Consider the following 57,671-nt stretch of genomic DNA (forward strand, 5'->3'; position numbering starts at 1 on the left):
GGAAAATTGTACTCTTACTTATCTTTATTGGAATTGCTATTTTTTTATTCCTGGTTTCCCGCCATTCCAACCTAAAATACAAACGAGATAAAGTTTTAGAATTGGTAAAGCTGAATGAACTGGAACTTAAAATTTTAGATCGTGATTTTAAGAGCCAGCCTTCAGGATTGGAATATATGGATCCGTTACATGCTTATAGTCAGGATATCGATCTTTTTGGAAAAGGATCTTTCTTTCAATATATGAATCGCTCCTCTTTAAAAGAAGGGGAGGCCAGATTAGCTGCAATGCTTACCGAAAACTCTATAGATAAAATCTCTAAAAAACAGGATGCGGTAAAGGAATTATCTGAAAAAGTGAAGTGGCGACAAGAATTTTCAGCAGTAGCTAAATTAGTTAAAACCGATACGTCTTCCACATCTGTTATTCGGTGGTTCAAGAATTACGAAAGTTTTACACCGAAATTCATCCCGGTACTGGGTTGGCTGGTTATAAGCATCTCATTTTTACTCATCGCTGCCTATTATGCCAACTATTTAAACGGATGGATCGTTTTTGGCTGGTTCTTGGCGGGCTGGGGCTTTACCGGATTATACGTTAAAAAGATAAATCCTCTTGCCACCAACGTAGGTAAGGTTCAGGAAACATTTCATCAGTACCATCAGTTATTGGGAATGATCGAAAAAACTACTTTTAAATCAGAAAAATTAAAGGCGCTTCAGAAGAAAATTATTATTCAGGATAAAAAGGCATCGCTTATTCTTAAGGATTTTTCAAAAGCTATTTCGGCAATGGATCAGCGAAACAATGCTATTTTTATTGCCCTTGGAAACGGTTTTTTACTTTGGGATCTTAGGCAAGCTTACCGACTGGAAAAATGGATTAAAGCTCATTCACAAAGTGTAGAAGGTTGGTTTAAAGTTATAGAAGTTATCGATGCTTTTAACAGTCTAGGGAATTTTTCATTTAATCACGCTGATTATGTTTTTCCGCAGATAAATAAAGGGGAGCATGTTATAAAAGCGAAGAATACCGCGCACCCCTTATTAGACCCTAAAAAAAGGGTGACCAACGATTTTGAGATCGATAATGAGCAGTTCTTTATAATAACCGGGGCCAATATGGCAGGAAAAAGTACTTTCTTAAGAACGGTTTCTCTTCAAATTGTGATGGCGAATATCGGCTTGCCGGTTTGCGCGAGTTATTGTGCATACAGTCCTATAAAATTGATCACCAGTATGCGTACTACCGATTCGCTCACCGATGATGAATCCTACTTCTTTTCAGAATTAAAACGCTTGCAGTTTATTGTAAATGCAATTAAGACCGATACCTATTTTATCATTTTAGATGAAATTTTAAAAGGTACCAACAGTACCGATAAAGCAATTGGATCTAAAAAATTCATCCAAAAACTCGTTAAATCCAGATCTACAGGTATAATTGCAACGCATGATCTTAGTCTATGTGAAGTATCCCAAGAACTGAGTCAGGTTAAAAACCATTATTTTGATGCCGAAATAATCAACGATCAACTCTATTTCGATTATAAGTTTAAAAATGGGATCTGCCAAAACATGAATGCCTCCTTTTTGCTGAAAAAAATGGAGATCGTAGATTGATCGAATTTTAATAATCACCTCATTTTAAATTTTAATTCTGATTTTTTCTATGAAAGCCTTACTTCAGAAAAACAAAATTCTGTTATTGCTAATAGCAGTTGTAGTGGTTTTTTATGCTGACTTTGCTTATAGTTTAGAGAGGGCTAATTTTATTAAACTGTTTGGTCTCTATTCGGTTTTATTCTTTTTAAGCTATAAGATCTTTCAAATCTATAAATGGAACTTTTGGGGTTTAGCAGGAATAGCTTTTCTCTTTCGGATTGTTTTTATTGCTGCCATCCCAAATCTGTCTCAAGATTTTTACCGATTTATCTGGGATGGAAGAATGTTTGTGGCAGGTTGGAATCCTTATTTATATCTCCCGGAAGATATTATTGTGCAGGGTAATGCTCCTATTTTCCAAGCAAGAGAACTGTTTAATGGGATGGGGGGTTTAAACGCCAGCCATTATACTAATTATCCGCCGCTAAATCAATTAATCTTTGCCATGGCAGGCTTAGTGTCAGGAAAAAGTATGCTTGGAGCAGTGATTACCATGCGTGTGTTTATTATTGCGGCAGATATTGGAACGCTTTATTTCGGTAAGAAATTACTGGAAGCTTTCTATCTGCCAATCTCCAGGATCTATTTATATATTCTAAATCCCTTTGTTATCATTGAACTTACCGGCAACCTCCATTTTGAAGGAGTGATGGTATTTCTATTGGTTTTCTCCCTTTATTTATTGCATTTCAAAAAATGGATGCTGAGTGCTGTAATGATTGCCTTATCGATCTCTTTGAAATTATTGCCTCTAATTTTTCTTCCTTTACTCTTTGGGTATTTTACCAAACAAAAAGAAAGAAACAGCTTAAGTTTTGGAAAACTTCTGCTTTACTATGCAATCACAGGTTTGGTTGTAATGCTTAGCTTTTTACCTTTTCTTTCTGCTGAACTTATTTCAAATTTTGCTTCAAGTATAGGACTATGGTTCCAGAAATTTGAATTCAATGCCAGTATTTATTATATCATTAGGTGGATAGGGTTTCAAATAAAGGGATATAACATTATAGGAATAGTAGGTAAGCTGCTTCCTGTGGCTGTAATATGTGTTATTCTAGCGCTTACCTTCCTTAGGAAAAATAGTTCCACACAGAGGCTTATTGTGAGTTCATTGTTAGCGGTGACGACCTATTTCTTTCTATCTACTACGGTTCATCCTTGGTATATAGCTACTCCTTTAATACTATCTGTATTCACCAGATATCGCTTTGCCGTGATCTGGTCTTTCTTTAGCATTTTAAGTTACTATGCTTATAGCTCAGATTTATTTAAAGAAAATCTATGGTTGGTGGCTTTGGAATATGTTGTGGTAATGGGTGTGTTTTGCAGGGAGGTTTTTACCACAAAAGAAAATCAAAAGCCGTTATTTGGCCTTTGATTTTTTCATGATATATAAATTCCTGATATATACAATCCCACCAAAGAAATGAGCAGCAAGTAATACAGGATCATCTCTAAAGATAGCATAGGTAAAAATGATGATAGACCCCATTAAACTCAGGATCCAAAAGCCCTTTGGAAGTGAAGATTCCTTATTTTTTTCAGAATAGAGCCACTGATAAATGAAGCGAAGGGTGTAAACTATCTGACCTATCACTCCTAATATAATTAACCAAAGTGCTATGTTTTCGCCATGCACCAGTTGTTTCCATTCCATTTCTGTCAAGAATAACAAATAACCGGCCAAAGCAATTGGAAAGCCAATTACCAAGATCTTAAGAAATACATTAGAACTACTCCATTCTTTTTGAAGTTGTAGATTTCTTATATAAACAGTGTATGTAATAAGTTGTCCCAACATAATTGCGAGATCTTCTCTTAGAAATCCGTAAACGAAAAGTAAGATGGAAGCAATTAAACTAAGCTTCCAAAAGATGGAGGGAGTTTGTACTTCTTTGGCTTTTTCAGATAAAAACCATTGGGTAATTAACCTTGCAGAAAATAATAGTTGGGCTGTAAATCCAACGCTATAGATAATCCAATCACTCATAATTGATGTTCACCAAAACTGGTGCTTTAACGGCTAAATTAGCCAGAATATAAAAAGACTGTTCAATAAATGTGGCGCATGGCCTAAGCAAATATCAAACAGTCTTATTTTCTTTAAATTTAACGGAATTACATATCCAATAAGTAAGCAAATATCAAAGGAGCAACAATGGTGGCGTCACTTTCGATGATAAACTTTGGCGTATCGATATCTAATTTACCCCAGGTGATCTTCTCGTTAGGAACAGCTCCTGAATAAGACCCGTAACTAGTTGTTGAATCTGAAATCTGGCAGAAATAGTTCCAGAAAGGAGTGTCGGTGCGCTCCATATCTTGATATAACATTGGCACTACGCATATTGGGAAATCTCCGGCAATCCCTCCTCCAATTTGGAAGAATCCAATTCCTTCTTTAGAATTTTCGGTATACCAATCGGCAAGAAAAGTCATATACTCAATTCCAGATTTCATGGTGCTGGCTTTTAATTCGCCCTTCAGCACGTATGATGCAAAGATGTTACCCATGGTGCTGTCTTCCCATCCGGGAACAACAATAGGAAGGTTCTTCTTAGCGGCAGCATACATCCATGAATCTTTGATGTCTATTTCATAATATTCTTCAAGAACTCCTGATAGTAAAAGTTTGTACATAAATTCATGTGGAAAATAACGTTCTCCAGCAGCCTCAGCATCTTTCCAGATCTTTACTATATGTTCCTGAATTCTTCTGAAAGCTTCTTCTTCAGGAATGCAGGTGTCTGTAACACGATTCAATCCTTTTTCCAAAAGATCCCATTCATCCTGAGGTGTAAGGTCTCTATAATTTGGCACTCTTTTGTAATGTGAATGCGCAACTAGATTCATTACATCTTCTTCAAGATTTGCCCCGGTACAAGAGATAATTTGCACCTTATCTTTTCTGATAATTTCAGCAAAGATTTTTCCCAGTTCTGCAGTACTCATTGCTCCGGCAAGAGATACCAACATCTTTGATCCTTTTGCCAGTTGTTTCTCGTAAGCTTCAGCAGCGTCTACAAGTGCAGCGGCATTAAAGTGTAAATAATATTTTGAAATAAATTGAGAAATCGCTCCTTTACTCATCGTCTTCGTCAGGGTTATGGTTTAAATATTTGAACTTATAGCTCAACATTTTATAATATAGTTTTGCTGCAAGGAAATCTGATGATCTCTCATTTTCATTCGGACAAAGTTCTACGATGTCGAAACCTACAACATTCTTCTTTTTGAACATCAGCTTCAAGAATTCCAAAGTCTCATACCAAAACATTCCGCCCGGTTCTGGGGTTCCTGTAGAGGGCATGATAGAAGGGTCAAAAGCATCAAGATCTATAGTGATAAAAACATTTGGAGTCATTTGCCCTATAGCATCATCCATCCAATCTTCATAAAGATTATCGGCAAAATACACTTGGTTTTCATCCATATTATCTACTTCGCTTATATCCATAGAACGAATTCCTACTTGTATAAGGTTGGTAGTTTTACTTGCCTCATAAACAGCACAGGCGTGATTACAGGAAGAACCTTCATATTCTTCACGAAGATCGGCGTGCGCATCAATTTGCACCACTGTTAAATCTGCAAAAGATTCATTAAAAGCGCGAATAGAACCAATACTAACCGAATGTTCACCACCAAAAAGGGTAACGAATTTATCTTGTTTTATATAGTTCTTTGTGGTTTTATAAACAGCCTCTACCATTTTTTCAGGAGAAGAATCTTCGGTTACCGGAGGAGCAAGGTAAATACCTTTTTTGTACACCTCGGTACGAGTTTCAATATCATAAAGTTCCATGTTTTCTGATGCTTCCAAGAAAGCTTCAGGACCTTTATCTGCGCCTTTTTGCCAAGAACTGGTTCCATCATAAGGAACCGGAATCAATACCACCTGTGCATCGTCTAAACGTGCATTTTTATCTGGTATCCCGGCGTAATTCTTTTTGCTCATTGCTTGATTTTAATGGTTTTAAGTTTAAAGTGGAATGAATAGTTAAATGTATAAATTATTTTTTAATCTTATTTTTCGTTGCTATAGCCTAATATATTCAAAAGATCGGCAGACGTTTGTTGTTCACTGAACAACTCTGTTACTAAATTTCCATTTTCGTCTTTGTCTATTAAGATATGCTTTGGTTGTGGAATAAGGCAGTGTTGTAGTCCGCCAAAACCTCCAATAGTTTCCTGATAAGCTCCGGTGTTAAAAAAACCGATATATAATGGCTTGTCTTTTTTGTATTTAGGAAGGTAGATAGCGTTGGTATTTTGCTCAGAGTTATAATAATCGTCACTATCGCAGGTTAATCCGCCTAACAAAACTCTTTCATATTCATCATTCCAACGGTTAACGGCCAGCATCACAAATTTCTTACTAATTGCCCAGGTATCTGGTAAAGTAGTAATGAATGAGGAGTTGATCATATTCCACTTCTCTCTGTCGTTCTGTTGTTTTTGATAAAGGATCTCATAAATAGCTCCGCCACTTTCCCCTACCGTAAATGAACCAAATTCCGTAAAGATATGAGGAACTTCCACATCCGATTCCTCACAGGTAAGTTTTATTTGATTGATGATTTCTGAAACCATATACTGGTAATCGTAATCGAAAGCCAGGGAATTTTTAATGGGGAAACCACCTCCAATATTCAAGCTGTCTAATGATGGACATACCTTTTTAAGGTTGATATATACTTTTAAACATTTATTCAGCTCGTTCCAGTAATAAGCTGTGTCGCGTATTCCTGTATTTATGAAGAAGTGAAGCATTTTAAGCTCAACCTTTGGATTGTCTTTTATCTTTCGATTATAGAAGGGAACAATGTTTTTGTACCCAATTCCAAGACGGGAGGTATAAAACTCAAATTTAGGCTCTTCTTCAGAGGCAATTCTAATTCCTATTTTATAAGGGTCGTTGATCTTTTCTGAAAGCAGATCGATCTCTTCGTAATTATCAATTATCGGGATGCAGTTCTTATGCCCGCTATTTAGTAATTCAGCAATATTAGTAATGTATTGATCTCGTTTAAAGCCGTTGCAAATTACGTAAGCATCCTTAGAAAGTTTTCCGCTGCTTTTTAAATTTTGTACAATATTAATATCAAAAGCTGAAGAGGTTTCAATATGGATATCATTCTTTAAAGCTTCATTTAAAATATGTTTAAAATGAGAGCTTTTGGTGCAATAACAATAGTTGTAATTTCCCTTATAATCATGCTTTTCTATGGCCTCTTTGAACCAGCTTTTAGCACGATTGATGTTTTGAGAAATTTTAGGCAAATAGGTGAATTTTAAAGGGGCACCATACTTTTCCACCAATTCCATAAGGTCGATATCATGAAATTGTAACTCGTTATCTTCCAGTTTAAATTCTTCTTGTGGAAAATAATATGTCTGGTCTATTAGATCGCTGTATTTAGTATTCAATGCTTAGGTTTAGATTATTAAAGTGAGAAATTAGGCATTAATTTATACTGCCAAAAAAATTGACTGGTAAATGTTTGTTAAGATAAGTGTAAACCAAGAAGGTAGGTGTGTCCAGTTGATAAATAAAACTGGTATTCTTGTTTTGTTGATCCGGAATGGCACCAACCGCATAAAAAATAAGCTTACTCAACCGGATGCAATTTTTTATAAAAATGAATCTAAGTGTTTGTTATTCAGATTTTAAAAAAAGTATGACTTAGGAAATAAACAATCAAAATAGTGAGGTTATTTATTTCCTAGTTATAACATAATCAAGGCAAAAGTATTAAAAAAATCCATGCAAGAGGATTTAAATTTAATAGCAATTACAGCATCTTGATGTTTATGATTTCCTGTTTGGTAAGTGGGCGCCAGTTTCCTCGTGGAAGATCTTTTTTGGTGAGCCCGCCAAAAACAACCCTGTCTAGTTTTTCTACTTCAAAGCCCATGCTTTTAAATAGCCTTTGTACAACGTGAGGCTTCACACTGTTAATTTCTAAGCCTATTTCGTTCTTTGGTCTGTTGTCTATAAAACTTACATCCTGCACCTTCACTTTACCATCTTCAAGGGTGATTCCGTCATTTATTTTTTTAAGATCATCAAAACTTAGAGGCTTGTTAAGCTCCACATGAAATATCTGGCGAATTCCATTTTTAGGTTTCCCCAGTTGTTTTTCTAAAGCTCCATCGTTAGTAAATAATAGGAGGCCAGTGGCTTGTCTGTCCAGTTTTCCAACCGGAACTATTTTTGACTTTGTGGCATTTGCCACAAGATCCATTACCGTTTTGTTTCCTTTATCTAAACTCCCTGTTGTGAAAAAACCTCGAGGTTTGTTAAGTAAGATATATTCGGGTTTCTCAGGAGTAATTCTTCGGCCGTCAAACTTAACTTCATCAGAAAGCTTTACACGATACCCCATCTCGGTAATAGGGGTGCCATTTACAGTAACATTCCCTGCCTGAATAAAAATATCGGCGTCTCTTCTGGAACATGCTCCGGAATTGGCAATATATTTATTTAAACGAATCCCTTCAGCTTTAACCGCTGGCTTGCTTTCCTCTTTTGGAGCAGCCGGTTTGCTTTTAATGGGTGCATTTCCCCTTGCGTAGGATTTCTTAATTTTTCCGCCACCTTGTCTTCCACTAAATTTTCCGCCTGAAGATTTTTGGTTCTTGCTCATATCGCTTATTTTTTGCAAAGATAGTGGATAAATGTAACTCTGTGGTTGAAAGCTTAAAAGATTTAAAAGTGTAGTAAAATGGGGATATGCAATTAAAAAACACGGTTAAGCACTTCTGCCGGATCGATAAGTAAAATGCTGAAAACGCCGGCAACAATAATAAATTTCAGAATATTATGGAGTAGTAAATATTGCCATTTTGCTGTGCTGAAATATAGAAATAATAAGAAAAATATCAATAAGACTAAAGAAGCGTAAAAATAATAGTCCATTAATCCCGTGTTGAATTTTGTGGTTAGAAGAAGAATAGGAATTACAGCCAATATTGTTAATACCGATAGAAAGAATTTACTCCATTTCTCTCCGTATACCACAGGTATGGTATGGTAGTTTTGTATAAGATCTCCTTTTAGGTTTTCCAAATCCTTTACTAATTCACGCATTACTATCATTAAATACAGGAAGGTGGCATGTAAAAAAATAACTGTTTCTAAATTCTTATAATATACAAAGACCACAAAAAAGGGTGTAATTGCTAAGATGCTGGCAACAAGATTTCCTAGGAATAAGATCTTTTTTAGTCGATGGGAATACAGCCAGATCATGAAAATGTAGATGGAGAAAAATACTACTGCTCGAAATGATACATAACTCGCAAAGAAGATAGCTGCGAAATTCAGAATAAAATATACTGAGAGTTTGGTGCGCTGACTCACAAACCTGTCAAGCATTGTTTTTTTTGGTCTGTTAATAAGATCTTTTTCGCTGTCGTAAAAGTTGTTAATAATATACCCAGAAGCAATTACTGTAGCAGAGGAGAGAATCAAAAAAAACAGGTTCGCATCGAAAATCACCTTCCTTAATGGTAATTGCGGAGCTAATATAAATGCCGAAGTTAAATACTGGGCAATCACAAGAATGAGAATGTTATAGCCTCGCACTACCGAAAACAAACTCAACATCTTTAATAATAATCGTTTGTTTTTAGCAGCCGCCATGAAATATTAAGTAATTCTAGAAGTTGTAAACGATCTCTAAATTGTAGTCTTTTAAAGATTTTCTGGCCTTGTCAATATCTTCAGTAAATCCTAAGATGTAACCACCTCCACCAGAGCCACAAAGTTTTAAATAATAGTCGTTAGTATCAATTCCGTGTTTCCAAAGTTTATGGAACTGCGCGGGAATCATTGGTTTAAAATTGTCCAGTACTACGTGAGATAATTTTTTGATGTTACCGAAGAGCGATTTCACATCTCCCTGCAAAAAGTCGTCTACACAGGCATCGGTATGTTTTACGAACTGTGTTTTCAGCATTTTTCTGAAAGGCTCTTGTTTCATGTTCTCCATAAAGATCTGCACCATAGGAGCGGTTTCTCCAATAGAGCCACTGTCTAATAGGAATACTGCGCCTTTTCCATTCTCTGTTTGAGACGGAATACCGGCAGGTTCAATATTATCTTTTGAATTGATAAGAATAGGAATGCTTAAGTAACTGTTCAAAGGGTCCAGGCCTGAGGATTTTCCGTGAAAGAAAGATTCCATTTCACCGAAGATCTTTTTCAATTTCAATAGCTTTTCTCTGGTTAGATTCTCCAGAACTGTAATTTTTCCGGTTGCATATTCGTCATAAATAGCAGCTACTAATGCACCACTGCTTCCAACACCATAACCCTGAGGAATGGTAGAATCAAAATACATCCCTTTTTCAACGTCTTCTTTTAAAGCTTCAATATCGAATTGCACTAATTCTGGTTGAGAAGCTTGGAGTTCTTCCAGATAAAGGGCAAATTTCTTTAAACTCAGATTGGATTTTATTGCTTCTTCCGATGGATTTTCATCCACTTTTAAAGCGCCATTATAAAAGTTATAAGGAATAGATAAACCTTTAGAGTCCTTTATAATACCGTATTCCCCGAATAATAAGATCTTAGAATAAAATAATGGTCCTTTCATAAGCTTTATATTAATCTGAATTCAAATTGAATTTTAACACTAGATTAAGTGGCAAATATAATCAATTAAATCTACAACTTTTTAGCTCCTTTCCCAATCTCATCACAAAGATATTGTTCGTGCTCGCAAAATCTAATCAATTCATTTTTAATGAATTCTAAAACTTCTTCTTTATATTGATTAGGATATAGCACATGTACATTTGCTCCCGCATCTAGGGTAAAACATACCGGTACTTTTGAAGCTTCTCTATATTCCCAGATCTTATTAATAATCTCCAGGGTGTTGGGCTTCATTAAAATAAAATAAGGATTGCTGCTCATCATCATACTATGCAAGGTGAGCGCTTCGCTTTCAACAATGCTTATAAAATTCTCCAAATCACCGTTCTCAAAAACCTGTTGAAGTTTGTCTAGGTTGGTATGTGCCTGTTCAAATCTGGCATCAGCAAAGGGATGGCCATACATCAGGTTATGCCCCACACTACTACTTACCTGTTTCTGACCTTTGTCAACCAATAAAATGGTGTCCTGATAGTTGTTGAAAACCTCATGCATAACAAAAGGATATTTTATTCCGAAGAGATCACTGCTGCCCTCAATATTTTTATGAGTCCCCCACGCAATTAACGGACCCTCTATACTTCTACAGGCGCTTCCTGAACCTAAGCGGGCTAAGAATGAGGCTTTTTTATTAAAGTACTTCTCAGAAATATCCGGGTTGAGTTCTTTTTCTAAGCTCATCACGCAAAGTGCCAAAGCGCTCATGCCACTGGCAGAAGAAGCGATGCCGCTACTGTGCGGAAAAGAGTTTTCAGATTTAATAACCAACTTGTAGTTCTTTAAATACGGACAGAACTCTTCAATTCTTTTAAAAAAAGTCTCAATTTTGGGCTTAAAATCTTCTTTCTTCTTACCTTCAAAATAAAATTCAAAATCGAATGTATTAGAAAGTTTTCTATCTGTTTTTTTCTGAAACTCTAAGCTGGTAGTGGTTTTACAAGAATTTAAGGTGAAACTCAACGAGGGGTTGGCAGGAATTTGATGGTCCTTTTTACCCCAATACTTTACCAGTGCAATATTGCTTGGAGATTGCCAAGTGGCGCTCCCGGTTTCAGGCATTTGCTGAGCTGCTTTGAACTGAAAATCTTTTTCGGTCATGCTTAAAAAAATTTAAGCAAATATACTTTTTTAGTTCACAGAGGCTCTGCCAAGTTTTCAAATAAATTCTTTATTTTAGACATGTAATTCTGATACTATGGCGCAAAAACGATATATCCGAATTTTTCTGGCGATGGCATTTTGTTTGTTTATCGGCTTTTTGGGGGCGCTCGCAACTCAAACCAGTATTGCCGACTGGTACCCGCAATTGAACAAACCGTGGTTCAATCCCCCGAATTCGTTGTTTGGACCCGTATGGACCATTCTTTATATCATGATGGGAATAGCGGCCGGGATAGTTTGGAGCAAAGGCTTTTATCATAAATGGGTAAAAACCGCTTTATATCATTTTGCATTTCAACTACTGCTGAATGCTTTTTGGTCCCTTTTATTCTTCGGCTTAAAAGAACCTTTTTGGGCTTTGCTGGATATTATTGCCTTATTCGTTGTGTTGCTGCTAACTATAAAGTGGTTCAAAGTAGTGAGTAATATCGCAGCCTACCTTCTTATTCCTTACGCAGTTTGGGTGCTATATGCTGCAGTATTGAACTTTGAGATATGGAGGCTTAATTAGTGTTTTGGGAGCTCATTGCTTTTGCCGCAAGATAACCACCTGTCCACGCGTTTTGAAAATTAAACCCTCCCGTAATGGCATCGATATTTAAAACTTCTCCGGCAAAAAACAGGTTTTTTTGAAGTTTGCTTTCAAAGGTTTTAAAATTTACTTCGGTAAGATCAATTCCTCCCGCCGTTACAAATTCCTCTTTAAATGTGCTCTTTCCGTCCACATTGAAAATGCAATTGGTAAGTTGTGCGCTAAGTTGCTTCAGATGCTGTTTATTTAAATCAGCCCAAATACTGGTTTCTGAAATAGTAGCGGCTTTAAGTAAGCTTTGCCACAATCTTTTAGGAAGGTCGAATTGGGTATATTTTGAAGCCTGTTGCTTAGCATATTTAATTTTAAGCTTTTTCAAATCTTCAAGAATTTCTTCTGAAGTTTTTTCCGGAAGCCAATTCACAGAAATTTGGAACTTATAGCCAAGCTCAAATAACTCTCTTGCTCCCCACGCCGATAATTTTAAGATGGCAGGTCCGCTCAATCCCCAATGTGTAATTAATAAAGGTCCGTCGCTTTCCAAATTCCCGTTTTTGGAGATCACCTTTACGGAAGCGTAGGTAGCTATTCCCGGTAATCCCTTTATTCTTTCATCTTTAATGTTGAATGTGAAAAGGGAGGGTACTGCAGAGATTATGGAATGCCCCAGTTTTTCCAGTAGTTTCCATATTTTAGGATTACTTCCAGTAGCTATAAGAATTTTTTCAGCGTAGAAATCACCGTGATTAGTCTTTAATTTCCAAATCTCATCTTCATTGGTAATATCCTGTACTGAGTGGTTTTTGAGAATTTGTATTTTCAAACGTTGCGCTTCCGAAAGAAAACAATTAATAATACTTTCCGAAGAATCTGAATCTGGGAACATACGGCCGTCGTCTTCTGTTTTTAGTGTAACACCTCTGTCTTCAAACCAGGCCACAGTATCTCCTGTCATAAAAGAATGGAAAGGTCCTCTTAGTTCCTTCTCACCGCGGGGATAATTTTTTATAAGCTCATTTGGAATAAACTCGGCATGAGTTACATTGCATCGCCCTCCACCCGAGATTCGAACTTTAGTGAGTACTTCCTTTCCTCTTTCCAAAATTAGGATCTTCGCCTGCGGATTCATTTCAGCGGCATTTATTGCTGTGAAAAAACCTGCGGCACCTCCACCAACTATAATTATATCGTACTTCATTAAAAGAAAAATTGTAGCTTCAAAGTTATGGGTTTTGCATACAAAAACTCGGAAGATGTCAGGTTACATTTTAAATTAGTCTGTCAGGAAAATCAGAAATAATCCCATCTACTCCAAAAGATTTCATTCTTTCAATAGCTTCTGGTTCATTTACAGTCCACACGTTTACGATAAAGCCCGCCTCATGAGAGGCAATCACATTTTTTCTGGTGATAATCCCTATAGATGGATGGATGGCTGTTGCCTTTAATTGTTTTCCTAATTCAATAGCCTGAGTTACACTTGCCTTGCTAAGTACTCCAATAGGAATATGTTCATCTAATTTCCGAATCTGAAAGAGTTCGTTTATCTGAAAACTTGAAACTATAAAATCTGAATACTGCCATCCTTTGGTTTCAATATAAGCTTGAATAATTTGGCAAGTTGGTTCTGCAGTATTAGATCCCTTTAATTCGATATTTATCTTGCATTTTCCCGTAATAAGATTGAGGACATCTGTTAAAAGAGGTATTTTATACTTATCTTTTACTTGAAGGCTTTGAAGTTTTTTCCACGATTTTCGGGCGACCTCGCCACTACCATTGGTAGTTCTGTCTAATGTGAAATCATGAATAACCACCACCTCTCCTGTTTTGCATTTATGAACGTCCAATTCTATAGCATCTACCCCAAGTTCAATAGCTTTAGAAATGCTTTCTAAAGTATTTTCAGCCAAATGACCTTTGGCGCCGCGATGTCCAATTTTTTGATATGTGCTCATATTGCAAATGTATTTAAAAAATGCATGGAGATTATTGTGTTGCAAATGGCCTGTTAAAAGTTTCTATAATTTGTTTTAAAGTATATTATATGAAGTTGGAGCTTGGATACATTTATAAAATATTATGAATTGTTTCAGATCATTATCAACTATAAAAGAGTAATTATGAAGAAGCCAGATAAATTTCCTGAACAGCATCAATCTAAGCAGCCTGGAGATGAGTATAAAATGGAGCCGGCCCCCGAAATTATAAGAGATACATATAAGGGAAGTGGTAAATTGAGTGATAAAATAGCGCTCATTACCGGCGGTGATAGCGGTATAGGGCGGAGTGTGGCTGTGCACTTTGCAAAAGAAGGTGCAAATGTGGCCATCGTTTATCTTAATGAGGATGAAGATGCCATAGAGACTAAGAAAATGGTGGAACGTGAAGGCAGAAAATGTCTTATTTTAGAAGGAGACCTTAAAGAAGAAGATTTTTGTAGATCGATTATTGACTCATGTATTGCAGAATTTGGCAAATTGAACATTCTGGTTAATAATGCTGCGGTGCAATTTCCGAAGGATAAATTGGAAGATATAGAGATGGGCCAAGTAAAAGAAACATTTGAGACAAATATTTACCCTTACTTTATGATCTCAAAAGAGGCTTTGAAACATCTGGGGGAAGGTGATGCTATAATTAATACCACTTCTGTTACTGCCTATCGCGGGAGTGAGCATTTACTAGACTACTCTAGCACCAAAGGTGCTATTACTACTTTTACTCGTTCTTTATCAAAAATGTTGGCTAAGAGAAAAATTAGGGTGAATGGGGTGGCTCCCGGGCCTATCTGGACTCCGCTGATTCCTGCAACTTTTGATGAGGTAAAAAACTTCGGGAATGATACCCCAATGGGACGAGCGGGCCAGCCAAGCGAAGTGGCACCTGCCTACGTTTTCCTGGCATGTGAGGATAGTAGCTATATCACCGGACAGGTAATTCATGTTAACGGAGGCGAGATTATTGGTGGATAATATTTAAATTGAACCTAACTTATATAAGAGCTTTATAATGGATATACGTTCTAATGAACCATTCTGGTTAATTAAAAATTCACTTGCCAGTAGCTACCCTTCATTAAATGAAGATGTGCAAACCGAAATTCTAATAGTTGGAGGAGGAATAACCGGAGCGTTGATGGCTTTCAAATTTTTGAAAGAAGGAAAGAAGGTAGTTCTTCTGGATAGGAGAGATGTGTGCAGTGGGAGCAGTGCTGCAAGTACAGCAATGTTGCAATATGAAATTGATGTTTCCTTGAGTGAATTGATCGAGCAACGCGGATTAACCTGTGCTGTTTCCAGTTATAAAAGTTGTGAAAAGGCCATTTTTGAACTTAAGGAGATCATAGATGAAATAAAATCAGATTGTCCTTTTCAATTTAAAAAAAGCGTGTATTTCAGCTCTACAAAAAAGGATTTAGACTTTTTGAAAACGGAATTTGAAACGAGAAAGCAACATGGTTTTAAAGTGAGATGGCTGGAGAAAGAAGATCTGGAAAAATTCGGGTTAAAGGCCTATGCTGCTATAGAATCTGAATCGGGCGCAATTACTGATACCTATAAGCTTGCAAACGACCTGTTGAAATATTGCAGTGAAAAGGGAGTACGAATATTCGACCGTACCGAAGTTGTGAAGCAGGAATCAGTAGATGGCGGAATGAGAGCCTTAACTTCTTCTAATTATAAAATTGATGCATCACATATTATCAACTGTACCGGCTATGAGAGTACAGAACAGTTGCAGGAATCTGTGGTGGATCTAAAAAGTACCTATGCATTGGCTTCAGAAGCTTTTGAAAAAATCCCTGAGGCTTTTAAAGATCGTATTTATTGGAATACCTCCTCTCCGTATTTATACTTCAGAAGTACTGATGACGGTAGGATTATTATGGGTGGTGGAGATGAAAACTTTAAAAATGCAACCAAAAGAGATGCCTTGCTTTCAAAAAAAGAGCAGTCTTTACAGAAGGAATTTGAAAAATGCTTTCCAGAAATAGATTTTAAATTAGATTATTCATGGGCGGGGACCTTCGGCGAGACAAAAGACGGTTTGCCTTATTTCGGAAAACCCGATAGTGAGGTTAATGAACATTATATTCTGGGTTTTGGAGGAAATGGAATCACTTTTAGTGTAATGGGAATGGAAGCTATTAAGCATTCGGTAGAAAATACTCCCCACCCCTCTTTAGAGTATTACAAATTTAAACGATAACTTGATTAATTAAATTTTGAAACAACACTTATGGAAACTTGGTTTGAGGCATCTGGAACTTCTTTAATAGCAATTTGTATTTCGGCAGTTGGAATTTATGCTGCGGTTATAATTTTCACTAGGATCGCCGGAAAGCGAAGCTTTTCTAAAATGTCCAGCTTTGATTTTGCTATGACAGTTGCTATTGGATCGATTATAGCGAGTACCGTCCTTTCAAAATCTGTAAGTTTACTACAAGGGGTAGTTGGTCTTGCGATTGTATATGTTCTTCAAATATCAGCTGCATTGCTCAGGCGTTTTGAGGTTTTTCAAAAAGCAATTGATAATACACCGCTTTTACTGATGGATGGTGAAAAAATATTGGAACATAATCTTAGAAAGGCAAGAGTAACGGAATCTGATCTACGCTCCAAATTGCGCGAAGCGAATGTTATTCAATTATCGCAAGTGAAAGCAGTGATTTTTGAGACCACAGGAGATATTTCAGTCTTGCATTGTGATGATGGGACTTCATTGGAGGAGTGGTTGTTAAAAGGAGTAAAACGTTAAGCCGAGATCATGGAATGGACAGACATTTTAGGCTTGGTCGCAGGAATTTGCACAACCGTTGCAGTAGTACCTCAAATAAAAAAGGCCTGGCAAACTAAAAAAGTGGAGGATGTTTCCCCCGTGATGTTCAGTATTTTAATAATAGGAGTTTTTTTATGGACGGTGTATGGTATTACTAAAAAAGATATGCCCATAATTGTTACTAATGGTGTTTCTTTAGCGCTAAATGGCGTGATGTTATATCTTATGTTGCGATATCGTCAAAAATGACCTACCAAGAGAGAAACACCAAGGCGGCAGTCACACCAAAAATGATATGCGCAATAATGAGTTGTAGGTAATATTCACTCCAGTCTATCTTTGGTGGGTTATTGCTTAACGAGAAAAATATTTTCCACCCAAACACTCCAATAATGCCCGCTACTAAACCTAATAGAGCCCCTGAAAGAACAGAGAAAGGTGGGAAATTGAATTTCCATAGAACATCAAATATAATCACAAAGATCCATCCTATTACGTAATGCAAAACCCACCCTACACTGCTTTTTTTTGACAGCTTAAAGTTGAGAAGATCAGATCTCGATATCAAAATATTAAGCAATTCTGGCTCTCTGAACTGCTTGTTTTTTATTCTGGAAACAAGATAACTAAAGGCCGTCATTAATGAAGTGGCAGCAAAGCCTGAGCAAATTATTTTGGTTACTTCCATCGCATGTTAATCTTTTTTAAAGTTAAATTAATTTCTTCTTAAACGCCCTTGAAATTTACGGTTGTGGCTATAAATTTACACGATACCACCAAAAAACCAAGGTCATGATATCGGAAATTGAAAAAAAAGGAAAAGCAGAACGCTTAGGTTTAGATGATGATAAGAAAATTAAAGCTGAATTTGAAGATTTCATCATTAATAAAAATCATCCATGTGTAATGGCCCAAACGGTCTTTAGCATGGATAAAGTAGATTTTCATGTATATGATAACTTCGGATCTAAAAATACTGCCACCAAGATCCTTAAAGATCTAAAACAATACATTGCTAAGTATGATTTTGAATCGAAGCAATTCTTCACTTTTATGGCTGTTTTCAAGGGAAGAAAGTCCTTTACAGAAAAGCAATTCGAAGATATTCTATGGAAACAGTTAGACTTTTTACACGAAGTAGATACTGATGCATGGGATCCCGCAGTAAGTAATGATCCAGAAAATAAGGATTTTAGTTTTAGTCTAGGTGGGAAAGCTTTTTATATGGTTGGACTGCATCCCAACAGTTCCAGAATGGCTAGACAGACTCCTTATCCGGCAATTGCATTTAATTTGCACTGGCAATTTGAAAAGTTAAGAGAAATGGGTACGTACGAAGTAGTACGTGATAAGATTCGGGAAAGAGACACAGAACTTCAAGGGGATATAAACCCTGTGCTGCAAGATTTTGGAGCAAATAGTGAAGCCAGACAATACAGTGGAAGAAAAGTTGGAGATGAATGGAAATGTCCGTTTCTTTCTGGGAAAATGTAATGCATGTACCAGCCCAAAAAATATAAGAAGCAAGACCCTCAGTATTTATTCGAATTTATAAAACAACATCCTTTTGCAAGTTTCATTCTGAAAGGTGAAAGGTTGTTGGCTACCCACATCCCGGTGCTGGCTGAAGGAAATGCTCACAGCTTTCGATTGTACTCTCATATTGCCAATCATAATGAACAGTTTAGCTATCTTAAAGATGGAGTGGAGGCTTTAATGATCTTTCAAGGAGCAAACGCTTATATTTCATCATCTTGGTATAAAGAGAAGGATATAAGCACGTGGGACTATTCAGCAGTGCATGTAAATGTGAAATTGAAATTACAAAGCCGTGTAGAGTTAGAAAACTCTTTAGAAAACCTGGTGAATAATTTTGAGAAATCTCAAGAATCTCCTTTGTATTATAAAGATATTCCTAAGCAGATGCTGGAAGATCATCTTCCTTTAATTACCGGTTTTTGGGCAGAGCCTGTTAAAGTTGAAGGGGTGGCAAAACTGCATCAGACTTACGAAAAAGATGATGTTGAAGCTGTGATAGGACATTTAAAAAAAGGAGACGCGCTAAGTCAGAAATTAAGTATGGATATTAGAGAAGAAAATAATGGAAGTTATTAAAAAACAAACAGGAGCGGCCTTTAAGTTAAAAAAGGGTCAAAAATTAAAAGTAATAGATCCTCAAGGAGAGCAAGTGAGTGATATGGTATTGTTTAATGCTGAAGATACACGTGAAAAAATCTCTTCCGGAAAAACATTGGATTTTGAGGAAAGCATCCTGATTACAAAAGGTAATTTTCTATGGAGTAACCGCAGTCATAAAATGATGGAGATCTTAGAAGATACCAATGGGAGGAATGATTTTTTGTTAGCACCTTGTAGTCCGGAGACCTTCCAAATAATGTATAATAATCCAGACTACCACCCAAGTTGCTTTGAAAATCTATACACCAACCTGGAAAAATTTGATATCCAGCCTGATGATGTGCCTACTGCTTTCAACATTTTTATGAATGTACAGTTTGCGCCGGATGGTAAGTTAAGTGTTGATCCGCCACTAAGTAAAGCCGGAGATTACGTGCTGTTTCAGGCTCAAATGGACCTTATTGTTGCCTTAACTGCCTGTTCTGCCGAAGATAGTAACAACGGAAGTTTTAAGCCAATACATTATGCGATAATAGACTAATCTTCAGTTTTTCCTATTTGGCGTTGCTTTCTTCGAAATCTTAAATTCAGCATTTCTATACTTAAAGAGAAGAAGAGTGCAAAGTATATATAGCCTTTGGGAACATGGTAGTGTAATCCTTCTACTACAAGCATAAATCCTATTAAGATTAAAAATGAAAGTGCCAGTATTTGAACTGTAGGATGTTTGTTTACGAAGTCTCCCACAGATTTAGCGAAGATCATCATAATAATAATTGAAACTATCACAGCAATCACCATCAGCACCAGTTCATCTGTCAAACCTACCGCTGTTAGGATAGAATCAAAAGAAAAGATAATGTCAAGCAAAACTATTTGTACTAGGGCATAACCAAAGGAAGAGACCTTCCCTAAATTTTTTTCGTGCTCTCTTCCTTCCACTTTTTCATGTATTTCTAAAGTGGTTTTCGTGAGTAAGAAGATACCTCCGGCAGCTAGTATTATATCTCTCCAGCTTAATTCAAATTCAGCAATAGTTAGAACTGGTTGGGTAAGACCTATCAGCCAGGTGATACTTAATAACAACAGTATACGCATGATCAAAGCCAGCGACAGGCCTGTTATCCATGCTTTTTTTTGTTGTTTTTGAGGCAGTTTTCCTGTTACTATGGAAATAAAGATGATGTTATCTATACCCAACACAATTTCCATAAAAGTTAGGGTAAGAAGCGCGATCCAGGCATCTGGCTGTAATAATATTTCCATAGAGACTGATAGAGACTGAAAGAGTTGATAAATAAGGACGAAAATTACTAAATCTTCCGAACTTTAAATAATCAATATTCCCAAAGTAAATATAAATATGATAGGTGAGAAATATCAAGACATATATAAATAAAAAAAACTTCAGATTTCTCTGAAGCTTTTTGCTGGTGCGGGCGGAGAGACTCGAACTCTCACACCTCGCGGCACTAGATCCTAAGTCTAGCGTGTCTACCAATTCCACCACGCCCGCATTTTAATTTTATAACACTTAGGACTCGTTATAAAACCCGCTTGATTAACTAAGCGGGTGCAAATATACATAAAGATTTCAATTTTCAAATAGTTCTATAAAAAAATATCAAATTTGTATCTTTACCTAATTTCAAAAACTAAAGAATGGACAACTTAAATACGTATGTAGAAGATAATAAGGATCGGTTTTTAAATGAATTAATTGAACTTTTAAAAATTCCTTCTATCAGTGCAGATTCGGCTTATAAAAATGATATTCTAAAAACCGCCGATGCGGTAAAGATGCGTTTGGAAGAAGCAGGCTGTGATAAAGTTGAAATATGTGAAACTCCTGGAAATCCAATTGTCTTTGGAGAAAAGATAATCGATAAAAATTTACCAACTGTTCTAGTGTATGGACATTATGATGTGCAACCCCCAGACCCAATAAACCTTTGGGACAGCCCACCTTTCGAGCCTATTATTAAAGAAACAAAGATACATCCGGAAGGTGCTATTTTTGCACGTGGTGCTTGTGATGATAAGGGGCAGATGTATATGCATGTGAAAGCACTTGAATATATGACAAGTTCTGGAACGCTTCCTTGTAATGTGAAATTTATGATTGAAGGCGAGGAAGAAGTTGGAAGTGAAAGCCTTGGATGGTTTATAGAACGCAATAAAGAAAAACTTTCAAACGATGTAATTCTGATCTCTGATACGGGTATGATCGCAAAGGATGTTCCCTCCATAACAACCGGATTACGCGGGTTAAGCTATGTAGAAGTTGAAGTTACAGGACCAAATAGAGATTTACATAGCGGATTATATGGAGGAGCTGTTGCAAACCCTATTAATGTGCTAACTAAAATGATCGCTTCGTTGCATGATGAGAACAATCATATTACCGTACCCGGATTTTATGATAAAGTAGAAGAGGCAAGTGAGTTGGAACGCGCTAAGATGGCTGAGGCACCATTTTCTTTAGATAAATATAAAGAAGCCTTAGATATTGATGATGTATATGGAGAAAAAGGATATTCTACCAATGAGCGTAATTCTATTAGACCAACCTTAGATGTGAATGGAATTTGGGGAGGCTATATTGGAGAAGGTGCAAAAACCGTAATTGCGAGTAAAGCTTTTGCCAAGATCTCTATGCGTTTAGTGCCAGATCAAGACTGGAAAGAGATCACTCAACTATTCAAAAAGCATTTTGAAAGTATCGCGCCAAAAGGAGTGAGAGTAGAAGTGAAGCCACATCATGGAGGACAGGCATATGTTACACCTATTGATACTATTGAATACCAAGCAGCAAATGATGCTTATGTAGAATCTTTCGGGAAAACACCTATTCCGCAGCGTAGTGGAGGAAGTATCCCAATTGTAGCATTGTTTGAGAAAGAACTTAAAAGTAAGACCATTCTTATGGGGTTTGGACTGGACAGCGATGCTATTCATTCGCCTAACGAACATTTTGGAATTTGGAACTATTTGAAAGGGATCAAAACAATTCCGTTGTTCTATAAACATTTCACAAAATTAAGCCAGGAATAAAACCTTGTTTTAAAAATATAAAAGGCCGATTCTATTATTTAGAATCGGCCTTTTTGTTCGTTATGAAAAAGCTTATAATTTCTTTACATATTTGGTGATGATCACAATTTGCTGTCCATCAACTTTCCCTTCAATGTATTCCTCATTTTCATGATCTAAGGAGATTCGACGAACGGCTGTTCCTTGTTTGGCTACCATACTACTTCCTTTTACTTTCAGATCTTTTATAAGCACCACAGAGTCTCCGGCTTCCAGAATGACTCCGTTACTATCTCTATGTACAATAGATTTTGCTGCAGGATCGGCAATTTGTGAAGCTTTCGCCCATTCCATTACTTCCTCTTCCATATACATCATATCCAAAAGATCCTGAGGCCAACCTTCATTTTTAAGTTGAGTAAGCATTCTCCAGGCCATTACCTGCACTGCGGGAACTGTGCTCCACATACTGTCATTCAAACATCTCCAATGACTGGGAACCACTTTTTCTGGATCTTCAATTTGTTCTTTGCAAGTTTCACAAACCAAAATGCTGTTTTCAACATTTGCCGGAGAATCCGGTATTTCAAAGATCTCCAAGTTTTCTTTTGAAGCACATAATTCGCACTGGGAGCCACTACGCTGCATTAATTCTTGTTCCAAACTCATTAATATGTATTTTGAAAAACAAAGGTACATGGATTAAAATATAAATCAAGATTTAATTATTTGTTATAAAAAAGTTACTCTATGTTTGTAGAATTGAATTATTATTCTACATTTGTAGAGTTGAATAGAATCTGGAATAAAAATGCAATTATCTAAAGCTGAAGAACAACTCATGCAAATTTTATGGAAGCAGGAGCGCGCCTTAATGAAAGATCTCATTGATGCTTATGACGATCCGAAACCGGCCACTACTACGGTTGCTACTTTGTTGAAAAGAATGCAGGATAAGAATTTTATTGATTATGTTCAGTTAGGAAGATCACGAGAATATTTTCCTTTAGTTAAAAAGAAGGATTATTTCTCGAAACATGTTAATGGCCTTATTAAGAATTTTTTCAATGATTCGGCTTCGCAATTTGCATCATTCTTTACCAAGGAGACCAATTTAACAAAGGAGGAATTAGAAGATCTTAAAAGTATAATAGATAGCGAAATTGATAAAAAGTAATTATGGAACTGTATTTCTTAAAATCGGCAGCCTGTCTGGGAATCTTCTTTTTATTCTATAAACTGATTTTGGAACAGGAGAATATGCATGTTTTTAAGCGAATATATCTGTTGTTCTCTGTAATAGCATCAATGCTAATTCCGCTTATTACTTTCTATACATACGTGGAAGCTAGCGAAGCAGGTAGCTTACTATCACAACAAGTTATTCAGGAAATTGATGCACTACATTCTACAGGGGAAAATCTTGACTGGACATTTATACTTTGGTCGATCTACTTCATTGGAGTAATTTTCTTTAGCTTAAAATTCAGTAAAAACCTGGGAGAACTGATCTTCAGAATTAAGAGAAACCCGAAATTTAAAGATCATGATGTCACTAATGTGCTGCTTCCCTCTAAAATAGAACCACATACATTTTTCAGGTATATCTTTTTAAATAAGAAACGATTTGAAAGGGGAGAGATTCCGGCTGAAGTGCTTTTGCATGAACAAGCGCATGCTAGGCAAAAGCACAGTTTAGATATATTATTTATCGAGCTTTTACAAATATGGATGTGGTTTAATCCGCTAATATATTTAGTGAAACACGCCATTAAACTCAATCATGAATTTCTTGCAGATCAAGCTGTGATACGCAAAGGAACTCCTAAAGCAACCTATCAAAAAATCTTGTTGGCATTCTCATCAAATGCTGAAACAAGTAACCTGGCAAGCGCCATTAATTATTCATCAATCAAAAAACGATTTACAGTTATGAAAACACACACCTCAAAAAAAGGAATTCTAATTAGAAGCTTATTGCTACTACCGCTCTTAGCAGTATTGTTGTATAGTTTTAGCACTAATGAAATTGTTCAGCTAGAAGAAAAGGTACAAGTTGAAGGCAAATCGGCAATTGCTGATTTTCCAACTCAACAGGAAAAGGCTACCAAGAAGATGATCAAGGAGTATAACAAACTCGCCAAACATTATAATTCTCAGGAAGTAGATAGAATTATTATAAAAATGAAGGATGTTGAAAGAATGAAATATATCTATAGTTTGATGACTCCGAAACAAAGAGAGGCTGCAGAGGAATTTCCACATTTCCCTTTACCACCAAGGCCTGAAGCGCCAAGGCATCCGGAACGTATAGCAAATGTTGAACGTGTAGCGCGAATTGCGCATCCAGAACCACCAACAGCCCCTGAGCCTCCAGCTCCTCATTTTGAACAATCCGAAATGCCCTCTCCCCCAGAAGAATATTTAGGACATGACGGGCAGAGAGAAATGGAACGTGTTCAGGTAATCGAGGAACGTAAAATGAAAATTGCTGCACGAAATATGGAAAGAGAAAGCAGAGAGATGCAAAAGCAGGAGCGTATGATGAAGCGGGCAGAAAGAGACATGCAAAAAAGAGAGATGGAAATAAAATTTAATACTCCACCACCGCCTCCCGTGCCTGAAATACATATGAAACAATTGGCAGAGGAAGGAGCAGAGTTCTTCTACAATGGAAAATCGATCTCTTCTGAAGAGGCCATAAAAATTGTGAAGACAAATAAGAATATCAACATCAATGTTAGGAAATCTAACAATGAGAAGCCCACGGTAAAGTTGACTACCGACCCAATTGAAATAAATTAAGATAATTAAGCAAAAAATCCCCCGATACCTTAAAAAGTAGCGGGGGTTTCTTGTTTGAAATTAGTTCATCAATTTCCCCAAACCCGGCTGCTAAGATCGCTTAATAACTTAGTAGCATCTTCCGGGTCTCTTGGTACTTCTGTTATTTCCAAATTATCAGAATTCGTTTTTAACAGGTAACTGAATATAAATTTTGGGTTTTCTTCATGCAAGTTTACTGCGCCAAAGCGAAGATCGTTAAGATAAATGTTGCCATTCCTATTCGAGATAGTGTACCAGCCTTGAGAGATGGCTATAATTCTTTGAATTCTATCTTCAGTTCTAATAAAATCAATCAATTCATGATTTTTTGGAATTCGGGTAAATTGAATTGGCTGGCTATCAAAAAAAGAATAGTCGCCTAATAAATAGGCATCGTGTAATTCAATGTTGGCAGACCACATAATAGTATTGAAAGGACTGGGCCGGGTTTGCATTTGTAAATAGGAAATGTCTTGCTCTTCCAGCGCTTCTTGAAATTTCATATAACTTAATCCTTTCAATCCAATAGTAATAAGCATATAGATACTACTTACAATAAGCCCCAGATTATTATACTTCCTTCGTTTTTCTGATCCTCGCTTGGAGCGCATTGCCAAAATTAGAAATACCAAAAACGGAATGGTATATAATGGGTCTATTACAAATATGTTCTTATAGGCAATCCTTAGATCGAATGGCCAGAACAACTGTGTGCCCCAAGTGGTATGAGCATCTAATAGCGGGTGTGTTATCAAGCCCCAAAACATCAACCACGACCACTCCTTCCAAGTAGCAATTGATTTTCTTTCTATCCTAGAAATAAGCCCTCCAAAAATGGGAGCGAACAGTATGGCAAAAAGTAGGGAATGCGAAAATCCACGATGAATTTCAATAGCGGTAATAAAATCGGTGAAAAGGGGAGCAAAAGAGTCTAGATCGGGAATTGTTCCGGCAATGGCTCCGTAGAGCATCGCCTTATTTCCTACTTTTTTACCTAATACAGCTTCACCAACTGCTGCTCCCAGAACTATTTGAGTAAGAGAATCCATAATTAAGCTTTAGAGGCAAATGATTTATAAACTACAAATCCAAATCCGCTGAACAACATTAAATGAAAGAGCAGCAAACTAAAATCGTTTAAACGGAAGGCGCTATAAATGGCAAATCCGAAATAAAGAAATAAGATAGCTTCTATAAGGTTACTCACAGAAAGATGTTTGGAAAGGTATTTATTTTCCTTCCAGGAATCTCTAACGTTGTTAACATTGAATTTGGGCGTGCGTATAAAATCACTTTTTTTACCCAAATGCCCTTCTATGGCAGCAAGCGAGTTATGCACGCTAAAACCCATAGCAATGGAGAAAAAACTCAGAAACATTCCTATAAATTTCAAAAAACTCTTAAAGCTTTTCCCATGGATCTTGGTATAAGTGATCCAGTACGAAATTAAGAAAATTAAAGTGCTAATAGCAAAAAAAGCCATCACATTAAAATACGAGCTAAACTGCGGATTGGTATTTTTTATATAGAGAACCGGTAGACTCAAAACTGCCAATATCAAAATAACCAAGAACATACTTGAGTTCAATAAATGGAAGAATCCGTGAAATTTAGTTGAGGTATTTAATGTTTTATTATGTAATAATTTAGAATAATTCTTCTGAAAATTCTCTGCAGCTCCTTTATTCCATCGAAATTGTTGCGAGCGAGCGGCGCTAAGCACTACAGGAAGTTCTGCGGGTGTTTCCACGTCTTCTAAATATTTGAATTTCCACTTTTTTAGTTGCGCACGATAGGAAAGATCGAGATCTTCGGTAAGGGTGTCACCACTCCAGTTACCGGCACTATAAATACATTCTTTTCGCCAAAGACCAGCTGTACCGTTGAAGTTTATAAAATGTTTGCCGAAGTTTCTTCCAACCTGCTCTAGCGTAAAATGAAAATCTAATGCGAAGGCCTGAATTTTAGTGAGTAAAGAGTAATTCCTGTTAATGTGACCCCATCGCGTTTGAACAACGCCAATCTCAGGATCCTTGAAATAAGGTACTGTTTGTAATAACCAGTTTGAGCCTGGTAAAAAATCGGAATCAAAAATTGCGATATATTCTCCTTTCGCACTTTTAAGTCCTTCTTTTAAAGCTCCGGCTTTAAAGCCTGTTCTAATTTTTCTGCGGATATGTTGAATATTAAGCCCTGTCTTTCTAAGATTTTTTATTTGAATGGCGGTACTTTCAACCGATTCATCTGTAGAATCGTCTAACACCTGGATCTCTAATTTATGAGGAGGATATTCAATTTTGGAGATATTATTCAGAAGCCGCTCTACCACATACATTTCATTATACAGGGGGAGTTGTATAGTTATAAAGGGTATCTCTTCGGAATTGGAAAAATCAAATTTAGGGGAGTGATCCTCCTGTTTTTTAGATTGAAGGTATTTAAAAAGTAGGCTTAATTGAGACAGACTGTAAAAGAAAATCAGTAATAAAGAGAGCGTATAGATACTTATAATTACAACGTCCATTATTTAAAACTGTATTTGAAGATCCAACCTAAAATTTTAATTCCGGCAAAGATAGCTCCTTTTATAGTCCCCGAAACCTTTGAAACTCCTATTCTGTTTTTGTAATGTACAGGAATTTCTACATAGCTAAGCTTTTGCTTGATCGCTTTTAGTTGCATCTCTACCGTCCAGCCATAGGTTTTATCCTGCATTTCCAGATCCAGTAATTTTTGATACTTAATGGCTCTAAACGGGCCCAAATCTGTGAATTTTGCTCTGAACATAAGACGCATCAAATTGGTAGCCAGCCAATTTCCAAAGATCTGAGGGAGGGTCATAGACCCTTCTTCTCGCCATTTTTTCACCCTTGCACCTACCACAAAATCTATATTATCTTTAAGAATGGGTTTTAGGAGGGTATCCATTTCAGAAGGATAATCGCTATAATCACCATCGAGAAATACCACTATATCTGGTAGGATTTCTTGAGAGGCTATATATTCCATACCTTTTAGACAGGCATATCCATAACCTTTTCGTTTTTCCTCTAAAACAGTGGCTCCAGAATTTTGCGCAACCATCCCGGTAGAATCGGTCGAATTATTGTTTACCACAATAACTTCAGTAATGTTTTTTGGAATTTCAGAAATAACCTTCCCTATGGAAGCTTCTTCATTAAAGGCAGGGATAATAACTTTTATAATTAATTCCATTCAAATATGTTGACTCTTGGCGAGCTAAGGTTCATGTTTAGTTCGCAAAAGAAAGAATTTAATTACAATTATTGTTTCTGATTTAGTAAATCCAATAGATCTACATCATTTCCCAGCAGGACTTCTTTTGAATTGATTCTACCTTTCATAGAATCGTTCTCAAGTTTTAACACTCCTCTTGGGCAAACCGCAGCACAAATTCCGCAGCCTACACAGCTCGAACGTACAATATTTTCACCTTTTTGAGCATAGGCTCTTACATCGATTCCCATTTCACAGTAGGTTGAACAATTTCCGCAGGAAATGCATTGTCCGCCGTTGGTTGTAATTCTAAATTTAGAAAATAAGCGTTGTTGAAAACCCAAAATTGCAGCCATAGGACAACCAAATCTGCACCATACTCTATTCCCGAAAATAGGATAGAAGCCGGTACCAATAACTCCAGAGAAGATACTTCCTATTAAAAATCCGTAGAAAGATCGCAACTGATAGGCATCAAAAAGAAAAAGATTCTTTCCGCTTAAATAATGAAAAGCAATTAGTGCCAGAATAATGGCCATATAACCAATAGCGCCATAGCGAGCATCTTTTTTGAACTCATTTCGTTTAAAAACCATGACCAGCGTGAAAATAGCGGTAAGTAATAGCGCCACCCCAATTAAAAACACATCTCTGGTAAGCCAATATCCTTTAGATGAATCTCCTAAATAGGAATAAACAACTGCAGTGGTCATTAAAACCACAAATACCACTACGCTATGTACTACCCAGCGTTCTATTTTCCAGGCCGATTGTCTCTTATCGCTTAAATGACGAAATGGATCTCCGGCAGTTTCGGCTAACCCACCACAGCCACATACCCAGGAGCAGTACCAGCGTTTCCCGTATTTATAAGTAAGTATGGGAGTGATTATAAAGATGGAAGCTATTCCAAATAACAATAAAGCGATCCCTATATTGCCTGCAGAAATGTATTCATCTACTCTATATTGATCGAAGTTATAATAATTTAGAGGCCAGATGCTTTTAAGATCTGAATAGGGCAGTGAGAAACTATCGCTATTTAAGCGGGCCATGAATTCTGGAATCAAGAAGGCAAAGGCCGTTTGAAAGAACATCACCGAAATTGTTCGCAAGCGTTCATAGCGGTTATGCCGATATTTCCAAATGAATTTTATACCGAATGCTAAAATAGCGATGGTGTAAAGGGTTCCATAAACAAACCACTGACTGGCAGGGCCGCCACTCAAAAGCTTGCTAAGTGGATCGAAAAAGACTATAAGTCCGGTATTATCACCCTTCTCAACCAAACCAAGATATTCAGGGTAAAAATAAAGCACTATATAAAAGCCTGTGAGTAGTATTCCGGAGATCCAGGCAAGATAGCCCCTATTGGAAATGGCTTTGAACCAAACTCCATCATTCTTGATCCCCTCATGTTTGTTGGCGTAGGTGGCTTTGGAAAACCAAATAATTCCTACGGTAATTGCAGAAAGGGAAATACTTAACCAAACTGTTTTATTGGGAAAATTTGTGTTTAAACCGGCTAGAACAAGAATGAACAATCCTGCAATTCCTACAAAGGTGGCAGCTTTCTGGGGTATGGATAATGATGCGGGAACATCACCGGTAATAGACATATTATTTTCCATGGGGAGTATTTATGCGGTGCTTTATTAAATTGGTTTAAACGCTAACTTGATATTCTTTTTGAAATTTATCAAAAATTGAAGCTTCATAGCGTTTATAGAATTCGGGATCAAAATTAGCTTCTTTTAAATGTGAGATCACATACCCTACAGAGCGTTCATCACTCAGCCATGTGTCAAATTTTTCATGACGCATTCTAATTCCAAAGGTGTTAATTCCTAAAAACTTATTTGAAATTGTATCATATGAAATGGTGAGAAACTTTTTATTATCCTGATGAACCCAGTGAAAATGCGTCTCACTCTCTTTAGGCTTATTAAATACCCAACCATACGTTTGATATTCGATATCAAAGAATTTAGCCGAATTAAACCAATGTCCGGGGTTATATTCTCTCTTATTTCCAGTAAGAGTTTGTGCTACAGTTTCTCCCATCATTCTCCCGGTATACCACACAGCCTCAATAGACTTTCTTTGCCCAATAGGTTGTCGTTGCTGTACGCAATCTCCAATGGCATATACATCTTTGATATTGGTTTGCAAAAAGCTATTCACTAGAATCCCTTTATCAATCTCTAAAGCTGTATTCCTTAAAAAATCTACATTTGGGTGTACACCGGCACAAAGCCCTACAAGCTCGCATTCTATTTCTTCTCCGGTCTTGGTTACGATCGATCTTACATTACCCTCTTTATCTCCAACTATTTTATCAAGCTCAGTTCTATGTTTTATCTCCACGCCATGCGAAGTAATATGTTTCGAGATAAGGTCGGCATTTTTTTGTGGAAGGATACCCGACCAAAAGCCTTCTTCTCTAATTAAAAAAGTAACCTGAATATTTCTTGTTAATAGCATCTCTGCCAATTCTACACCAATCAAGCCACCTCCAATTATCACTGCCTTTTTACAATTCTTTGTGTTTTCCTCCAGCAATTCTAGGTCTTGTTTGGTAACCAAACCCTGTACTCCTTTAAGCTCCTGACCTTCCCAGCCAAATTTATTATGAATAGAACCCGTTGCTAGTATCAGTTTGTCGTAGTTCATACTTTGTTTGGAGGAAAAATGCAGTGTCTTATTATCAAAATCTACGCTTTCTACCCACTCCTTCTTTAATTCGATCCTGTTTTTTTCCCAAAACCAATCTTCATAAGGTTTTAAATGTTCCCATTTCATGTGTCCCATATATACATACATAAGAGCGGTACGAGAAAAGAAATGCTCACTTTCCGCAGAGATAACTGTAATTCGTTTATCTGAATTCTTTCTAATGTGGCGTGCTGCGGTAATACCCGAGATTCCGTTTCCAATAATAACAATATGTTCCATGTGGATGTTTAAAGAGTAATTGAGATGAAAAAAACATGTCGATTGGTCGAAGCTAACTATATTAACTTATACAATAATATGCATATAAAATCTGCTTTTTGTTAAAACTGCTGGGGATTACACTTTGCAATTAAAAAGATGAAATTATCTCTTAACTTTAAAAGCAATTAATGTATTCATCCAGAACCTATAATAAAGGAAAGTTAATGAATTTTAAGGTTTTAAGAAGTTTAGAGATACCTGTCTTTTGTATACTATTATTGGCAGTTATACATTCCTGTCAGTCACCACAACAGCTGGAAGAAAAGATTAACGGGATAAGTCTTGTGGCGTCAAGAGACTCGATACTGCCGGGACAAGTATTGCCAATAAAGGAAATTCATGCCAATGCAGTAGCTTTAATGCCTTTTGGTTTTTTGGAGAAGTTGGATAGCCCTCATTTAAAATTTAATATGGAAAGACAATGGTTTGGAGAGCGCGAGGAGGGAGTTAGAAAAAGTATAAGGATGCTACGTACTAATAAAATGAAAGTAATGCTGAAACCCCAAATTTGGATATGGCGGGGAGAATTTACCGGAGATATTAAAATGAATTCTGAAGCCGATTGGAAGGAATTTGAGAAGAACTATAGAAATTTCATTCTTTTATATGCGCAAGTAGCTGCAGAAGAAAAAGTGGATATTTTTACCTTAGGCACCGAGCTCTACGGATTTGTGCATGAAAGACAGAATTTCTGGAGTGTTCTAATAGCTGATGTTAGGAGAATTTACAAAGGACAACTCACTTATGCCGAAAATTGGGATAAGGTGGAGAAAGTGACGTTTTGGAGGGAGTTGGATTATGTGGGAGTTGATGCTTATTTTCCTTTGAATAGTGAAAGATCTCCCGAAGTAGAAAAGCTAAGAAGTGCTTGGCAAAGTTATAAAGTTAAGCTGGAAGATCTCTCGCATGAAGTGGAACAACCCATCCTGTTTACGGAGTATGGGTATAGAAATACCGATTACGCAACCGAGTATCCCTGGGAATCATCCCGGGAAACTAATAGCTTTAATGATGATTTACAGGCTAATGCACTTACGGCACTTTACGAAGAGTTTTGGAAAGAAAACTGGTTTGCAGGCGGCTTTCTTTGGAAATGGCATCAAGACCATGAAAATGCGGGCGGATTGGGGAATAACCAGTTCACACCGCAAAATAAACCGGCTCAGGAAGTGGTGAAAAAGTATTACGGGAACACTCTTATTAACTAAGTTTCTTCTTATAATATTGATATAACTCTTCGGGTGTAGCCCCTTTCATCTTTTTAAGATAAAGGAGTGCAAAAAAGTACTGTAATTTCCAGATCCCTACTTTTTCATATCTACGAGCTGAAGTAGTTAGCCATTTTGGAATAATTGTAAATGATTTTCTCTTATATAATTTGCCAATAAGATCATTGTCTTCAAAGACTATATAAATTTCATCAAAACCGCCAATTTCATTAAACAGTTCTTTAGTGATAAATAAAGACTGATCTCCACCTCGGCAAGCTTTATGATTAATAGTAGTAAACCATCCCATTAAATTGAGCCACCAATGGTTCTTATCAAATTTCATTCGAAAGCAGCCAGCTTTATTACCTGTACCTACCTGATTTACGATAGCTGAATCAAAATGAAGAGGAGGAAAGCTGTCGGCATGTAAAAAGTAAAGAATTTTAGAAGTGGCAGCAGCAGCACCGGCATTCATCTGTTTTGCTCGTCCTTTTTCAGAATAGATAAAGCGTACCGCCGGGGTCTTTCTCACAATTTCCTTGGTGGCATCGGTACTTCCCCCATCTACCACAATAATTTCAGTTATGTTATTAGATGAAAATTCCTGTATATGCTGAAGTAGTCTCGGGAGTTGAGCTTCTTCATTATATACAGGAATTATAATACTTATCATCTTACTTAGGCTCGTTTAAAGACCAGTCGTATTCCTTATAAGTTATTTTTGCTGAGGCTTTTATCTTCACGTTTGAATAATGGTTGATATAATCTATTACACTACCACCTTCTTTGAAATCTTTTTTATACCAGTCGAAAATAGAACTCAGTTTAACCGAATTCTCTAAAATTATATTTTTATCAGAATTGATGAATTCTTTAGTGGCAGTTTCTAATTGCTCATTGATCTTGGCTGCAGTATAAGCCTCATTTAATAGCTTCGGACAAGAATAGGATGCACAGTTAATTGCAAAGTGTATTCTAGGATCGTTCATTTTTCTAAGTATACTATTCTCAATCCCTCCTAAAGACATTTTTACATCGCCAATATCTACAATATCTTTTGTCCATGCGCCGTTTATGTCTTTAATACTCTTAATCGGATAGTTTTCAATAATCAGCTTTACGGTATATGCATTGTAGATGTTTATATAATAGGCAAGTTGCTCCTGAACTGACCAGGTTTTAGAGGGTTTATTTTCAGAAAGCATTTCCAGATATTCCTTCAACTTTACCTCATCTTTTTTGAAGCCTTTATAATCTACCAGCCCATCTTTTGAAACATGCTTTTTTAATAATGCTGTCCACGTGCTATGATCTAAATTTACCTGAGAGTTCGCAGTAGAGGAGGTCAAATCTTCCCCAACCTTTGCTGTGGGAAGGCCTTTGTCATTAAGTCCAGCAGCCGATAATAGAGTGCAACCATTCAAGGTGTAAAAGCAAAGTGAAAATACTAATAGCATGCTACCAAAGAGTGCCTTTTTCATATTGAATGGGTTTAAAAAGATTGGCTATTTTAAATTTATAACTGAGCTATCAGTTCCTTGAATATCGTTATAAGCTGAGGTTCTGCTTTGTGAGCCATAGCAATGATCTCACTAATTTCTACCGGCTTCAAATTGTCTGGGTCACCTTCATCGGTGATCACCGAGATTGCTGATACGGGTAGGTTTAAATGATTAGCCACAATAACTTCGGGCACAGTACTCATTCCAACAGCGTCTGCACCAATTAGTTTAAGATAACGATACTCTGCTCTTGTTTCCAGTTGTGGGCCCAGTACCGAAGCATATACCCCTTTATGTAATTTGATGTTATTATTTTTTGCAATAGCTTCTATGTTCTGGTTCATTTCTGTATTGTAAGGAGCGCTCATATCAACAAAACGTTCACCTAAATGTTCTACTCCTAAAAATGCCAATGGCGATCCTCCCTGCAGGTTAATATGGTCGTCTATAAGCATTAGTTCTCCTTTTTTGAAATCGAGATTGATAGATCCTGACGCATTGGAGACTAACAATTTCTTGATACCCAATTTTTCCATAATACGTACAGGATAGGTCACATCTTGCAGCGTATAGCCTTCATATAGATGAAAACGGCCTTGCATTACTACCACTTTTTTTCCGGCTAAATTTCCAAAAATAAGCTTGCCTTTATGAAATTCTACCGTTGCGGTAGGAAAGCTAGGAATATGGTTATAACTAACTTCTGCTAGAATTTCTATTTCATCTACCAGCTGTCCCAGTCCTGTGCCTAAAATGATACCCACTTCAGGACTGTCAAATCCTTTTTCAATTAGATAATCTGTTGTTTCTTGAATTCTTTTTATCATGATGTTATGTGTTGGAAGAAATGTTGAAAATCTTCATGTTCTTTTATATCGCTGTAATAATCTACATCATTACGTGTTTCCAGTAATTTTGTGTTATTCAAACCAAGATTTTTAAGCGTGTCGGTTAAAACTGTAGCTGTTCCCCATTCTTTTCTCTGGAAGACTTTTGTGTTTAATTTTTTCATTCCTAGAAGATAGTATCCACCATCTTCTGCAGGACCTAACACGAAATCTTTATCATCTAAAGCTTTAAAGGCATTTTCAATATCGGTTTGATCCATGTCGTACATGTCACTTCCAATAATGATAATCTTCTCGTATCCATTTTTAAAGCCCTCCTCGAAGGCATGTTGCATACGCTCTCCAAGATCTCTTCCTTCTTGTTTGCATTTCAAATAAATATTAGAGTTCCATATATCGTCTTCAAATATCTTTTCAGAATAATGGACCTCTTTAGCTACATTAAGATCCTTGGTGATTTCCAAGGTATGAGCAAGTAAAAATTTATAGATGTCTAAGGCGGTTTGTTCTCCCACATCTTTTGCCAATCTGGATTTTACTTTTCCCAGCTCGGGGTTACGGGTAAAAATGAGTAGTAATTCTTTAGAAGTTGTAATCAAAACAATAAAATTTTATTAGTATACTTTCTCACCATTGGTTAAATATTTAGACCAGTGTTTTGAAAAAGCGTGAATTTTCTCGGTTTCCTTTCCATTAGCATCAAAAACAGCATATCCCTTGTTCTTCCATTCAAAAATACCACCATAAAGATTTCTAATATTTGTATAACCGGCGTTTTTCAGTTTTTCTGAAATGGTTTCAGAGCGAATTCCCAAAGAACAATATACTACGATTAAGGCTGATTTATTTGTAATTAAATGTGAAATTTCCTTTGTTGAAAAAGTGGAATATCCTACAAAAAGGGCTTTTTTAAGATGACTCACCTCAAATTCTTCCTCTTCACGGGCATCCAATACTACAACATTAGCATCTGAATGCAGCATTTTTAATTCTTCCACAGAAATATATGGCGTAGAATGTGAATTGTATTTAGAGAGTATTTTTTCAATTGAACTCTGGGCCTGGCCAACAGTCAAGTTCAGGAAAAATATAAGAAATAGTAATTTTTTTAAATTCATAAAATTAAAGGTGTGCGCTATATTTACGATTAAAACCAGTACTTGGATGTAAACGATACTTAAAACTTGATAGGTTTACCCTGTAATTCACTTTCTGCTATTGGAAGAATCTCCGTATTATCCCAGATTCCGGTTTTTAACGTTTGAGCATATTCTTTAGGTAAATTATTCTTCAACATTAGTTCACTTGCGAGTTCATGATCATAACTAAAACTGAAGTGCTTATAAATAGGTGTTTTGCGTTCATCTAAAATAACAGCCCAGACCTTTGCCAACCCGTCGTTGGCAGGCATTCCAATAACCCCAGGATTTATCCAAATTTTATCAGCTTTTACATCGGTAAAAGGCAATCCGCAGTGTCCTGCTACAATTACATCACAGTTCAAGGCATCAAAAGAAGCTTTTTTGACCTCCCATGAGGTAGAACTAAATATGAATTCTGATACATTGCTGTAAGCACCGTGTACTACGCCAATCGTTTTTCCAGCATAATCGAATTGTATATTTCTGGGAAGAGTTTTTATCCATTCAATAGCATCGTTTTGCAAATGCGCTTTGGCAAAAGGGTACCAGAGTTGCGAGAGGTCATCGCATTTAGAACCTTCCCTAAAGTCGCAGCCACAATCTTCTTTATCTTCGGCTAACTGAATCTCTACATTTCCCACAATACTTTTTGCTCCCCATTTTTTAAAAAGGGAAATAGTCTGCTGAGGTTGGCCGCAGTACCCGATAATATCTCCAGTACAAATACAATTGGAGGGAGCAACACCTTCTTTATTAGCAATCGATATTAGTGCTTCCAATGCCTGTAAGTTGCTGTAAACGCCTCCAAACAAAAGCACTTTACCCTTAAGTTGGCCAAGATGTTCTATAGGTTTATCCATTTTGGAATTAAAAATAATAAGATACATGAAATTATTCCCCAAACATTGATCCATAATAGTTCCGCATATGCCCCGGAGGAGAATATGAGTGATTGCGGAAATAGGTTGAAAACCAGTAGGAACCCAAAAACCAATCCACAGCATACACTCAAATAGAAACTTATTTTAGGAACCTTCATTTTCCAGAACAGGAAAACCGGGGTAAGGCCTATCACCATGGTACCACTAATTGTAGTAGCAGATAATATTTCGGCATTTAGAAACACCGGAATCGTACCTAATACTGCTACGATGATCATGGCAATCCTTCCGAATTTTACAGTTGGTTTTATTTTAAGATCTACGGCCAGTAATTTAGAGGAAGATGAAAATGTTGAATCTAAGGTGGATGCTGCTGAAGTGATCATTATAAAGTTGATGACTAATAGAATCACGACTCCAAAAGCTTTTCCAACTTCTACCGCAGCCTGCCCCTGCATTCCTTCTCTTTGAGCATACACTCCAATAATACTGAACAGCACAATGCAAATTCCCCCAAAAACGCCGGCCATTAAAAAACTTCGTAAAGTTGATTTCGGGCTGCTAATAAAGCCTCTGTCGGTTAGCACGGGGTCATGAAACGGATAACTAAAAGATTGGATAATGGCTGCAAATAGTAAATTCATTCCTGTTGCCATGGTCCAACTTCCCGAAGTTGCCACTTCTTTCACGCTAATCTCACCTACATTAAAAATATTCCATAGAATAATGCATAACAAAATAGCGAAAAGTCCCATTTGTATCACATCCGTAAAAATGGAACTGCTTAGTCCGCCTTTTAAAGCATATGCCAAGGTTAGTATAGTAAAAGCAATTATAGCCCAATAGAATGAAGAACTCCCCTGATCACCGAAATAGGTGCCAATTACAATGGTGTTAGACCATACTTCATTGAATAATCGAATACTTATGAGAATAGAAAAAAGTGCTACCGCCCCCGTGCCAAATTTCGATACCAAAAATTGATGAATACTTGTAAAACTTCCTCGGGTTCTGATAAGGTAGATCAAAATTCCTGCTATGGCGAAGGAAAGATAATACCCTGCATAGGCCACTCCACCAACGATCCCAAACTCCAAGCCTAAATTCGCGGCATTGGTAATGCTTTTTGCAAAGATCCAGGAAATTATAAGGCTCCCGGTGAGCATAGCAGTATTAGGTACTTTGTTTTTATAAGAGGCTTTAAAGAATTGCTGGGCTGTTTTTGCTAAAGGAGAAAGAATTAGAAGCGCAATGCTGGAAAACAGCATTAACCACCATTGCCAAAAACTGGTTTCTAAGGAAAGTAACTCCATTACTTCTTGAACTTTTTTAATGAAAGCACATAAGGCTCGAATATCATAATTTACTTATTCGCTATCCCACCAAACGGGGAAATTAATACTGTTTTGATCTGTGCTTCCGGCTGCAGCTTCATAGTTTTGTAAGTTAAGAGCTGCTTCCTCTGTTGGATAAGGTATTCTTATTGGGAATTGCCCCTCATTCAAACTAGCTGAAATCGCTTTTAAATTTGGAAAACCTGTGCGGCGGTACTCTATCCATCCCTCGTACCCGTTTATCATATTGGCTATCCATTTTTGAGTAATGATCTTTTCCAGATTATCTTCTGCACCTAATTCATAGGCAGCACTTGCCTTGAGGTAATTTGCAGGAAGAGGTGTGTGCCAGTACTCGAAGGCTTGGCTTACCCCAAGTTCATAGAGCCTTTTAGCATCAGCAGATATCAAATTCTTTTCTGCAGCTTCCGCCAGTAAAAGGTTGGTTTCCCAAGCGGTTAAGAAATTGGCATCCAGCATTGCTGTATTTTCTCTGAAAATTGTTCCAGCTCTCGAATAATCGGCGGGAGAAATGGAGGTTTGTGAAGCATCAATTCCATTTAATAATCCATTGAAAACCTCTGGATTATTATCTGTTGTACGGAATAGCACTCCAATTCGTGGATCATCAAGACCAGTTAGAATCTCTTCCATGGTTTCAGCCATCACAAAATTATTGAAGTCGCCCACTCTAAGTTGCGCCATCCTGAAGCTATTGGGCTCCCCAGCTGTAAAATTAAAACTGGCATTTTGGGAATTCAATTGTATATAATTCGACTGATTATATATTTCCTGCAATTGACCTGAAACATCCACCTTGGAGGAAATTCGCATTAGGTGCTTTATCTTTAAGGAATTTGCAAATTTTATCCACGCTTGAAGGTCGCCATCAAATAGGATGTCTCCTTCCAATTTAATAGCACCCTCATAATTTTCTAATGCGATAATTCCTTTGTTCAAATTATCTAAAATTCCTCCTTCGGCTAAATAAATATCTTCCTGAGGATCATATTTTGGAGTAGTTGTAAGTTCCTTTCCTTTGAAAGCTTCAGAATATGGTACATCTCCAAATAAATCGGTAAGCGAAGCAGTTATGTATGCTTTCATTATTAAGGCAGGGCCTTCATACACTTTAAAAGCTTCGGTTTCGCGGGTCATATTTAAAATGATCTCGTTATCTCGAAGATTGGTATATAGAACAGGCCATGGATTTCCTCCTAATTGTGGAGATTTAAGCGCATGCCGGTCAAATAGATTAAAATCGAGTGCGGTTAAATATTGGCCTAATAAATTTCCGGCCACAAAACCTTCGTAAGACATTTGTTCCCCATAATCGTAGATTACTTGCCTAAGCAATAAGCCTGGCTGAACTGATACGGGCGTATTAGGGTTGGTATTGATCTCTTCAAAATTTTTTGAGCAAGAAGTGAAGAGTGTAAGCCCAAATATTAGTATAAATGTATATTTTCTCATCTTGTTAGTATTCAAAAGTTTTGCTTCAGAATATGTTAGAGTTAAAAGTTTATACCCGCTTTAAATCCAATGCTTCGGGTGGTTGCATAAGACATATCTTCCACTCCGCTTACAAATCCCTGCCCCTGAACTGCCAGTTGTTCAGGATCGAAATGAGGGATCTTACTAAATACGAATAAGTTTCGCCCTATTAAAGACACATTCATGGAGGCACCATTTTTCAATCCTAAGGCGCCGTCTTTTAAACTGAAATCATAGCCAAGTGCAAGTTGTCGTAATTTTAAATATGAAGCATCATAAGTATTATTTGCCTCGTGATTCCTATCGTAATATTGACGATAGTAAGATTCGGCACTCACAGCTGTAGTGTTGGGGATGTAAATTGGATTGTTTGAAGTTCCTGAATTTACCACACCTTTTGGAACGATCCCTTCTTCAGGTCGAAGTTCGGTTTCTTTTAATTGGCCGCCCACTGCGGCTAGAGCCAAGGTTCGCGAGATCAAAATTCCGCCTTGTCGCCAATCGAATAAAAAGCTGAGGTCCCAGTTTTTATATTGAAACTGATTATTGAAGCCTAATATGAAATCGGGATTATAATTTCCTAATTTTTCAAGGTTGTTATCTGCAATATACCTCCCTTCAGAAGTGAGTATGAAGTCTCCCTTATCATTCTTCAAATATCCGGTGCCATAAAGGTCACCAATCTCGCCTCCTTGTTCCACCTGCAGCCAGACCGTTTGATCGGGATTATCGTAAACTCTGGAATATGCCAGAGTTAACCGTCCGGCTTCCTGAGGTAATTCTGTTACTCTCGATGTGTTTTTGCTAAAGTTGAAAGTTGATTTCCATAGGAAATTGATAGTTTTTATTGGGGTGATTCCAGCGATGATCTCTATTCCCTGTGATCTCACTTTTCCTGCGTTTACCACCTGTTGCCTGTAACCTGAGGAGATGCCAATAGGTAAGGATAGAATCTGATCTTCGGTAAGGGCATTATAATAGGTAAAGTCAAAATTTAACCTGTCTTTAAAAAACCTTATATCGGCACCCACTTCGTAAGAAGTAGTCCGCTCCGGCCTTAGATTAGGATTTGAAATAGTATTTCCATCGCTAAAAGTAGGCTGTGAATTATAGGGGGTTTGCGCTACAAAAGCTCCGGTAGTTTGATACGGATTGGTATCATTACCTACCTGTGCCCAACTTGCCCTTGCCTGAAAGTATGAGAACACTTTTGGTAAGGCTACTACATTAGAAAGGATAAAACTTCCCGAAACCGACGGATAAAAGAAGGAGACATTTGCAACAGAGGTAGGGGAGGCCAACGCACTGGACCAATCGTTTCTCCCGGTAATATCTAGAAAGAGGAAATTTTTGTACCCGAGTTTAGCAATTCCATACAGGCTGTTAATACGTTTACGCGATTCAAATTCAAATACTTCAATAGGAGAAGCTGCATTAGAAAGTTTAAAGATTCCCGGCTGTGCCAAAGTGGTGGTTTGTGCTTGAGAAGTTGAAGCTTTTTGATCCAATCTACTTCCTCCAAAGGAAAGATCAGTTGAAAAATTCCCGAAGGAATTGTAGTAGTTTAAAAGGAAATCGGTGTTGATCTCTCTAAAGAAAACATCATGCTCGGCATAGGCTCCATTTTTAAATCGGTTGGAACTGAAAGCTCTTTTCAGCTGCCTTTTTTCATTAGAATAATCCATTCCTGAGCGAAGGCTTAAGCTAAGATGTTCATTAAACTGCTGAGTAACCGCGATATTTCCAAATATCCTGTCCCTATTAAAGGAATTGGTGTTTTCTTTTAATATGAAATAAGGATTATCAAAATAAGTATAATTATAGGAATATTGCTGCACTCCTTCTAAGCCGGGTTGCCAGTAATCTTTAAGGTTTTTGATATTCAATGATCGGGGTCCCCAGGCTACCAGAGAATAATTCACGTTCTCGGAACCGTAGCCGTTAGAAGGCCTGTTGTCGCTTCCGGAATTCACATAATTAATACTCGCGTTAACCTTAAGTTTGTCTATTGGCCGAAAGTGGAGTTTTGCAGCGACTGTTTGCCTGTTCAGGTTAACGCCCGGAATAATGGATTCACTTCTAAGATCAGTGAAAGATAACCTGTAGTTCCCTGTATTGAAACCTGAGGAGATAGCCACATTGTTAATGGTAGTAATTCCGGTTTGATAAAAATCTTTCAAATTATCGGGATGGGAATTAAAGGGAGTAGGAGTAATTGGCAGTCCTCCGTGTACCGATGTATCTCCTCCGCGAACTACAGTTCCATCGGCCAAGCTTACTGGGCTGTCAAACTGTGGAATAAGAATTTCCTGATCCAATCTCGGGCCCCAGCTATAGGTGATAAGATCATTCACGCCGCCACCTAAGCCGTTCACAAAAGCGAATTCTCCTGAGTTACCCTGTCCGTATTTATTTTGAAATTCAGGTAATTGAAAGGGAGAATCTACAAACAGGCTAGTGTTAATGCTAATTCCAAGGTCTTTTGTTTTCGTGCCATCTTTGGTGTTTATTATGATAACGCCATTCGAAGCTCGGGATCCGTATAATGCGGCTGCATTGGCTCCTTTTAACACAGACACCGAAGCGATGTCATCGGGATTCACTTCCATCGCACCATTCCCAAAATCTATTTCCTGAAATCCGGCAGCAGCTTCATTTGTAAAGTTAAGCACCGAATTATTATTGATGGGAGTTCCATCTACAATGAATAAAGGGTTGTTGTTAGAGAAAGAAGCTTCTCCACGAATTGTGATCTTAGAACTGGATCCGGTACCTGTTGCTCCCTGGCTAATTGTGACTCCTGCTAATTTTCCGCTGAGATTATCCAGGAAATTTACCGCTTTTACTCTTGATATTTCTTTCTCCTGTATCTTTTGTACAGCATACCCCAGTTCTTTAGTCTCCCGTTTAACTCCTAAAGCCGTTATTACCACTTCATTTAAACCGGTAGCCGAAATAGAAAGTGTTATATCGAGGGTCCAGCGTCCGTCTATTTCAATGAGTTTGGTCTCAAAGCCCAAGGAGGAGAATTCTAGAGTCCCCGTTGAGGTGGGAATAGACAATTCATAAACTCCATTCTCATTGGAAATAGTTCCCAAAGAGGTGTTTTTCAGAATTACACTTACAAAAGGAATAGCTGTTCCCGCGGCATCGGTAACTCTTCCATTAATAATATGTTGAGAGAAAACATTTATGAATGCGAAAAAACAGAAGCTAAGGCAGAGGTAGAATTTCTTCATTCGTTAATTAAAGGTGAGGGGATTAAGCAACAGAGCCCTGACAGCTACTTCCTGCACCGGCGGTACAACCATAGCAATGTTGAGAGATAATTATATCTCTGTCATTTAATAAGTCTTCATTATACTGGCTGATGTGTTTAACTTTACTGGCAACCTTCAGTTCCAGCATTTGGTTAAAGTCACAATCGTATAACCAGCCATCCCAACTTATAGAAATGGTATTGGTGCACATCACGTTCTCCACCGCAGTTGGGTTATAGGCATCTACAAGAGCATACATATAATCTTCATAATTCTCGGAAGCAATTAAATATTCCAAAAATCTGCTAATCGGAAGATTGGTAATAGCGAAAAGGTTATTGAAGTCTATGTTGAAGTCTTCTTTTAGAGCAACTTTAAAATCGTTTTCCAATAAATTTTGATCTGTTGGAAGAAATGCTCCTGAAGGGTTATATACCAAATCTAATTTTAAACCTGTGCCTTCCTGAGAATAACCTACTGCGTTTAGCATTTGGAGCGCTTTAATAGATTTGTCGAACACACCATCCCCACGTTGTTTGTCGGTTTTATCACGTTTATAGAAAGGAAGGGAAGAAACTACATGCACTTTGTGCTTTTTAAAGAATTCTGGCAGGTCGTGATATTTTTTGTTGGCTAAAATGATGGTAAGGTTAGAGCGAACAATAAAATCTTTGATTCCTGCTTTAGAGGCCTCTTCAACGAACCATCTGAAATTAGGATTCATTTCAGGGGCTCCTCCCGTAAGATCCAGGGTGTGGGCACCAGTAGTTCTAATTACTTCCAAACATTGCAGCATGGTTTCCTTGGTCATGATCTCTTTCCTATCTGGTCCAGCATCTACATGGCAGTGAGAGCACACCTGATTGCACATATACCCTAAATTTAGTTGGAGTATCTCCAATTTTTTAGGCTTTAAGGGGAAGTGGTTGGTTTGGGCAATTTTGTCCTTAAAAAGAGGAAGTTTTCCTTTTTTAAAGACACCATTACTTAGAAATTCAAGTTGATTGGCCGGGCTGGAAAGATCATCTTTCCTTGCGGCCAAGGATTTTAATAATGCCATAACAGGTGTACTTCAATAATTATAATTTTTAATCATATATGCAGGTTGATTAAAAATTAATTACATGCTTAATTTCTCGTACTTATTCATCATTTGCACTCCATGTACCAGGGTTGCTCCACTTTTAATTGCAGCTCCTACATGAACTGCTTCCATCATCTCTTCTTTTTCAATTCCTCTTTGCAATCCGTCTTTTGTATAAGCATCTATACAATATGGGCACTGCACAACATGAGAAACCGCTAATGCGATCAAGGATTTTTCCCTTGCGGAAAGAGCACCTTCTTCGAAGACTTTTCCGTAGTAATCAAAAAATTTCGCACCAAGTTCTTCGTTCCATTCAGAGATATTTCCAAATTTTCTTAAATCGGCTGGATCATAATAGGTTTTAGACATGATAAGTAGATTATACTTAAGCTGTAATCGAATAAGTTTATGAATACTTACGAAATTCGCTTAATAAAGGTTTTATAAAATAATTTAAACATTAATATGAAAGCCCTATTACAGATCAAAACTCATTAAAGAAATTGATGTAATAGCATCTTCCAGAATTGTAAAGATAGGAATAGACTTCAACTTTATCCATGATGAGGATCTAAGGTTGAAAGAAAAGGATGAAGCTACTTAAACAGAAATTTTGAAATTCTTTGAGTAAAGAAAGTGTTCTCAAAGAATTTTAGCAATTCTTGCATTTGGGAAGTTTGGACCCTCGAATTAAGAGAGAAATTCCGACAAGGAGAACCAGCATAATTTCAAAACCGTAAAAAAGATATAATATGGTCATAATTAAAAATTAATTAAATGCTCCTAAACTGTCACATTGCTAGCTATAAGTTTAGAATGGTAAAGATGATCCATTCTAAAGGAAGTTCTTAGCCCGTATCCAATTTAAAATATGACAAAGCGTTAATTTTTTAACATTCTTTATTTAATTCTCAGGAATAATATATATTAGGTGCCTTAAGGTTATACACGTATAAAGTACATTCTTAGTCTGGAAAATCATGATTCTGCTGTCCCTACCTCAGACGATTTTTTATTTATTAGCTGAAATGTTTCGTTTATTTGTACGCACAATAGCAAAAGGATATTAGTATTTTGAGGGAATATATTTATGAGAATTGATGTTAAAACGTTACCTGTTAATGAGATAATACAGGATATAGCGGAAAATTTAAATGCACCTATACATGATGGAAGCGGAGAACTTTCAATTAAAATACCGGAGGAAATAGGCGAGGGTTATGTAAGAGCTTCCGGCTTTGATTCGGGTATTGGGATTATTTCCTACAATTGCAAATTCTATAAAGATGTAGAGATACATTTTTCATTAGATACCGTCCATCCTTTAAAATTCATTTTTTGTTCTGAAGGGAGTGTAGCCCATTCATTTCAGCAAAGTGAAGATCTTCATACTATCGAAACCTACCAGAACATCATTGTTTCCAGTAGTGGTTATAACGGTCATGTATTATATTTTAAAGCCAATGTTAGAACACATGTTTCCAGTCTGGAAATCATAAGGTCTACTTTTTCTCATCGTAGTAACTACGATTTTAAAGATCTTGACCCTACCCTTAAGGAACTTTTTAAAGATGCGGTTTCAAAGCAGCAGTTCTTTTATCAGGGAAATTACAGTATAAAAGCTGCAGATCTAATGGATGAGATGGATACTAAAGATTTTACCGGCTTTCTAAGGTCCCTATATTTAGAAGGTAAATCTTTTCAGATGTTGGTTATTCAAATAGATCAATATCAGGATGATGAATCGGAGGATAAGTTGCCGAAGATTTTAAGAAAATCTGATATTCAAAAAGTGGACTATGTTACAAAGCGAATAATTGGCGATATGGGAAGCAATTTAACGGTAGAGAGGCTCGCCAAAGAAGCTGGTACCAATGTAAACAAGTTGCAGGAAGGCTTTAAATATGTGTATGATCTTACCGTGAACAAGTACATTCAGCATGTAAAGCTGGAAGCCGCCAAGGATATGATGATGAATACCGAAAAGAATATATCCGAAATAGTAGTAGCCATAGGCTTGAATAATCGCAGCTATTTTTCTAAGATCTTCAAGGAAAAATATGGGGTTAATCCTAAATACTTTCTTAAAACACGGAAGAATGACATTTAAGGTTGCTTGAAAGAGCTATTTTCAAACAACAACCACTCTACAGTATGTTTAAGGTGTAAATATCTTACCAGAATGTACTTGTAAAGTAAGATGATCTTATAAAAATATGGAGCTAAATAAAGAGAAAATAAAAAAGAGTGGTATAAATCCCAGACTGGCAGGGGTACTTACAGCATTATTCTTTCTTTGTTTAGGATTTTTCATATTATGGCAACGCTATCATATTTTGGTGAAAGCGGAAGAAAGAGAAATGTCCACAATAGTGAATATTGTAAAACAGGACATCGATCAATCCTTGAAAAACAGTTATTCCGCAGCACTCAGTCTGGCGCTATTAATAAATGATGACGGTGAAATTGGTAATTTTGAAGCTGTAGCACCCAAGATATTAGAAGGAAACCCAAATATTGATGGGCTTCAATTGGTTCCCGGCGGAGTTATACGTAAAGTTTATCCTTACCAAGAAAACAAAGAGGCTTTAGATTACAATATTCTACAGGACCCCAGTAGAAATAAGGAAGCATTACGCGCCATAAAAATGCGAAAGATGTATTTCGCAGGACCCTTTGAGCTTAGGCAAGGCGGAATGGCCGTAGTGGGAAGGCTTCCGGTATTTATTCGTGATGAATTCTGGGGGTTTTCAGCAGTTATTATTAAAATGGATCACCTTATTCATCTTGACCGTATTGAAGATATGGTGAAGGATAAATATTATTATCAATTTTCTAAAGTTGATATCACAACAGGGGAAGAATTCAATTATTTTCCCAAGTTTTCCAAGGGTAATACTTCATATTCTGAAGTGGTGGAATTGCCCGATGGCGATTGGAAGTTTTATTTGGCTACTCAAGATCAAAGCTATCTTTTACTTAGTTTAATTCCTCTGGCGCTACTTATTATACTACTTTCATTCTGGTTTGGATGGTCTATGACATCTATCTTAAAGCAGCCTCTTAAATTACAAGCTCTGGTAAAGGCACAGGCGGGTAAACTTTTGGAAAGTGAACTTAACTTCCGTACCATATTTAATCAAGCGGCAATTGGAATGGTAAGGGTAGATACCTTGACCGGAAAATTCATTCAATCGAATAAGAGATATATCGAGTTATTGGGATACACTGAAGAGGAGCTCATGGCGATGGATTATAAGGATATTTCTTATCCCGAAGATGTGGGTATCAATTCTATACGAATGCGGCAGCTTCTAAATGGGGAGATCCGGGAGTATAGCTTGCAAAAGCGGTTAGTAAGAAAGGATGGTTCGCTGCTTTGGATAAAAGTAACTGTATCTCCACTTTGGCAAAAAGGGGAGCAACCAACATCTCATATAGCTCTTATTGAAGATATTTCAGATAAGATGCAGGCGCAAGAAGAACTTATTCATAATGAAAAAAGGTTTCGGGCGTTAGTAGAAAATAGTGAAGAAGTGATATGTATATTCACTCAAAAAGGACAGACCTTCTATTTTTCACCCGCTATTGAAAGAGTTTCCGGTTATACCGAGAGTGAGATTAGAGAGTTGAATTTAATCTCCCTAATGCACCCCGATGACCTGGACTATATAAATGCCCAGATGGAAATTTCCATAAATACCCCAATGGTTCCGGTTTCAGGAATTGCCTGCAGGGCCAGACATAAAGACGGAACCTGGAAGTGGATAGAAATAACTATTACGAACCTGCTTGAAGACCCTGCTATTGGGGGATTTGTGGCTAATTTTAAAGATATTACACTACGAAAAGAAGTGGAGATCAATTTAAATAAATCTTATCAGTTGGTAATGGATCAGAATAGAAGGTTTTTAAACTTCTCTTATATTGTATCTCATAACCTTCGTTCGCATTCTAGCAATATTGAAGCTATTCTTACCCTTTATCATTCTGCAGATTCAGCTGAAGAAAAAGTTACTTATATAGAACTGCTTTCTAAAGTTTCTACGGCTCTTAATCAGACCTTAATGGATTTGAATGAAGTGGTCTCCATTCAGAATAATATCGACCTGAGTGTTGAACCATTAAGTGTACTATCTTACGTAAACCAAACTCTTGACCTGCTTGAAGTACAGGTGAAAAATAAAGAGGCAGTTATAAAGAAGGATATTCCAAAGGAGATGGTGGTAGTGTTCAATTCGGCATATCTTGAAAGTGTCCTGCTTAACTTCCTGTCTAATGCTTTAAGATATAGCAGTAGTAAGAGAATACCTGAAATTTCATTAAAAGGTTATAAATTAGAGGATAAATGGATCTTAGAGATCATGGATAATGGCGTGGGAATAGACTTAAAACGATATGGAGACAAGCTTTTTGGGTTGTATAAAACATTTACAAACAAATCTGGTTCTCGTGGAGTAGGGCTATTCATTACAAAAAATCAGATAGACGCTATGGGAGGGCAGGTTAATGTGGAAAGTGAATTAGGCATAGGTACTACTTTCAAAATAAGCTTTAAATGAAAAAAAGCATTTGTGTAATAGACGACGACATGATATATCAATTGATAATTGGTAAAATTATCAGTCGGTCCGGCTATTTTCACAAACCTTTATTCTATAAAAATGCCACAAAGGCCCTAGCCGATTTTAAATCTCTTGAAACTGAATTACCGCAGGTAATACTTCTTGATATCAATATGCCTCAAATGGATGGATGGCAATTTCTGGAAGCTCTTATAAAGGAACGGCCCAATTTAGATTCGGAAACCGACATTTATATTGTAACCTCATCAATAGCACATTCTGATAGATTAAAAGCCTCTACTTATAAACAGGTTTCCGGTTTTTTGAGCAAACCGATCACGGTTAGTAAGATCAAAGAAATGGGAGTTAGACTTAAATAAGCTAAATTCATAAAACAAAAAACCTCGAAACATTGTTTCGAGGTTTTTGAGGTGGTGCCTCCAGGAATCGAACCAGGGACACAAGGATTTTCAGTCCTTTGCTCTACCAACTGAGCTAAGGCACCAGTTGCTTTACATGCTTGTAGTAAGCCTTGCAAGCGGGTGCAAATATAATAGCATTTTTATTATCCCACAAAGGAAATTTTAAAAAAATGCTTTTGTAAATTAGCTTTTTTAAATATTATCTATGAATTTGGTAATCGATATTGGAAATACGCTGGTAAAAATGGCTGTATTTCAAGATGCTACGCTAATCAAGAAGAAAATTAGCCTTCGACAAGATTTTTTAAAAAATCTTGAAGAATTTGATAAAATTTATTCCAAAATAGAAGATGTGATGCTTTCCTCGGTAGGGAAGCTTCCTGAAAAATGGGTTAAAAAGCTAAAAGAAGACTATAATCTTCTTACTTTATCTCAGGATCTCCCACAGGTGTTCAATAACAAGTATTCCACCCCAAAGACATTAGGGAATGATAGGGTAGCCTTAGTGTCGGCTGCAAGTAAATATCATTTTAAGGAAAATGTATTAGTAATTGACGCCGGAACATGTGTTACCTATGATTTAAAAACAGCAGATAATGAATATGTAGGTGGCGCAATTTCCCCAGGGCTTCAAATGAGATATAAGGCTATGCACACTTTTACTGAAAACTTACCGTTATTAGAGCCTGAAGCTGAAGTGAATTTAATTGGAAATACAACAAAGAGCAGCATGCATTCGGGAGTGATATTTGGCTTGGTAGCCGAATTGGATGGAGTAATTGATGCTTATCGCGCTCAGTATAAAGATTTAACAATTATTTTGACAGGCGGCGACGCACAATTTTTGTGTAAACGATTAAAAAATAGCATATTTGCCAACTCTAATTTTCTCTTAGAGGGATTGAATCATATTTTAGAATTTAACAAATCTCAATGATTAAACGATTTATAATAATCGTGGCCTTACTATCTACCGTGCTTATGGCTGCGCAGGAAGGAATTTCTTCTCCTTATTCCTATTACGGTATTGGACTTACAAAATTTAAGGGTACAGTTGAAAATCGGTCTATGGGAGGCTTAAGGATGTTCTCCGATAGCATACACCTTAATTTGCGGAATCCTGCTGCCTATGGGAGATTACAGCTTACAACCTTTGCGGTTGCTGGGAGCAACACACAGGGGAGTTGGGAGAATGACCAGGATTCAGAAAAGTCTAGCAATACTTCTTTCGATTATTTAGCGATAGGAATCCCTACCGGAAAGTTGAATTTTGGCTTGGGGCTGGTTCCTTATACTTCGGTTGGGTATCGTATCTTAAATACCAATACCGACCTTGCTAACAAATTCACAGGACGAGGTGGAATGAATAAGGTGTTTTTAACAACTGCCTATGCTTTTAATGATAATTTGAGTTTAGGAGTTGATGTTAATTATAACTTTGGAAATATTCAAAACAGCTTTACCGCGGTTCAGAAAGATATTCAGTATGGAACAAGAATTATCAATCGGACAGATATTCGTGGTTTTAATTTTAATATCGGACTTGATTATCAAAGGAAGATTTCAAATAATCTGATGTTTTATACAGCCGCAACCTATGCCCCTGAAATGACCATCACTGAGGAAAGATCGAGTAATGTGGCAACAATTACCTTTGCTGCCGATGGTAGTGAGCTTCCAACAAACGATAGTTCTGTAACTTTTCCAGATTCAGATTTAACCTTGCCTGCAGAATTAAGCTTAGGAGCAGGGGTTGGAGCGCCAAATAAGTGGTTTTTAGGTGCAGAATATGGTAATGTGAAAGCGAGCGACTTCGACTTTAATACAGGATTCAACGGGCAAGAGTTTAAATATGAAGATGCTTCTCAATATAGAGTGGGTGGCTATTATATTCCGCAGTACAATTCGTTGACTAGCTATTTTAATCGAATTGTTTATCGTGCAGGTTTCCGCTTTGAAGAGACCGGTTTGAATATCAATAACGAGAGCATTAATGAGTTTGGCATATCTTTTGGAATAGGATTGCCAGCAGGATCTGATTTTTCTAATGCAAACCTTGGAATTGAGTATGGACAGCGCGGTACAAGAAATTCCGGATTGATAAAAGAAAACTTTTTTAAACTATCCATAAGTTTGTCATTAAATGATAAATGGTTCGTGCAGAGTAAATTTGATTAACCACAATAAAAACTAAAAAGATGAAAAAGACATTTATACTAACACTATCATTATTGTTGGCGGGGTCTGGCTTGATGAAAGCTCAAAATAATGCTGAGTGTGTCACAAAAGCTGCGCTGGCATATGATGATGCTAAGGCGAAAAGATACGAGCAGGCATACAAGCCTTTAATGGAAGTTAAAGAAAAGTGCCCTACTTATAGTCTTGCTACCTTTCAGTACTTAGACAGAGTTCTAAAATTTAAAATGGAAACTGCTGAAGGTGCACAAAAAGATGCATTAATTGAGGAAATGATTCAGTTAATGAATGATAGATTGAAGTATTTTCCAAACAAAACCAGTAAAGGTGATGTTCAGGGAGATATTGCAATGTTGAAATTTGAAAATGGGATAGGAACGAAAGAGGAGCAGTATGCAGCTTTTGATGCGGCTTTTAAAGCTGATAGAGCTAACTTCAAGAGTCCTAAAGCTTTATATGCTTATTTCTCTTTGTTAGTAGATCTTCAGGATGAAGGAAAAAAATCATTAGAAGATGTCTTCGCTAATTATGATGAGGTTATTTCAAAATTAGAGGAGGAAGAAAATGCTCTGGCTCAAAACCTTTCTCCTCTTTTAGAGAAACAAGATGCTGGAACTGCATTAACCTCAAAAGAGCAAACTTTGGTTAAAAACTCTGAGATCAACTTAAATGCTTACAGCCAGGTTAAAGGTAGTATCAATGCTAAATTAGGTCAGAGAGCCGATTGTGATAACCTGATCCCTCTTTATAATAAAGATTTTGAGGCTAAAAAATCTGATGTTTCTTGGTTGAAGAATGCTTCTGAGAGACTGTCTGTAAAAGATTGTACTGAAGATCCAATCTTCTTTAAGCTTTCTGAGGCTTTACACAAAGCTGAACCATCTGCAAAATCTGCCTTATATTTAGGTCAGTTAGCTGATGCCAAAGGAAACGGAGCTCAGGCTTTGAAATACTATAACGAATCTGCAGAGTTAGAAACTAATGCTTCAGATAAGTCTAGAGTATACATGAAAATAGCTGATAACTACAAGAAAAAAGGTAGCTTTGGTCAGGCAAGAACTTACTATAATAAAGCACTTGCTGCTAAGCCATCTGCTGGTAGAGCTTACTTGCAAATTGCAAACATGATCGCTCAAAGTGCTAATAACTGTGGTGAGAATGCTTTCGATAAAAGAGCTGTTTACTGGTTAGCTGCAGATTATGCTGCAAGAGCTGGTAGAGTAGACCCTTCATTGAGTGGTGTTGCAGGAGAATCTGTTAGAGCTTATAAGGGAAGAGCCCCACAAAAAGCTGACATTTTCCAAGCTGGAAAAGAAGGTCAGAGCATTAGAATAGGTTGCTGGATTGGTGAAACAGTAAGAGTTCCTTCATTGTAATAGATGATCACATATAAAAATATAATTTCAGGCATTGTCACAGTTATCGCTGTGACAATGCTTTTTTCATGTGAAGGGAATCTAAAAGGGGTTCGAGAAATGGATATGCATGGCTCCAGTCCTCAGGCTACCGGTGCGGGTTTGAATTTAAAGTATACAGATTCCGGTAGAGTAGTAGCTGCTTTAAGAAGTCCGAAAATGCTAGATTTCACTAATATGGAATTTCCTTACAGAGAGTTTCCTAATGGAGTGGAAGTTGAGTTTTATGATAAAGAGCACAATAAGAACACTGTTACTGCCAAGTATGCTATTATATATGATGAAACCGGTTTGATCGATTTACAGGGTGATGTTGTTCTAGTAACCAGCGACAGTACTAGGTTAAAAGCTGATCAACTATTTTGGGATCAGAATGCAGGTTGGGTATTTACCGATAGACCAAATACCATACAGTTTTCAAATGGAGGTAGTAATGCAGGGCAGGGTTTTGATTCCGATTTAAATTTTACTAATTTCCGTTCACGAACCAATATTGGAGTTCAAATAATTGAAGAGAAAAAGAAATGATGAAATTTTTTAAGTATTTCGAATACGCATATTTAGTGATTGCTGCATTTTTTCTTTTTGAAGTAATCCGCCTTTGGAACGTAGAAAGAAATAGGTCGTACCTCTTTATTTTCTTTGTGATAATAGCCATTTTTATGTTCTTATTTAAAAGACGATTTAGGCGTAAATTAGAAGATAAAAACCGATAATGGAAGTAGATATATTTATAATTGTCTGTACCTTAATTTTATCGGCATTTTTTTCAGGGATGGAGATTGCTTATGTTTCCTCCAATAAAATTTTTATAGAGATTGAAAAAAGACAATCAGGCTTTCTGGCCAATGTTTTAAAACGTCTCACAAAAAAACCTTCCAAATTTATTGCAACCATGCTGGTTGGTAATAATATTGCCCTGGTTGTTTATGGGTTTTATATGGGAGATCTTATCATGGCCTGGCTTTTAAGCTTGCAACCCATAGAAAATGGATTCCTGAATGTTCTTTTAGTCGATTTCAGTTTATTTACCCAAACTGTTATTTCTACATTAGTGATTCTTTTTACGGCGGAATTCTTGCCAAAAGTATTTTTTCAAATTTATGCCAATTCCTTATTGAAGTTTTTTGCTGTTCCTGCATACTTGTTTTATCTGTTATTCAGCTTTGTCTCGTCATTTGTTATTTGGATTTCTGATGTTATTCTAAAAAGATTTTTCAAAACGGAGGGAGATGAAGTGCAGTTGGCATTTAGTAAACTGGAACTGGGGAATTTTATAAGTGAGCAAATGGAAACCGTAGAATCTGATGAAGAAGTAGATTCTGAGATTCAGATCTTTCAAAATGCTTTAGAATTTTCTGATATCAAAGCCCGCGAAGTAATGGTGCCTCGAACTGAGATCGTGGGTGTCGATCAAAATGTTGCACCAAAAGATCTTGTGCAAACCTTTACGGAAACCGGCTTGTCTAAAATTCTTATCTATAATGAAACAATAGACGATATCATTGGGTATATTCATTCTTTTGAGCTTTTTAAAAAGCCCAAAACCTTAAAATCGATACTTCTTCCTGTTGTGTTCGTGCCTGAAACCATGTGGGTAAAGGATGTTCTTAATATTCTTATTAAAAAGCGAAAGAGTATTGCGGTAGTGATTGATGAGTATGGTGGAACCAGTGGTATGATCACTATTGAGGATATTGTTGAGGAGTTATTTGGAGAGATCGAAGATGAACATGATCCTGTAGTTTTAATTGAAGAGAAACTGGGGGACGATCATTATAAGTTCTCCGCGCGTCTGGAAGTGGATTATTTGAATGAAACTTATAAGTTGAACATTCCAGAAGGCGAAAATTATGAAACCTTAGGAGGGTTTATAACTAATTATACCGAAGAAATTCCACAGCAGTTGGAAGAGGTGAAAATCGAGAATTTTAAGATAAAAATTCTGGAGGTTTCCAATACCAAAATAGAATTGATAGAATTGCAAATCAGGGATAAAGAGTAATTCCCTTGAATAGTTAATATTTTGCAAATATTAAGTTTTATAATTTGGTTAAAAACACTATTTTCGCCCACTATATTACATAAATCATAACTACAAATGGCAGTATTAAATAAAATTAGACAACGTTCTGTTTTCTTAATCATTATAATTGCGTTGGCTTTATTTGCTTTCGTCCTTGCGGATGTAATTCGAAATGGAGGATTGAGCTCTCAAAAATCTCAAAATGTTGTTGCTACTGTGAACGGTGAGGAAATAAGCAGAGAAGAGTTTGCTCAACAAGTAGAGGCGTATCAAAGAAATGCTGGGCCAAATGCTACAACTTCTCAGGTTGTAAATCAGGTTTGGAACATGAAACTGCGTGAAGTTGTTTTAAAAGAAGAATTTGAAAAATTAGGAATAGAGGTAGGAGAAGCACAGGTGAGACAGATCCTGCGTGTTCAGCTTGCCAATAATCCAAACTTCAGCAATGAGGCCGGAATGTTTGATGAAAACAGGTTACAGGAATATGTGGCTAATCTTAAAGCTACTTCTCCACAGGCATACGACCAGTGGGTAGCTTACGAGAATTCAATTGCTGAAACTGCCAAAGAGAATATCTATTACAATTTAATAAGAGCAGGTGTTGGTGCAACTTTAATTGAAGGAGAGCAGGCATATAAATTACAAAACGATAATGTAGACCTAAAATACGTGCAATTGCCTTATTCAAGCATTGCCGATTCTGAAGTATCTGTATCTAAAGATGATATTCGCAAATATGTAAAAGAGCATTCAGAGAGATTTCAAGTTGAAAAATCTAGAGATATTCAATTTGTATACTTCCCTGAGCAGGCTTCAGCAGAAGATGAAAAAGAAGCGAGAGCAAATGTAGATGCTGTGTTGAAAAGTCGTGTTGAGTTCAACGCTGCTACAAACAACAACGATACTTTGCCAAGTTTTAAAGACGTGAAAGATGTTGCCGGATTTGTAAACCAGAATTCAGATATTCAATACCAAGACCGCTTGATCTTTAAAGATGAATTTAGAAGTGATTTCGCCGACCAGATTTTCAACTTGAATGAAGGTGAAATTTACGGACCTTATAAAGAAGCTGGTTACTGGAAAGTTTCTAAAATGATAGAGGCCCGTCAAATTGCAGATTCTGCTAAGGCCAGTCATGTGATGGTTTCCTGGGAAGGTTTGGCTACTGCCGGAGAAGCAACTACTAGAACAAAAGCGGAAGCTAAAACTTTAGCAGATAGTATCGCGGGAGTTTTAAGAAATGATAAAGCTAAATTAGCTGAACTTGCATCTACTTATTCAGATGATACTGCCAGTAAAGAAAAATCTGGAGATTTAGGTTATTTCAGACCGGGAATGATGATTCCAGCATTCAACGATTTCGTTTTTGATAATAATGCAGGTACTATTGGTGTAGTTGAATCAGAATTCGGCTACCATGTGATCTCAATTGAAGAGAAAACCGCAGAAGAACGTGCTGTGAAAATTGCAACTATTGCTAGAGATATTGAGCCTTCTGAAAAATCTTTAAATGATCTTTATACAAAGGTGACCAAGTTTGAAATAGCTGCAAAGGATAAAGGCTTCACTGATGTTGCTAAAACCGAAAGCTACGATGTTCGTACAGTAAGAGATATGAAAGCTCTTGATGAAAACATTTCTGGAGTTGGACCACAAAGAAGAATTGTGCAGTGGGCATTTGAGGATGATGTGAAATCTGGAGACATAAAAAGATTTGAAGTTCCAGGAGGATATGTTGTAGCACAAGTAACTGCAGTTAAAAAAGCCGGTGAGATGTCTGCAGAAGATGCTTCGGCAACGGTAACTCCTATTCTTATTCAGGAAAAGAAAGCTGAACTATTGAAAGCGAAAGTGAAAGGAAGTACTTTAAGTGAAATCTCTAAAAATCAAAATGTAGGGATTCAAAATGCAAATGCTGTTAACCTTAGCAGTCCTACTCTTGCCGGTGCCGGTAATGAGCCTGAAGTTGTTGGAGCTGCATTTGGTATGAAAGTAGGGGAAGTTTCTAAAGCACTAACAGGAAATAAGGGTGTTTACTTTGTAGAGGTGGTTGCAAGAAACGAAGCTCCAAAAATGGAATCTTATAGAAATTTTGCAAATCAGGAAACAGCAAAAAGAAGGCAAGCTGTAGCTTCTAAGGTTTTTGAAGCTCTTAAGGAAAATGCAGATATTGAAGATAACAGAGCTAGATTTTATTAGTAGCTAATCGATAAAGTTGGTGTAAGTAATGTCAATGTCTAATTAAAAACCCCATAGATATAAGCTATGGGGTTTTTTCATTTAAAAAACGTAATCGAATTTAGAGAACCATATCTTTATAAGATAGGATAGTGTTATATCCTTTTTCTCTAAAGTATTCTTTTTGTTCTTCACTTCCAGTTGCTAGGATAAAGTCACCTCCCCAGCCCCCAAGACTTTTAATGGCTCCCGGATACTCTGGAAATAATTCAGATTTCACCTTTGGAGTATTTATTAGTTGCGAGATTAGTGTTTCGTGAATTTCTATCAAAAGGTTAAATTCCCCAATCGTTTCGCAGTTAATTATGTTTTCTGTGAGGGCTGATATCTTTTCGACAGTAGATTGTAAGGTTTTCTTTGGTTGATCTTTATAATGAGCAATAGCATCTCGGCTATCCTGTTTTTTATTAAGATGAACGAAGAAAATTTCATCTTTGAACGAGGGATTGAATGCAGCGCTGAGAACTCTTTTAGTATCCCCGTTTAATTGATAAGTTATTGGGGTGTTATTGCCGGCTGCCGCTATATCGTACCCACTGCCTCCAAAACTGTTTTTAAGCAGCTCATAAGCATCAATACCAAACCACTGGGCAATGTTGTTTATGAGTGTAGAAGAAGACCCTAAGCCCCAGTCATTTGGGAAATCTAATTTTGTGGTAATTTTATAGCCTTTTCCACTTAATATTTTAGGGTTTAATAAATGTGCTTCCCATAAAATTTCACGAAGTTTCTTAACCACATTCGATTCTTTTGCAATGTCTTCAAGAGATTCTATACCTGTATCGCTGAGGCCAAGTTTCGTCTGAAACCAGATTTCATTTAGACTGTTATAGGCAGTCCATGCAATAGTATTGGAAGTTGATTTTTGTACTTTTAAACTCTGGCCGAACTTTGTGGGAACAGCAAGTGCTAGGGCTCCATCTAACACCGCATATTCTGCGGTAATCAATAGTTTTCCGTGGCTGCAATAATTTATCACGTTGTAATCAGTTCTTTTATTTGTAAAACAGCTTT

At 36.9% G+C, this 57,671-nt stretch carries 53 protein-coding genes and 2 tRNA genes (1 of these 55 only partly in view); 23 read left to right on the top strand and 32 right to left on the bottom strand.

Annotated elements, in window-relative coordinates; translation table 11 throughout:
- Together L1I30_RS03910 and L1I30_RS03915 are read left to right on the top strand one after the other, a co-directional pair.
- Positions 1-1,622: the 3' portion of a MutS-related protein gene (locus tag L1I30_RS03910; RefSeq protein WP_236132939.1), read on the top strand. It extends 148 nt beyond the left edge of the window; the window shows 1,622 of its 1,770 coding nt (coding positions 149-1,770); its start codon lies beyond the left edge, outside the window; it ends in the stop codon at positions 1,620-1,622.
- 49 nt (positions 1,623-1,671) lie between these two features.
- Positions 1,672-3,042, top strand: a complete 1,371-nt coding sequence (locus tag L1I30_RS03915) for an MptA/MptB family glycosyltransferase (protein ID WP_236132940.1) — start codon at positions 1,672-1,674, stop codon at positions 3,040-3,042.
- Here L1I30_RS03915 and L1I30_RS03920 read toward each other — a convergent pair.
- The 8 genes from L1I30_RS03920 to L1I30_RS03955 form a co-directional block, all read right to left on the bottom strand.
- On the bottom strand, positions 3,028-3,654 hold the full coding sequence (locus L1I30_RS03920; protein WP_236132941.1) for a lipid-A-disaccharide synthase N-terminal domain-containing protein: 627 nt from the start codon (positions 3,652-3,654) through the stop codon (positions 3,028-3,030). The two genes, L1I30_RS03915 and L1I30_RS03920, sit on opposite strands and share 15 nt — an antisense overlap.
- A gap of 128 nt (positions 3,655-3,782) precedes the next feature.
- Positions 3,783-4,754 carry a deoxyhypusine synthase family protein gene (locus L1I30_RS03925; RefSeq protein ID WP_236132942.1) on the bottom strand — a complete coding sequence of 324 codons (972 nt, stop codon included), beginning with the start codon at positions 4,752-4,754 and terminating at the stop codon, positions 3,783-3,785.
- Entirely contained in the window at positions 4,747-5,622 is an 876-nt protein-coding gene (gene speB, locus L1I30_RS03930) for an agmatinase (protein WP_236132943.1), read from the bottom strand. Before speB ends, L1I30_RS03925 begins: the two co-directional genes overlap by 8 nt.
- Positions 5,623-5,690: 68 nt before the next feature.
- Positions 5,691-7,094, bottom strand: a complete 1,404-nt coding sequence (locus L1I30_RS03935) for an arginine decarboxylase (RefSeq protein WP_236132944.1) — start codon at positions 7,092-7,094, stop codon at positions 5,691-5,693.
- A gap of 365 nt (positions 7,095-7,459) precedes the next feature.
- On the bottom strand, positions 7,460-8,314 hold the full coding sequence (locus L1I30_RS03940; RefSeq protein ID WP_236132945.1) for a pseudouridine synthase: 855 nt from the start codon (positions 8,312-8,314) through the stop codon (positions 7,460-7,462).
- A gap of 92 nt (positions 8,315-8,406) precedes the next feature.
- Entirely contained in the window at positions 8,407-9,312 is a 906-nt protein-coding gene (locus tag L1I30_RS03945) for a geranylgeranylglycerol-phosphate geranylgeranyltransferase (protein ID WP_236132946.1), read from the bottom strand.
- Positions 9,313-9,328: 16 nt separating this feature from the next.
- Positions 9,329-10,267, bottom strand: a complete 939-nt coding sequence (locus L1I30_RS03950; protein WP_236132947.1) for a mevalonate kinase family protein — start codon at positions 10,265-10,267, stop codon at positions 9,329-9,331.
- 71 nt (positions 10,268-10,338) lie between these two features.
- Positions 10,339-11,427: a diphosphomevalonate decarboxylase gene (locus L1I30_RS03955; protein ID WP_236132948.1), complete on the bottom strand. Its 1,089-nt coding sequence runs from the start codon at positions 11,425-11,427 to the stop codon at positions 10,339-10,341.
- Positions 11,428-11,524: 97 nt separating this feature from the next.
- Here L1I30_RS03955 and L1I30_RS03960 point away from each other — a divergent pair, with 97 nt between their 5' ends.
- The gene (locus L1I30_RS03960; RefSeq protein ID WP_236132949.1) at positions 11,525-12,001 is read left to right on the top strand and encodes a TspO/MBR family protein; all 477 of its coding nucleotides are present in this window, start codon (positions 11,525-11,527) and stop codon (positions 11,999-12,001) included.
- Here L1I30_RS03960 and L1I30_RS03965 read toward each other — a convergent pair.
- Both L1I30_RS03965 and L1I30_RS03970 read right to left on the bottom strand, forming a co-directional pair.
- Positions 11,994-13,220: a BaiN/RdsA family NAD(P)/FAD-dependent oxidoreductase gene (locus L1I30_RS03965; protein ID WP_236132950.1), complete on the bottom strand. Its 1,227-nt coding sequence runs from the start codon at positions 13,218-13,220 to the stop codon at positions 11,994-11,996. The two genes, L1I30_RS03960 and L1I30_RS03965, sit on opposite strands and share 8 nt — an antisense overlap.
- Before the next feature lie 70 nt (positions 13,221-13,290).
- The gene (locus L1I30_RS03970) at positions 13,291-13,980 is read right to left on the bottom strand and encodes a glycerophosphodiester phosphodiesterase (RefSeq protein WP_236132951.1); all 690 of its coding nucleotides are present in this window, start codon (positions 13,978-13,980) and stop codon (positions 13,291-13,293) included.
- Positions 13,981-14,145: 165 nt separating this feature from the next.
- Between L1I30_RS03970 and L1I30_RS03975 the strand changes: the two genes are divergently transcribed.
- The 4 genes from L1I30_RS03975 to L1I30_RS03990 are packed head-to-tail and all read left to right on the top strand — an operon-like array spanning position 14,146 to position 17,053.
- Positions 14,146-14,997: an SDR family oxidoreductase gene (locus L1I30_RS03975; RefSeq protein WP_236132952.1), complete on the top strand. Its 852-nt coding sequence runs from the start codon at positions 14,146-14,148 to the stop codon at positions 14,995-14,997.
- 37 nt (positions 14,998-15,034) lie between these two features.
- Positions 15,035-16,234: an NAD(P)/FAD-dependent oxidoreductase gene (locus tag L1I30_RS03980; protein ID WP_236132953.1), complete on the top strand. Its 1,200-nt coding sequence runs from the start codon at positions 15,035-15,037 to the stop codon at positions 16,232-16,234.
- A gap of 30 nt (positions 16,235-16,264) precedes the next feature.
- Entirely contained in the window at positions 16,265-16,783 is a 519-nt protein-coding gene (locus L1I30_RS03985; RefSeq protein ID WP_236132954.1) for a DUF421 domain-containing protein, read from the top strand.
- A gap of 9 nt (positions 16,784-16,792) precedes the next feature.
- Entirely contained in the window at positions 16,793-17,053 is a 261-nt protein-coding gene (locus tag L1I30_RS03990) for a SemiSWEET family sugar transporter (RefSeq protein WP_236132955.1), read from the top strand.
- Position 17,054: 1 nt separating this feature from the next.
- On the opposite strand, the gene L1I30_RS03995 is transcribed toward L1I30_RS03990, so the two are convergent.
- The gene (locus L1I30_RS03995; protein WP_236132956.1) at positions 17,055-17,492 is read right to left on the bottom strand and encodes a hypothetical protein; all 438 of its coding nucleotides are present in this window, start codon (positions 17,490-17,492) and stop codon (positions 17,055-17,057) included.
- 104 nt (positions 17,493-17,596) lie between these two features.
- On the opposite strand from L1I30_RS03995, the gene gntA reads away from it, so the two are divergent.
- The 3 genes from gntA to L1I30_RS04010 are packed head-to-tail and all read left to right on the top strand — an operon-like array spanning position 17,597 to position 19,484.
- Positions 17,597-18,298, top strand: coding sequence for a guanitoxin biosynthesis heme-dependent pre-guanitoxin N-hydroxylase GntA (gene gntA / locus L1I30_RS04000; RefSeq protein WP_236132957.1), 702 nt, complete (start codon positions 17,597-17,599; stop codon positions 18,296-18,298).
- Between the two features lie 3 nt (positions 18,299-18,301).
- Entirely contained in the window at positions 18,302-18,919 is a 618-nt protein-coding gene (locus L1I30_RS04005) for an FMN-binding negative transcriptional regulator (RefSeq protein WP_236132958.1), read from the top strand.
- Entirely contained in the window at positions 18,906-19,484 is a 579-nt protein-coding gene (locus L1I30_RS04010) for a DUF1989 domain-containing protein (RefSeq protein ID WP_236132959.1), read from the top strand. Before L1I30_RS04005 ends, L1I30_RS04010 begins: the two co-directional genes overlap by 14 nt.
- Here L1I30_RS04010 and L1I30_RS04015 read toward each other — a convergent pair.
- Positions 19,481-20,209: a TerC family protein gene (locus L1I30_RS04015; RefSeq protein ID WP_236132960.1), complete on the bottom strand. Its 729-nt coding sequence runs from the start codon at positions 20,207-20,209 to the stop codon at positions 19,481-19,483. The genes L1I30_RS04010 and L1I30_RS04015 overlap by 4 nt on opposite strands.
- 165 nt (positions 20,210-20,374) lie before the next feature.
- A tRNA-Leu gene (locus tag L1I30_RS04020) sits at positions 20,375-20,459 on the bottom strand.
- A gap of 146 nt (positions 20,460-20,605) precedes the next feature.
- On the opposite strand from L1I30_RS04020, the gene L1I30_RS04025 reads away from it, so the two are divergent.
- Positions 20,606-21,997, top strand: coding sequence for a dipeptidase (locus L1I30_RS04025; protein WP_236132961.1), 1,392 nt, complete (start codon positions 20,606-20,608; stop codon positions 21,995-21,997).
- A gap of 72 nt (positions 21,998-22,069) precedes the next feature.
- Here the strand turns inward: L1I30_RS04025 and L1I30_RS04030 are convergent, their stop codons facing one another.
- On the bottom strand, positions 22,070-22,645 hold the full coding sequence (locus tag L1I30_RS04030) for a PhnA domain-containing protein (RefSeq protein WP_236132962.1): 576 nt from the start codon (positions 22,643-22,645) through the stop codon (positions 22,070-22,072).
- A 142-nt stretch (positions 22,646-22,787) separates the two neighbouring features.
- Between L1I30_RS04030 and L1I30_RS04035 the strand changes: the two genes are divergently transcribed.
- Positions 22,788-23,153, top strand: a complete 366-nt coding sequence (locus tag L1I30_RS04035; protein ID WP_236132963.1) for a BlaI/MecI/CopY family transcriptional regulator — start codon at positions 22,788-22,790, stop codon at positions 23,151-23,153.
- Between the two features lie 2 nt (positions 23,154-23,155).
- Positions 23,156-24,781, top strand: a complete 1,626-nt coding sequence (locus L1I30_RS04040; protein ID WP_236132964.1) for a M56 family metallopeptidase — start codon at positions 23,156-23,158, stop codon at positions 24,779-24,781.
- Positions 24,782-24,849: 68 nt separating this feature from the next.
- On the opposite strand, the gene L1I30_RS04045 is transcribed toward L1I30_RS04040, so the two are convergent.
- The 5 genes from L1I30_RS04045 to L1I30_RS04065 all read right to left on the bottom strand — a co-directional run bounded on the left by L1I30_RS04045 (position 24,850) and on the right by L1I30_RS04065 (position 30,994).
- Positions 24,850-25,851, bottom strand: coding sequence for a metal-dependent hydrolase (locus L1I30_RS04045; RefSeq protein ID WP_236132965.1), 1,002 nt, complete (start codon positions 25,849-25,851; stop codon positions 24,850-24,852).
- 2 nt (positions 25,852-25,853) lie between these two features.
- The gene (locus L1I30_RS04050) at positions 25,854-27,326 is read right to left on the bottom strand and encodes a cellulose synthase family protein (RefSeq protein ID WP_236132966.1); all 1,473 of its coding nucleotides are present in this window, start codon (positions 27,324-27,326) and stop codon (positions 25,854-25,856) included.
- Positions 27,326-28,018: a glycosyltransferase family 2 protein gene (locus tag L1I30_RS04055; protein ID WP_236132967.1), complete on the bottom strand. Its 693-nt coding sequence runs from the start codon at positions 28,016-28,018 to the stop codon at positions 27,326-27,328. The genes L1I30_RS04050 and L1I30_RS04055 overlap by 1 nt, the downstream gene beginning before the upstream one ends.
- Before the next feature lie 68 nt (positions 28,019-28,086).
- Complete coding sequence (locus L1I30_RS04060; protein WP_236132968.1) at positions 28,087-29,670, bottom strand: 4Fe-4S binding protein; 1,584 nt, start codon at positions 29,668-29,670, stop codon at positions 28,087-28,089.
- 34 nt (positions 29,671-29,704) lie between these two features.
- The gene (locus tag L1I30_RS04065) at positions 29,705-30,994 is read right to left on the bottom strand and encodes an NAD(P)/FAD-dependent oxidoreductase (protein WP_236132969.1); all 1,290 of its coding nucleotides are present in this window, start codon (positions 30,992-30,994) and stop codon (positions 29,705-29,707) included.
- A 170-nt stretch (positions 30,995-31,164) separates the two neighbouring features.
- On the opposite strand from L1I30_RS04065, the gene L1I30_RS04070 reads away from it, so the two are divergent.
- Positions 31,165-32,244: a glycoside hydrolase family 113 gene (locus L1I30_RS04070; RefSeq protein ID WP_236132970.1), complete on the top strand. Its 1,080-nt coding sequence runs from the start codon at positions 31,165-31,167 to the stop codon at positions 32,242-32,244.
- Here the strand turns inward: L1I30_RS04070 and L1I30_RS04075 are convergent.
- Genes L1I30_RS04075 through L1I30_RS04125 form a run of 11 tightly spaced genes read right to left on the bottom strand, consistent with a single transcriptional unit; the run spans position 32,237 to position 44,164 of the window.
- Positions 32,237-32,920, bottom strand: coding sequence for a TIGR04283 family arsenosugar biosynthesis glycosyltransferase (locus L1I30_RS04075; protein WP_236132971.1), 684 nt, complete (start codon positions 32,918-32,920; stop codon positions 32,237-32,239). The two genes, L1I30_RS04070 and L1I30_RS04075, sit on opposite strands and share 8 nt — an antisense overlap.
- Position 32,921: 1 nt before the next feature.
- On the bottom strand, positions 32,922-33,728 hold the full coding sequence (locus L1I30_RS04080) for a DUF547 domain-containing protein (RefSeq protein WP_236132972.1): 807 nt from the start codon (positions 33,726-33,728) through the stop codon (positions 32,922-32,924).
- Between the two features lie 35 nt (positions 33,729-33,763).
- A complete protein-coding gene (locus tag L1I30_RS04085) occupies positions 33,764-34,576 on the bottom strand; it encodes a purine-nucleoside phosphorylase (protein WP_236132973.1) in 813 nt (270 codons plus the stop codon).
- On the bottom strand, positions 34,573-35,196 hold the full coding sequence (locus tag L1I30_RS04090; protein ID WP_236132974.1) for a TIGR04282 family arsenosugar biosynthesis glycosyltransferase: 624 nt from the start codon (positions 35,194-35,196) through the stop codon (positions 34,573-34,575). The genes L1I30_RS04085 and L1I30_RS04090 overlap by 4 nt, the downstream gene beginning before the upstream one ends.
- A gap of 15 nt (positions 35,197-35,211) precedes the next feature.
- Positions 35,212-35,715, bottom strand: coding sequence for a rhodanese-like domain-containing protein (locus L1I30_RS04095; protein WP_236132975.1), 504 nt, complete (start codon positions 35,713-35,715; stop codon positions 35,212-35,214).
- Positions 35,716-35,774: 59 nt separating this feature from the next.
- Complete coding sequence (locus L1I30_RS04100; RefSeq protein WP_236132976.1) at positions 35,775-36,599, bottom strand: metallophosphoesterase family protein; 825 nt, start codon at positions 36,597-36,599, stop codon at positions 35,775-35,777.
- Positions 36,584-37,933, bottom strand: a complete 1,350-nt coding sequence (locus L1I30_RS04105; RefSeq protein ID WP_236132977.1) for an SLC5/6 family protein — start codon at positions 37,931-37,933, stop codon at positions 36,584-36,586. The genes L1I30_RS04100 and L1I30_RS04105 overlap by 16 nt, the downstream gene beginning before the upstream one ends.
- Positions 37,934-37,987: 54 nt before the next feature.
- Positions 37,988-39,427 carry a SusD/RagB family nutrient-binding outer membrane lipoprotein gene (locus L1I30_RS04110; protein ID WP_236132978.1) on the bottom strand — a complete coding sequence of 480 codons (1,440 nt, stop codon included), beginning with the start codon at positions 39,425-39,427 and terminating at the stop codon, positions 37,988-37,990.
- Positions 39,428-39,468: 41 nt separating this feature from the next.
- Positions 39,469-42,687, bottom strand: a complete 3,219-nt coding sequence (locus L1I30_RS04115; protein ID WP_236132979.1) for a SusC/RagA family TonB-linked outer membrane protein — start codon at positions 42,685-42,687, stop codon at positions 39,469-39,471.
- 22 nt (positions 42,688-42,709) lie between these two features.
- A complete protein-coding gene (arsS, locus tag L1I30_RS04120) occupies positions 42,710-43,768 on the bottom strand; it encodes an arsenosugar biosynthesis radical SAM (seleno)protein ArsS (protein WP_236132980.1) in 1,059 nt (352 codons plus the stop codon).
- A 60-nt stretch (positions 43,769-43,828) separates the two neighbouring features.
- Positions 43,829-44,164, bottom strand: a complete 336-nt coding sequence (locus L1I30_RS04125) for an arsenosugar biosynthesis-associated peroxidase-like protein (protein WP_236132981.1) — start codon at positions 44,162-44,164, stop codon at positions 43,829-43,831.
- A 721-nt stretch (positions 44,165-44,885) separates the two neighbouring features.
- On the opposite strand from L1I30_RS04125, the gene L1I30_RS04130 reads away from it, so the two are divergent.
- From L1I30_RS04130 to L1I30_RS04140, 3 genes are all read left to right on the top strand, one after another.
- A complete protein-coding gene (locus L1I30_RS04130) occupies positions 44,886-45,905 on the top strand; it encodes a helix-turn-helix domain-containing protein (RefSeq protein ID WP_236132982.1) in 1,020 nt (339 codons plus the stop codon).
- A 106-nt stretch (positions 45,906-46,011) separates the two neighbouring features.
- Positions 46,012-48,357 carry a PAS domain S-box protein gene (locus L1I30_RS04135; RefSeq protein WP_236132983.1) on the top strand — a complete coding sequence of 782 codons (2,346 nt, stop codon included), beginning with the start codon at positions 46,012-46,014 and terminating at the stop codon, positions 48,355-48,357.
- On the top strand, positions 48,354-48,740 hold the full coding sequence (locus L1I30_RS04140; RefSeq protein ID WP_236132984.1) for a response regulator: 387 nt from the start codon (positions 48,354-48,356) through the stop codon (positions 48,738-48,740). Before L1I30_RS04135 ends, L1I30_RS04140 begins: the two co-directional genes overlap by 4 nt.
- Positions 48,741-48,792: 52 nt before the next feature.
- Here L1I30_RS04140 and L1I30_RS04145 read toward each other — a convergent pair.
- Positions 48,793-48,865: transfer RNA gene (locus tag L1I30_RS04145), tRNA-Phe, on the bottom strand.
- A 122-nt stretch (positions 48,866-48,987) separates the two neighbouring features.
- On the opposite strand from L1I30_RS04145, the gene L1I30_RS04150 reads away from it, so the two are divergent.
- The 6 genes from L1I30_RS04150 to L1I30_RS04180 all read left to right on the top strand — a co-directional run bounded on the left by L1I30_RS04150 (position 48,988) and on the right by L1I30_RS04180 (position 56,618).
- Positions 48,988-49,719, top strand: coding sequence for a type III pantothenate kinase (locus L1I30_RS04150; protein ID WP_236132985.1), 732 nt, complete (start codon positions 48,988-48,990; stop codon positions 49,717-49,719).
- Entirely contained in the window at positions 49,716-50,960 is a 1,245-nt protein-coding gene (gene bamG / locus L1I30_RS04155) for a BamG family beta-barrel-assembly machinery protein (protein WP_236132986.1), read from the top strand. The genes L1I30_RS04150 and bamG overlap by 4 nt, the downstream gene beginning before the upstream one ends.
- 20 nt (positions 50,961-50,980) lie before the next feature.
- Positions 50,981-52,354, top strand: coding sequence for a hypothetical protein (locus L1I30_RS04160; protein ID WP_236132987.1), 1,374 nt, complete (start codon positions 50,981-50,983; stop codon positions 52,352-52,354).
- A 3-nt stretch (positions 52,355-52,357) separates the two neighbouring features.
- On the top strand, positions 52,358-52,921 hold the full coding sequence (lptC, locus tag L1I30_RS04165) for an LPS export ABC transporter periplasmic protein LptC (RefSeq protein WP_236132988.1): 564 nt from the start codon (positions 52,358-52,360) through the stop codon (positions 52,919-52,921).
- 187 nt (positions 52,922-53,108) lie between these two features.
- Positions 53,109-54,398: a hemolysin family protein gene (locus tag L1I30_RS04175; RefSeq protein ID WP_236132990.1), complete on the top strand. Its 1,290-nt coding sequence runs from the start codon at positions 53,109-53,111 to the stop codon at positions 54,396-54,398.
- 96 nt (positions 54,399-54,494) lie between these two features.
- Entirely contained in the window at positions 54,495-56,618 is a 2,124-nt protein-coding gene (locus L1I30_RS04180) for a peptidylprolyl isomerase (RefSeq protein WP_236132991.1), read from the top strand.
- A 100-nt stretch (positions 56,619-56,718) separates the two neighbouring features.
- On the opposite strand, the gene L1I30_RS04185 is transcribed toward L1I30_RS04180, so the two are convergent.
- A complete protein-coding gene (locus L1I30_RS04185) occupies positions 56,719-57,636 on the bottom strand; it encodes a GYDIA family GHMP kinase (protein WP_236132992.1) in 918 nt (305 codons plus the stop codon).
- Positions 57,637-57,671 lie beyond the last annotated feature (35 nt).

It is taken from the genome of Gillisia lutea (assembly GCF_021568705.1).
In the GTDB taxonomy this organism is placed as follows: Bacteria; Bacteroidota; Bacteroidia; order Flavobacteriales; family Flavobacteriaceae; genus Gillisia; species Gillisia lutea.

Bases quoted from the DNA above. Each gene is read 5' to 3' on its own strand.
- L1I30_RS03915 (WP_236132940.1), top strand. From the start codon at position 1,672: ATGAAAGCCTTACTTCAGAAAAACAAAATTCTGTTATTGCTAATAGCA.
- L1I30_RS03920 (WP_236132941.1), bottom strand. From the start codon at position 3,654: ATGAGTGATTGGATTATCTATAGCGTTGGATTTACAGCCCAACTATTA.
- L1I30_RS03925 (WP_236132942.1), bottom strand. From the start codon at position 4,754: ATGAGTAAAGGAGCGATTTCTCAATTTATTTCAAAATATTATTTACAC.
- speB (WP_236132943.1), bottom strand. From the start codon at position 5,622: ATGAGCAAAAAGAATTACGCCGGGATACCAGATAAAAATGCACGTTTA.
- L1I30_RS03940 (WP_236132945.1), bottom strand. From the start codon at position 8,314: ATGAGCAAGAACCAAAAATCTTCAGGCGGAAAATTTAGTGGAAGACAA.
- L1I30_RS03945 (WP_236132946.1), bottom strand. From the start codon at position 9,312: ATGGCGGCTGCTAAAAACAAACGATTATTATTAAAGATGTTGAGTTTG.
- L1I30_RS03950 (WP_236132947.1), bottom strand. From the start codon at position 10,267: ATGAAAGGACCATTATTTTATTCTAAGATCTTATTATTCGGGGAATAC.
- L1I30_RS03955 (WP_236132948.1), bottom strand. From the start codon at position 11,427: ATGACCGAAAAAGATTTTCAGTTCAAAGCAGCTCAGCAAATGCCTGAA.
- L1I30_RS03960 (WP_236132949.1), top strand. From the start codon at position 11,525: ATGGCGCAAAAACGATATATCCGAATTTTTCTGGCGATGGCATTTTGT.
- L1I30_RS03965 (WP_236132950.1), bottom strand. From the start codon at position 13,220: ATGAAGTACGATATAATTATAGTTGGTGGAGGTGCCGCAGGTTTTTTC.
- L1I30_RS03970 (WP_236132951.1), bottom strand. From the start codon at position 13,980: ATGAGCACATATCAAAAAATTGGACATCGCGGCGCCAAAGGTCATTTG.
- L1I30_RS03975 (WP_236132952.1), top strand. From the start codon at position 14,146: ATGAAGAAGCCAGATAAATTTCCTGAACAGCATCAATCTAAGCAGCCT.
- L1I30_RS03980 (WP_236132953.1), top strand. From the start codon at position 15,035: ATGGATATACGTTCTAATGAACCATTCTGGTTAATTAAAAATTCACTT.
- L1I30_RS03985 (WP_236132954.1), top strand. From the start codon at position 16,265: ATGGAAACTTGGTTTGAGGCATCTGGAACTTCTTTAATAGCAATTTGT.
- L1I30_RS03990 (WP_236132955.1), top strand. From the start codon at position 16,793: ATGGAATGGACAGACATTTTAGGCTTGGTCGCAGGAATTTGCACAACC.
- L1I30_RS03995 (WP_236132956.1), bottom strand. From the start codon at position 17,492: ATGGAAGTAACCAAAATAATTTGCTCAGGCTTTGCTGCCACTTCATTA.
- gntA (WP_236132957.1), top strand. From the start codon at position 17,597: ATGATATCGGAAATTGAAAAAAAAGGAAAAGCAGAACGCTTAGGTTTA.
- L1I30_RS04005 (WP_236132958.1), top strand. From the start codon at position 18,302: ATGTACCAGCCCAAAAAATATAAGAAGCAAGACCCTCAGTATTTATTC.
- L1I30_RS04010 (WP_236132959.1), top strand. From the start codon at position 18,906: ATGGAAGTTATTAAAAAACAAACAGGAGCGGCCTTTAAGTTAAAAAAG.
- L1I30_RS04015 (WP_236132960.1), bottom strand. From the start codon at position 20,209: ATGGAAATATTATTACAGCCAGATGCCTGGATCGCGCTTCTTACCCTA.
- L1I30_RS04025 (WP_236132961.1), top strand. From the start codon at position 20,606: ATGGACAACTTAAATACGTATGTAGAAGATAATAAGGATCGGTTTTTA.
- L1I30_RS04030 (WP_236132962.1), bottom strand. From the start codon at position 22,645: ATGAGTTTGGAACAAGAATTAATGCAGCGTAGTGGCTCCCAGTGCGAA.
- L1I30_RS04035 (WP_236132963.1), top strand. From the start codon at position 22,788: ATGCAATTATCTAAAGCTGAAGAACAACTCATGCAAATTTTATGGAAG.
- L1I30_RS04040 (WP_236132964.1), top strand. From the start codon at position 23,156: ATGGAACTGTATTTCTTAAAATCGGCAGCCTGTCTGGGAATCTTCTTT.
- L1I30_RS04045 (WP_236132965.1), bottom strand. From the start codon at position 25,851: ATGGATTCTCTTACTCAAATAGTTCTGGGAGCAGCAGTTGGTGAAGCT.
- L1I30_RS04050 (WP_236132966.1), bottom strand. From the start codon at position 27,326: ATGGACGTTGTAATTATAAGTATCTATACGCTCTCTTTATTACTGATT.
- L1I30_RS04055 (WP_236132967.1), bottom strand. From the start codon at position 28,018: ATGGAATTAATTATAAAAGTTATTATCCCTGCCTTTAATGAAGAAGCT.
- L1I30_RS04060 (WP_236132968.1), bottom strand. From the start codon at position 29,670: ATGGAAAATAATATGTCTATTACCGGTGATGTTCCCGCATCATTATCC.
- L1I30_RS04065 (WP_236132969.1), bottom strand. From the start codon at position 30,994: ATGGAACATATTGTTATTATTGGAAACGGAATCTCGGGTATTACCGCA.
- L1I30_RS04070 (WP_236132970.1), top strand. From the start codon at position 31,165: ATGTATTCATCCAGAACCTATAATAAAGGAAAGTTAATGAATTTTAAG.
- L1I30_RS04075 (WP_236132971.1), bottom strand. From the start codon at position 32,920: ATGATAAGTATTATAATTCCTGTATATAATGAAGAAGCTCAACTCCCG.
- L1I30_RS04080 (WP_236132972.1), bottom strand. From the start codon at position 33,728: ATGAAAAAGGCACTCTTTGGTAGCATGCTATTAGTATTTTCACTTTGC.
- L1I30_RS04085 (WP_236132973.1), bottom strand. From the start codon at position 34,576: ATGATAAAAAGAATTCAAGAAACAACAGATTATCTAATTGAAAAAGGA.
- L1I30_RS04095 (WP_236132975.1), bottom strand. From the start codon at position 35,715: ATGAATTTAAAAAAATTACTATTTCTTATATTTTTCCTGAACTTGACT.
- L1I30_RS04100 (WP_236132976.1), bottom strand. From the start codon at position 36,599: ATGGATAAACCTATAGAACATCTTGGCCAACTTAAGGGTAAAGTGCTT.
- L1I30_RS04105 (WP_236132977.1), bottom strand. From the start codon at position 37,933: ATGGAGTTACTTTCCTTAGAAACCAGTTTTTGGCAATGGTGGTTAATG.
- L1I30_RS04110 (WP_236132978.1), bottom strand. From the start codon at position 39,427: ATGAGAAAATATACATTTATACTAATATTTGGGCTTACACTCTTCACT.
- L1I30_RS04115 (WP_236132979.1), bottom strand. From the start codon at position 42,687: ATGAAGAAATTCTACCTCTGCCTTAGCTTCTGTTTTTTCGCATTCATA.
- arsS (WP_236132980.1), bottom strand. From the start codon at position 43,768: ATGGCATTATTAAAATCCTTGGCCGCAAGGAAAGATGATCTTTCCAGC.
- L1I30_RS04125 (WP_236132981.1), bottom strand. From the start codon at position 44,164: ATGTCTAAAACCTATTATGATCCAGCCGATTTAAGAAAATTTGGAAAT.
- L1I30_RS04130 (WP_236132982.1), top strand. From the start codon at position 44,886: ATGAGAATTGATGTTAAAACGTTACCTGTTAATGAGATAATACAGGAT.
- L1I30_RS04135 (WP_236132983.1), top strand. From the start codon at position 46,012: ATGGAGCTAAATAAAGAGAAAATAAAAAAGAGTGGTATAAATCCCAGA.
- L1I30_RS04140 (WP_236132984.1), top strand. From the start codon at position 48,354: ATGAAAAAAAGCATTTGTGTAATAGACGACGACATGATATATCAATTG.
- L1I30_RS04150 (WP_236132985.1), top strand. From the start codon at position 48,988: ATGAATTTGGTAATCGATATTGGAAATACGCTGGTAAAAATGGCTGTA.
- bamG (WP_236132986.1), top strand. From the start codon at position 49,716: ATGATTAAACGATTTATAATAATCGTGGCCTTACTATCTACCGTGCTT.
- L1I30_RS04160 (WP_236132987.1), top strand. From the start codon at position 50,981: ATGAAAAAGACATTTATACTAACACTATCATTATTGTTGGCGGGGTCT.
- lptC (WP_236132988.1), top strand. From the start codon at position 52,358: ATGATCACATATAAAAATATAATTTCAGGCATTGTCACAGTTATCGCT.
- L1I30_RS04175 (WP_236132990.1), top strand. From the start codon at position 53,109: ATGGAAGTAGATATATTTATAATTGTCTGTACCTTAATTTTATCGGCA.
- L1I30_RS04180 (WP_236132991.1), top strand. From the start codon at position 54,495: ATGGCAGTATTAAATAAAATTAGACAACGTTCTGTTTTCTTAATCATT.